The organism is Paenibacillus sp. LjRoot153, assembly GCF_964253085.1.
In the GTDB taxonomy this organism is placed as follows: domain Bacteria; phylum Bacillota; class Bacilli; order Paenibacillales; family NBRC-103111; genus Paenibacillus_E.
Genome location: NZ_CAXUQH020000001.1, coordinates 4,670,387 through 4,726,160, shown reverse-complemented (window position 1 = coordinate 4,726,160; position 55,774 = coordinate 4,670,387). Strand labels below are relative to the sequence as shown.

Sequence of the window (55,774 nt, the reverse complement as noted above, 5' to 3'; positions counted from 1 at the left end):
AATCAGCCTGTTAAGCGGCTGTGGATCTCCGATCTAACCTCGGAAACCATTCGAAATGGCTTTGCCACTTTAAAGGATGGCGCGGAATACGAGAATTTGACGCGAGCTGCACGCTCACGCAGCGAAGCGGATTGGTTGATTGGGATGAATGGTTCACGCGCGTTTACAACCAAGCATAATGTGTTGCTATCTGTGGGACGCGTTCAAACACCTGTTCTTGCACTGATCTATGATCGCCAAAAGCAAATTGAGGCGTTTTCTTCGCTCAAATTTTATGAGTTGGAGGGGCACTTTGCGCAAGGCGAAATACCTTATCGAGGCATGTGGCAGGGTGAACGTTTCACGGATGGAGAGAAGGTTGCAGCACTTGCTGCGAAGGTGAAAGGGAAGCCAGCACGGATCCAATCCTACGAGGTGAAGGAAACCAAGGAATTCCCATTCAAATTGTATGATTTGACGCTGCTGCAACGTGAAGCGAATGGGAAATATGCATTTTCAGCGAAGAAAACCTTGGATACGGCGCAAGCTTTGTATGAGAAGCACAAGGTTATTTCTTACCCAAGAACGAATTCCAACTATGTGACTGAGCAAAATATTCCGGACATGCATAAGGCGCTAAACGCCTTGCAAGGAACGGCTTATCATGAGCTTGTACAAGGCGCGAATCGCAATCTTGTTCATATTAATAATAAATTTATTTGTAATCCAACCAAGGTTGAGGATCACCATGCTATTTTACCAACGAATAAGAAGGCATCAGGACTAAGTCCGGATGAGCAGAAATTGTATGATCTCATTGTCAGACGCTTTCTTTCTCAATTTTATCCGCCTGCTGCCTACAAGGTACATACGGTCATGACGGAAGTGGAACAAGAGCTGTTCAAGACAACCGTCAAAGAATTGTTGTCGCTAGGCTGGAAGGTTATTTACGCTGATCAGAAGAAGGAAAAGGCGAAAGCGACCAAAGGGAAAGAAAAAGAAGAGGAAGAAGACGAAGAGGTCGAAGTCAGCGAGCCGTTCTCCATCGATGCGAACGGGGACGTGGCGTGTACGGATGCGATTGTGAAGGAGAAAGACACGCAGCCGCCTAAGCATTTTAATGAAGGTACCTTACTGAAGGCGATGGAGAGCGCGGGGAAACAGATTGAGGATGAAGAGCTTCGCGATGCGATGAAGGACTCCGGTCTAGGCACGCCTGCGACACGAGCAGCAACGATCGAACGCTTGAAGAAGGTCGGCTATATCGACATGCAAGGGAAGAAAATCATTTTGACCCAGAAGGGTAGAATGGTTGTTGAATTGATTCGCGGAGCGGGTATTGAGCTGTTGACATCACCTGAGATGACAGGACAATGGGAACGCAGATTAAACGAAATTTCCCGCGGTACGGCATCGGACGACCAATTTATGCACAATGTAAAAAGGTTTGCGACGCTGATTGTCGATAAAGTGCGCAAGCAAGCTAGAGCTTCGAAAACGGATTTCGAAGGAGAGAATGCACCGGAAACGAGCGGCAAGCGTGGCGCTGCTTCAACGAAGACAGTGTCTCGTGGGGACGGTTCTACGAAAGCTCCAGCGAAGAAGAAAGCTCCCGCTGCGAAACCGACAAGCGATGGGGCAAGCACGTTCATCGCAACTTGCCCGAGACCTGGCTGCGGCGGTTCACTCTTTATGGGACGTAAGGGCTACGGCTGCTCGCATTATAAGGAAGGCTGCGGCTTCGTTATTTGGAAGGAAAGCTTCGGTCGAAGCTTAACAGACACACAAGTGCAAGCACTCGTTCAAAAAGGGAAAACGACAAAGCTGAAGCTTGTTTTAGCTGATGGTACAGAAACAGACGGGAAGATTGTGCTGAAGGACGTTGCTACGGGCGCACTCGGTACTGAATGACTAGATGGGGGAACTAAGGAGTGAAGTCTTTAACGAACGATTGGTTGACGGTTCTGGCAGAGGAGTTTCAAGCACCCTATTATATGGCGCTAGAACAGTTTCTGCAGGAAGAGTATGCCCAGCATATGATCTATCCACCTGTGGATGAGGTGTTTCGTGCGTTGGAGTGGACCTCCTTTGCGGATACGAAGGTCGTTATACTTGGACAAGACCCCTATCATGGAAGCGGACAAGCTCATGGGCTTAGTTTCTCTGTGAAGCCGGGGACTGCGATCCCTCCTTCGCTTAGAAATATGTATAAAGAACTAGCGTCAGATCTCGACTGTACTGTACCTGATCATGGTTATTTGAAAGTATGGGCAGACCAAGGGGTTCTATTACTAAATACGGTATTAACCGTGCGTGAAGCATTACCCAACTCACACAAGGGTAAGGGCTGGGAAAGATTCACGGATCAGATCATACAAGCGTTAAGTGCACGTGAGAAGCCCGTCATTTTCCTACTCTGGGGAAGCCATGCACAGGCCAAACGATCTTTGATCAACACCACGCGACATGTGATCATAACATCGGCTCATCCAAGCCCGTTATCAGCGTATCGCGGATTCTTTGGCAGCAAGCCTTTTTCTAACGTCAATTCCGTCTTGGATCGACTCGAAATGACAAGAATCGACTGGCAAATCCCGAATAGTAGGCATTACGAAAACCATGAATGACAACATTCATGGTTTTTTTCATTTTTATAGACCGAAACCTACGTTTCGAAACGAATAGTATAATAAGACTATGTAAAAATTGCCTAGCATTTCTACAATATAGGTTGTACATGGGTAATCGGTAAGTTTAGCTCGCAATTCTTACCAGATTCGTAGGAGCGGTTTCCGAGAACTTCGCGAAGTGCGTCGTAGTCAGCTTCGCTGCCTCGCTGCAAGACTTGAATGGCTGCTTCAAGCACAAGGACTGCATCATTCATCGCTGTCTCGAATAATTCCCATACACTGTAGGTATAGGTTTCATTCAGATCCGTTGGACAATTCCAAGTCGTCTTGGTTTCATTGAAATAATCGAGTGGAGCGGGATGCTTCGTATAAACCAAAGGCGATATTTGACCAACTGTCAATATACGCTTGATCCCGTGTGGATCATGAAATAACCGTTGTGCACGGATCATGTCATAGTAAGCGTCATCCCAATCGGAGTCTTTCATTTGTGAGGCGATTTCAGGGTATTGAATCGAGGTTGCAGCGGTGAGAGCCGGAACGATGCCCAGTGGGAACTTTTCACCTACATATATTTCTTTCCATACCGGTGTTTTCCACGTTTGGATATCTCGCTCATGCTTTGCATAGATCGTATCCATAATGATTTCAAAGCGTTGATGATCCCATTTCTTGAAGCCAGATTTATAGAATACATAGGGATGTAAATTACGATCTAATACATGATGTGTTAGAAATCCAAGAACATAGAGAACCGCTGGATTATATAAGCCTCGGCCTTGCACCTGTCGAACTAGATCCAGTAAAAAGGGTCCACAGGAATCCTTGTGCATAAGGCTACCGAGTTCATTTAACTTCTTATCTTTTTTCCAAGGTAGAAAGTTGTGGTAAAAAAGAAAATCGGGTCCTTGGCAGCCAAGTGAAAAAATGTGCCGCTGCTGTTTATCGTTAAGAACCGAAGTATGACCTAGTTGGTTCATAACTTTTTGTCCGAAAATGAAATGTGTCCAAATATTTGGCAAGGGAGCATCCTCCTACAGCTTCTGATGAAGAATAATGAGCCTTTCCATTCTAACATATTGACGTAAAGCAAGGGCGTATTTCGTGAACAATTTCATTCCATAAGGCACTAAAAGCAGGATTGTTAGTGAGATTGTCGAACCTATCTAACGGTGAGGATCACCATTTAAGCATGTACCCTGGGGGAAAATATATGAATAAGCAATCGGAAATGGAGCCGTCGTTCGATGCGATTTTTGAATTCACCACAATGGGAATGGCTCTGATTTCGCTTGAGGGTCATTGGGTGAGAATGAATCGCAGCTTGTGCGACATACTTGGATATTCGGAGCGAGAGCTTCTTACAACACATGTGAAGTTGTTACTAGAACCTAATCAAATGAGTCACATAGATCGTATCATGAAGAACTTACTTGGTGGAGACTTACTTACATATCAAGAAAATATCAGTATCTTACATAAGGATTTATCTATATTATGTGTTGACTGGCGGATGTCAGTCGTTCGAGATGCGGACAATAATTCTCAGTCATTCATTGTTCAAGTTAAGGTTGTCTCCCAACAGTCTGACATGGAACGAAAACTGGCGGAAAGCGAACAACGCTATAAATCTTTGATTGAACATAATCCTGCAGGAATTCTGACCTGTGACATTCATGGGTGCATTCAAGGTGTCAATCCAGCCATGGAGAGAATTCTAGGTTACGCTAAAGATGAATTGATATCTCAATTTATCCATCATATTTTTCAACAAAATAACACGAAATTAGATGCTGCTGCAGACATTCTGATGCAACATGATAATTATATGTTGGTTTTTCAACAAGAGAATGGGGAACAAATTGAATTAGGTGTTAAAAATGTTCCGATCATTGTCCATGACAAATTGGATGGCGTTTATTTGATCGCAAAGGATATTACCCAATTAAATCGGGATCGAGAATCATTGCGAATCGCACAACAGGATCTCCATGAAACCGTACGAAGACAACAGGGGATGACTTTAAAGTTTAGAAAAATAAATGGGAATTTCATTCACACTTTGTGTGACGGTGAGCTGCTTTATCGTTTGGGTTTTAAGCCAACGCACATTTTAGGGAATACGCTACATGATATTTGGCCTGCCTTTTTAGCGAGTTCCATAGAAGCTTATTACCATCAAGCATGGAATGGCGAAGAAAATGTGATGTTTGAAACGACCTTCCGGGGGATCACCTATCTCACATCCTTGCGACCCATTATGGAGAATGAGCGCATGGTGGAAGTCATTGGCTCGTGTGTAGATATTACGGAACGTAAAAGGATGGAGACAGAGCTCAGAGAAACGAAGGAGCTTCTGGAATCAGTTATTAATAACACCTCAGACGCAATTTGTGTACTGGATTTGAATGAACGAGTCATCTCAGTCAATGCGGCGCATGAGCATATTTTTGGTTGGAGTCAAGTTGAGTTAGCGGATCGAACATTACCGATTTTTCCTGATTATTTGGAAAATGAACGCAAAGACATGTATAACGAACTGCGACTAGGGAAGCAGATATCAGGGATGGAATCGGTTCGCCTTCGTAAAGATGGTCAATTGATCCATGTGAGTATAACGAAAACGCCAATAAGGAACGAAAAAGGTGAGATTTTCGGATTCGCAGGAATCACACGAGATATTACTGAACGTAAGCAAACGGAGGAGCTTCTCCGAAAATCAGACAAACTGTCCGTTGCAGGACAGCTCGCGGCAGGACTTGCACATGAAATTAGGAACCCGCTTACTTCGCTTCGCGGATTCTTACAGCTGCTTCAGCATGATCTGAAAGATAAGAAGCATTATTTTGACATCATGTTATCTGAGTTGGATCGCATCAATTTCATTGTTAGTGAATTCCTAGTGATCGCTAAGCCGGAAGCCATAACGTATAAAAAAAGCGATTTAGTGACGATTTTAAAATCAGTCATTGCCCTTCTAGATACGCAAGCCGTACTCTGTAACGTACAGCTTGTGTTGGAATTCCAATCGGATATCCCTGAAATTACGTGTTCGGAGATGCATTTGAAGCAATTGTTCATTAATTTGATTAAAAATGCGATGGAAGCTATTCCGAAAGACGGTCAAATCAAATTGATCGTTTCCTTACATAGGGATGATCTGATTAGAGTTCGGACACAAGATAATGGATGCGGGATACCGGAGGAAAGATTGAAACAACTAGGAGAGCCCTTCTATACGACGAAAGAGAAGGGAACTGGCTTAGGTTTAATGATGTGCTTCAAGATTGTAGAAGCTCACAAAGGAACCATGAACATCCAGAGTCAAGTCGGGTATGGAACGACAATCGATGTGTTCTTGCCTACTTGTACGGGAGAGCATAATTGACTACTTGCTTGAGTTGTACACGATGAGAAGCTGAAAAACCGCCGACGGGTTAAACCGGTAACGGCGGTTTTCTCATTTCTAGAATGCAATACTAAATTCCGAGGTTTCTCTGGAATACCAAGTGGAAATAGTGGTGTTATTTTCATTGTAAACTTGTACGTGATCTGGCGTGTATTTGACGATAATCCCTGTAGTTACTTGGTAATAAACACCTAGTTGATCGAGTGACCATACGTACACAGGCGTTTTTGTTAGGGCGGCAGTAAATAATTCTGAATCTGTATCTAGTAGCTTTGTTCCGTAAATCATCGATACACCTCTGTCATATGGATAGTTGTAAGGCACTTATTAATAGGGACAGTATGGCAAATGAAATCATCACACTGTGTTCATATTTTTTTTTTGGCGTTCTGTTTTTTTACCAAAAATGCTCGTTACTTTGAGGATTTCCTAAAATAGGTAGAATATAAGCAGTCGATGCCGGAAATTTTGCATGCCAAAGTACTCGGTCTCGTTTAGCAGTTGATAAAGGAAAAAAAAAGAGGGTTCCCTAGCGTTTGAATTCCTTGTATAATAGGTAAGCTTTGCTGAATTGACAGTAGGTAAATTATGATTGGGTAGAAGGAGAAAGGGGTCAATGGCAGTGATTGTGGTTGGGGGAATGATCGGTCTTGGTAAGACATCTGTATCCACTTTACTTGGACAAGAACTAAATTCGAATGTTTTCTATGAGAGTGTCGATGATAATCCGATATTACCGCTATTTTACACAGCATCACCGGAAGAAATCGAAAAGCACCGGTATCCGTTTTTGCTGCAATTGCACTTTTTGAATACGCGTTTTAAGGCCATTAAACAGGCATTAGTACATAACCGAAATGTACTGGATAGAAGTATTTATGAGGATTGGTATTTTGCCAAGGTGAACCGCGAATTAGGGCGTATTTCACAATTGGAATTTGATGTTTATGAAGGCTTAGCAGATAACATGATGTCGGAGTTGGCGGAGCTTCCTAAGAAGGCGCCTGATCTGATGGTCTATTTAAAGGCTTCTTTCGAAACCGTTATGTATCGCATTGGTCTTCGTGGTCGCAGTTTTGAGCAGGATCAATCGCTTGTCGATTATTATCGCAGGTTATGGACCGGATACGATGACTGGGTTATGAATCATTATCATGCCTCTGAAGTTCTAATCGTTGATATGGACCGAGTGGATGTCGTTAATCGCGCGGCAGATGCAGCGCAGTTGGTAGAAGATGTTCGCGCGAAGTTATCTGATTTGGCAATCGTATAAGTGTATTAAGCGAAATTTGTCGAAATGTCGAAAGACCCCCTCAAACCTGAGGGGGTCTTTCGAATGTTATAGTAGAAATTCCGATTCAATGTTGTAATCCTAGAAAGCGAAGGTGATGAAATTGTTGTTTATCGTATGTTACAAAGGCAAGCCTATGAGTGCACCATTGCCGAAATTAGCAGCAACAGAGAAAATGTTGAAGCTTAGTCGTTCATTTGCCAATCTTGAGCTCGTCGAAGTGCATCAACAACAATGGCAAGCAGTTTCGAATATTTAGGAACTTACACATTCCCATAGCGTAATCACAACTCCTTAATCGAATAGATTGTGGAGTTTTTTGTGTTGACCACTTGTGTTAGAGTGAGAGTGGGAATTCATATATATGAAAGTGGAGGTAGTTCGAAACATGTTATTGGAAGTTATCGCAACTACGCTGCAAGACGCCTTACAAGCTGAAGCTGGTGGCGCGGATCGGATTGAACTTGTTGCAGATTTGCAACAAGGGGGCTTAACCCCCGAAATAGAGCTCGTTAAGCAAATTAGATCTTCTGTGAAAATACCTGTGCATGTGATGATTCGTCCGCATGCTCGGTCGTTTCATATGTCTAATGATGACCTGGCAACTATGCTCAACTCGATCCAAAGCGCGGAGCAAGCAGGCGCCAGCGCCCTCGTATTAGGTGTTCTAACTTCGGATTTTGAGATTGATCGCCATAATCTTGATATTTTGTTGGCCGCTACTTCTTTACCGGTTACTTTCCATCGTGCCTTTGACGAAATTAAACAACAAGCAGAAGCATTGCCATTGTTGATGTCTTATAAACAAATTCATTCCGTTCTCACATCTGGAGGAGCAGTAAGTGTACTTCATGCTGTTGAGCAGATACGCCTGCTAACGTCCTTGACCCGCGGTAGCCACGTAAACATCTTACCTGGCGGTGGACTTACGCTTGAAAGTCTGACTTCATTTGTCCAAGCTTCAGGGGTGCGAAGTGTCCACCTTGGTACAGCTGTAAGAGAAAATGGCAGTGTAAGTGGCCTGGTTGAGGAAGATAAAGTAAGAAAAGCGAGAACTTTATTAGACGAGATCGACCAGGCGAACTCAGAGGGAGGTCAGTTATGAACATTCTAATCCTTGGCGGCACCAAATTTCTAGGGAGAGCACTGACGGAAGCAGCTCTCACGAAAGGACACGAAGTGACGTTGTTCCATCGTGGACTTCATGATGCTAATGGATTTCCTCAAGTTCACCACATTCTAGGTGATCGGAATACCGACCTTGCTAAACTGCAAGATGGGGAGTGGGATGCGGTAATTGATACGAGTGGTTATGAACCGGAGTCTGTGATGGCATCAACGGAAATGTTAAAACACCATGCGAAGCACTACACATTTATTTCTACTATTTCTGCGTATGCGGATTTAAAACAGGTTCAATTGGATGAAACAGCAGCTGTGATACAGCTTGAAGAGGCAGCAGATCCTGGTCAGCGCTATGGGGCGTTAAAAGCGGAATGTGAACAAGTTGTGCAAGCAGCATTTCCTATAGGAGCACTCATCATTCGTCCAGGTCTGATCGTTGGGCCTTATGATGCCTCAGACCGATTTACATACTGGCCTACTCGTATACAACGAGGCGGTGAAGTTTTAGTTCCGCTGCCGAAAGAGCGTAAACTTCAATTCATTGACGTGCGTGACTTAGCAGTGTGGACGATAGGTCTGATTGAACAAGGCGTAACCGGAACCATTCATGCAAGTGGAAGTGAGTATACGATGGAAGAGGTCGTGGAGGCTTGCAAATCTAACAACAACGATATAGAGACGACTCTTATTTGGGTGACGGAAGAGTTCTTAGTCGAACAAGAAGTGGGCCCATGGATGGAGTTGCCGCTCTGGCTGCCTAACGATAGTTTGATCGGTATGCTGCAGTTAAATAATGAGAAGGCGTTCAAGTCGGGTTTAACAACGAGAGCGCTCATTGAAACCGTGAAGGATACACGGGCATGGGATCAAGGTCGAGGCACCGAATTTGTGAGACTAGCTGGATTAAAACCAGAACGAGAGGAACAATTACTGAAGGCTTGGCAGGAATGGGAAGTCGGTCAAAAATAATTTTGAGATTTGTCCAATAGGCGGATGAATAGCTGCTGGATTTTGAATATAATGGAAGAGTAAACTCTGAGAAGATGAGGTGCTGTCCATGTACGATTCCACAGATATTCAAAGTAACAAGGGAATGGCTATTCTTGCGTACATTTTGTTTTTCATCCCGTTAATCGCGGCGAAGGAGTCCAAGTATGCGTGGTACCATGCCAATCAAGGACTTACTTTGTTTTTGGCATGGGTCATTGTGAATGTCGTACTAGGCATTATCCCGTTCATTGGTTGGATCCTTCAGCCGATTGCTAACTTGGCATTGGTGGTTTTGGCTGTGCTGGGCATTGTTGCGGCAGCGCAAGGTCAAGTTAAACCTCTTCCCATTATCGGCAGCTACACACTTCTGAAGTAGATCGTACATAGTAGTAAGGGCTGACTGCCGGGAGATCATCTACGGTTAGTCAGCCCTTTTTCGTTCATTAAGCTTCTATAGAATTTACGATTTCAGCGATTCGTTGATTCACATTATCGGTGATTAAGCCGCCGTGGTAGCAAAGAACCCTTTCGATATCGAATTGCAAGTATCTTCGCAATGATTGCAAAGCCAAGGGATAATCAGCACAATAAGCAGGTATAGGTCCTTGAAGCTCACCTTCAGCGACAACCATGGAATCCGCGGCGATTAATGTTTTACTTTTTTTATGATAGAGACTCATATGACCTGGCGTATGCCCAGGTGTAAGGATGACAACAATTCCACCGCATCTGTCGATTACCTGACCATCTTCCAGAATGGTGTTAACCGGTGCTTTCGGCGGATTCTCAAGGTTACGGCGAAACGCGTCACGCCACTCTGGTGTCGTATCAGCTGGTAAATTCGCAACAGCGCGTTCAGTGGAAGCGGGGGTTACTTTAATTAACATTTTCTCACCTTGGATATATGGCTTTTCTAGTTCAGAAGCGAATACTTCAAGGGGATGTGAGGAATCTTCAAGAAGAGAGGGTAAACCCCCGATATGATCGATATCCTGATGTGTAATGATGATGGAATCCAACGTGGATGGAACAACGCCCAAGTTTTCAAATGATTTATGTAGGAGTGGAAGTGTACCAGGGTAGCCTGTATCAACGAGTACAGCTCCATGCTCATCTACGAATAGGGCGGGATGAATGACGTTGATTCGACCCATGAGTGGAATTGATAATTCAACGAAATAAAGTCCTTCTGAAATTTGCATGCGAAACCCTCCAATTTGGAATGATAAGTGTGAAAAGGTATGGAAATATCATATCCAGCAGGCTTGTTTGTGTCAAATAAAATATTTTATTATATCACAATTTGCGTATAAAGTCAATATAAATTTAATTGCCGAATTACCTGATGAAATTTTGTCCAAATTTCGATCATCGTGTGAATAAAATATGAACAAATTCGGATTTTTGTGTTATACTAGTTTTAAAGCACTTACATTTAAGTCAGGAGTTGTGATGATAATGTCAAATAGAGCCGTTTCCGTAAATTCCGTTGAGCGTGTTGAACGAGATGTGATGCCGTTAGTGAAATTAATGACTTTTGCCGCGTGGGCGTTGCTTGCTATAGGATTAGTACTTAGCTTGTTCAGTTTAGAAAGCTTCAGTGATCGCAATACAACATTAATGGTGGGTATTGGGTTCATGGTCGGTAGTGTCCACATTTATGTGATTCGTACAGCTATTCATTTGGTACATTCTCGCAATGTTTCCAAGAGTGAATGAGAACGAGGGTTCGAAGGAATACTATGCAAGCCTTTCAAGTTCAATACTTGGAAGGCTTTTTGCTGTTCATATTTTTCCAAAAGAGTCAACAAACGTTCTGTGACATTTGTTTTACATTACTACGTCGAACCGTTGACGTATTTGTTAAGTTGACTTTGTGATGGTGAACTTTGATGAACAAGATGATATGTTGATAACAGGCAGGATTTGTTGATTGGGAGGTTAAAGTGGATGAAGAAGAGAAAGCTTGTACAAGCAGGAATGCTCTTCATGATGGTCGCCATCATCTTAGTACTTTCTGGCTGCAGCCAAGCTATGGTGTTGGATCCTAAAGGACCCGTTGGTGCAGAGCAGAAAGATTTAATTGTGATTGCAACTATTTTGTGCGGGGTAATCCTTGTTCCAGTTCTTGTGCTTACTGGTTGGATTGTGTGGCGATATCGCGATAGCAAAAGCAGTAAGGCATCGTATAAACCAAATTGGTCTCATAGTACTTCACTTGAAATCGTTTGGTGGGCTGTGCCGATCATCATCATTGTTACATTGGCTGTGGTTACTCTGAAGTACACATACGCTTTGGAGCCGTCAAAACCATTGAAGTCGGATAAAGAACCGATTACGATTCAAGTGACATCTCTAGATTGGAAATGGTTGTTTACCTATCCAGAGCAAGGGATTGCTACTGTGAATTATTTGCAAATTCCAGAAGATACACCTATTAAGTTCGAACTCACTTCGGATGCGCCAATGAACTCATTCTGGATTCCACAATTAGGCGGGCAAATTTATACGATGTCAGGCATGGCGATGACCCTATATTTGCAAGCGGATGAGATCGGACATTATTTCGGTACAGGAGCTAATTTCAGTGGTGAACATTTCGCTGACATGACGTTTGACGTGAATGCAACTTCGCGAGAAGACTTTGATTCGTTTATTGCGAAGACCAAGAAAGTCCCTACGAAATTAACTAAAGAAGGTTACGATGAATTAGCAATGCCGGGCAAATCCGGTGTGAAATATTTCTCGGAAATCCCAGAAGGACTTTTCGAACAAATCGTAAACAAATATACAAATGGTCAGTCCGTACACAATGGTCACGGGGCAGGTCATGAGTCTAAGGATACGAAGGACATAAAGAAAGAAAGCTCTATGGACCATACGCAAATGGATCATAGTCAAATGAATATGTCGAAGTAGATGATCATAGATCAAAGTTTCATGAAAGGGAGATCTGCTCATGTGGGATAAGATAAAAGATTTTGCATCCGAGTTTTTCGTAACGGGCGATCCCATGATTCTGGGGGCCCAGGTTAGTATCGGGCTTTCGTTAGTAGCCATGGTGTTCGTACTTACTTTCTTCAGAAAATGGGGCTGGCTTTGGCGCGAATGGTTGACTAGTGTCGATCACAAGCGAATCGGAATTATGTACATCATTTGTTCCATTCTGATGCTATTCCGCGGTGGTGTAGATGCGCTTCTGATGCGCGTACAGCTGGCCATTCCAGATAGTCAGTTCCTACAGCCGGATCATTATAATCAAATTTTCACGACACATGGTGTAATCATGATTTTGTTCATGGCCATGCCGCTGATGTTCGGCTTATTCAATATTGTTGTACCGTTACAAATCGGCGCGCGCGATGTCGCGTATCCGTTCTTAAATTCACTGAGCTTCTGGATGTTCTTCTGGGGCGCCATGCTATTCAACGTGTCCTTCGTTATTGGTGGTTCACCAGATGCAGGATGGTTAAGCTATCCGCCGCTATCTGAAATGTCACATAGCCCTGGTGTAGGTGAGAACTTCTATATTTGGGGCATTCAAATCTCAGGTATCGGGAGTTTAGCAACGGGTATTAACTTTATCGTAACCATTTTGAAAATGCGTACGCCAGGCATGAAATTAATGAAAATGCCAATGTTTACATGGTCCGTATTTTCAAGCTGTATCATGATTATTTTCGCGTTTCCAATCTTAACCGTTACACTAGCTTTGCTATTCCTAGACCGCTTCTTGGGTGCGCACTTCTTCACATTGGATGGCGGCGGGAATCCAATGATGTACATCAACTTAATTTGGATGTGGGGTCACCCTGAGGTTTATATTGTCGTCATTCCGGCCTTTGGTATTTTCTCCGAAATTGTCTCAACCTTCTCGAAAAAGAAGCTATTCGGTTATAAATCGATGGTGTTCGCGATGCTGATCATTAGCTTATTGTCCTTCTTCACTTGGGCACATCACTTCTTCACGATGGGTTCAGGCGCAGATGTGAATGCCTTCTTCGCGATAAGTACTATGTTAATTGCAATACCAACAGGGGCGAAAGTATTTAACTGGCTCTTTACGATGTTCAGGGGTAAAATTCGATTCACGACACCGATGCTTTGGACAATTGCTTTTATTCCATGTTTCGTTGTCGGGGGGATGACAGGGGTCCTGTTATCCGTTGCTCCAGCTGATTTCCAGTTCCATAATAGTTACTTCCTGATTGCACATTTCCATCAAGTACTTATTGGTGGTGTAGCGTTTGGTTACTTTGCTGGTCTCTATTACTGGTGGCCGAAAATGTTCGGCTTTAAGCTCAATGAGCATTTGGGTAAATGGGCGTTCTGGGTTTGGAACATCGGGTTCTATGTATGTTTCATGCCGCAGTATTTCCTCGGTTTAGATGGGATGACACGTCGGACGTACACGTATAGCTGGGATATGGGCTGGGGCCCGCTCAATATGGTTTCCACGGTCGGTGGTTTCTTGATGGGACTCGGGTTTATATTCCAAGTATGGCAAATCGCGCATTCAATCAAGTTCAGAGAACAAGATGTTACCGGCGATCCATGGGATGCACGTACGTTGGAGTGGTCAATTCCTTCACCGGCTCCGATCTACAACTTTGCCGTGCTGCCTAAGGCTGATGTCGCTGATGCGTGGTGGGAAGAGAAGCAGGGTACGGTTAAAAAGCAACCAACACCAACAACCTATGAACCCATTCATATGCCTAAGAACTCGTCAATTCCGTTTATCATTTCGGCCATGTGGTTTTTCGCAGGTTTCGGATTCGTCTGGGATTGGATGTGGCTGACAATTCCAGCCTTAATTGGTGTTGCCATCTGTATGATTGCTCGTTCCTTCAGCTATGATACGGATTACTATATTCCAGCGGATGAAGTGAAAGCGACGGAAGACGCATGGAAAGGAGTGAAGGGATAATGGCACACACAGCTGCGCACAGCGATCATCACCATGAACACGATCATGAACATGATCATGAGTCGCTCAAAACGTTCGGATTTTGGATATTTCTAATCACGGACGTTATATTATTCGGTTCTTTATTCGCAACCTATATCGTCCTTCATCAAAATACGAATGGAGGACCAACGCCAGAAGAATTATTCAAAATGCCGGGAATCATTGCGGAAACCTTCATCTTGCTTACGAGCAGCTTCACCAGCGGTTTAGCCGTACTCGGCATGCATAAAGGAAATATGAAGCAATTGATCGGTTGGTTGATTGTGACCGTACTGCTAGGCGCTTCCTTCGTTGGCCTGGAGCTTGCAGAATTCATTAGCATGGTTAACCATGAAGGGGCAACAATCAGCACGAGTGCTTTCCTATCTGCCTTCTTCACTTTAGTGGGCACACACGGTTTGCACGTTTCCGTTGGTCTCATTTGGATGATTGGTTTGATTCTGCAATTAAAGCGCCGCGGGATCACTCCAGTTACGAAACGTAAAGTAGCGGTAATTTCCTTGTACTGGCATTTTCTGGACGTCGTGTGGATCTTCGTATTTACGGTCGTCTACCTCATGGGGGTGATGTAAGTGAGCAAACCACATACAGAATCTCATAACAATCACGAGTCTCATGGATCATTGAAATCGTATATCATCGGTTTTGCGTTATCGATCCTTTTGACCATCATTCCACTTGTTGTCGTTATGAACCATATGCTTGGAAAAACAGGTACATTGGTCTTAATCTTACTGATGGCAGTTTTGCAATTTGGTGTGCAATTGTTCTTCTTCATGCACGTCAGAGAAGGCGAAAATGCACGGTGGAACGTAATGGCGCTGCTTTTTGGTCTTGTTATTCTAGTAACGATCGTAGCCGGTTCGATTTGGATTATGACTTATAATACAGTAGCTCACTAAGTAGTGAATAGCATGAAGGAAGGAAGGAAGGAACGTTCTCAGTCATCTTTATAGAGGCTGAGGGCGTTCTTTTTTGTTTCGTGGGGAATGTGGAGCGTTCTACGGGAAAAAGGGTTGTCTTTCCATATAACGCATGATACATTATGTATCAGAGATACTTATTGTATCAGTCAACATGTGTGACGAGCTAAATTTATGAACGGAGAGGAGCCAAATGATCCGACGAAACCAACGTTTCCGTAACCAACTCGATGATCACCTCGTCCATTTGCACAAGAATTTGTTCATTAGTCATGCTGATCCACTTTACCACGAGAAGGTTATTCGTTATTTGGATGCTAATTCGCCTGAAGCCCATTTCAATCTAGGGCAGAAATTTCGTGAGAAAGGGAATTGGAAGAGAGCAAGGTTTCATTACAAGGAAGTGCTCAAAACCTATCCCTCACCGTTCTATTCTGCTGCGAATCGTGCGATTCACCTTCTTGATCAGCAGCAAGCCACTCACGTTGCGAATCTAGAACAGACGATGCCCGAGAAGCGAAAGCCTTTATTACCGCCGTTTATGAAAATGTTATTGCTTGTCCTTTTAATTCTCAATGTCATTTTAGTCTTGTTTTTTGCTGGAGATCATGCAATTTCACGGACGATTAGTAAAATGAAAATTTGGGGCGTAGGTACGCAAGTAACTTACGAATCGGTAGACAAGCCTTTCATTCTGTTTCTCTCACCAGAGATGTCACATGCAGAAATCGAGAAAAAGCTCCATGCTCAAGCCTTGGTTTTGGCAAAGGAAATACCGAAGGCAACGATCCTCCTTTATGGGATTGTCACTGAGGATAATCAAGATAAAGGGAAAACGATGCTGCTGACCAATGAGGATGATATTAAACGTGCGATGGTTATCGCAACGTATCAGCCAGAGGCAGACGCCTTGGTTCACATCCGATTTCTGAACGCTGAATTTGAAGAGCACCAACCGCTTAGCGCGATTGGTGCTAATTTAGTTCGAACCGCGTTAGCATCCTATCGTGAGGATGTAGGACATGCCCCTGTACAAATAGATGAACTCCTGCAGGATTATCCGTTAAATTATTTGAGCTACATCCCAATTGAAGCTGTATCGGGATCCAATGAGATCAAATCAGCCTACAAGGGTGATGGGGGATGGGTATTCAACCCCAAGGCGGCAGATATTGCGCATATGTTTTATGCGAATGTTGCTGGAGGAGATGGGGTTCCATATGAACCCGTTCATCTCGAAGTTAATAAGAGTGCGTATCAATTGCAGCTCGTTAGCGGCTCCTACTTACTATGGGACAAAGAAATTGGACTCGGTACTAATGGAAGCACACCTGAAGGCGTATATCGGGTCATAGAGCGTGTACAGCAGCCCAATGGAAGGACAAACCACAGCTATGGTGATGCGGGCTTAGGGCTAGGATCCATCGCTTTACACGGTACGTATGATGAGAGCTCGATCGGAGAAGCGAAGTCCTTAGGTTGTATTCGTTTAACGAATGATGACATCCAGCAAGTATTTCCATTCGTACCGAAAGGTGCTGAAGTGCGAATACTTTCCAATGAAAATACACCTAATCTAGTTCGTCAGGTGAGTCAAATTTCAAAGATTATCCCAACGAGCCTGCCTCAGCATTCAGAATCCGCGGGAAATGTCATCTTCCATTGGTTAGGCTAAAAAAGCAGCTGAAGCTTACCGAGAAAATGATCTCGGAAGTCTCAACTGCTTTTTAGTTACCGTTTTTGCTATTGTTAACTACATTAAGTTCTCTGGATTAAGTTTTTCAAGCTCAGGAATGACGAAACGGCCATCTTTGCGAATAAGCACATCGTCGAAATAAATTTCGCCTCCGCCATATTCAGGGCGTTGAATCAGAACCATGTCCCAGTGGACAGATGAACGATTGGTGTTGTCCGCAGTTTCATAGGCTTGACCTGGCGTGAAATGAATGCTGCCGTCAATTTTCTCATCAAACAAGATATCTTTCATTGGATGTTGAATGTAAGGGTTCACGCCGATTGCGAATTCGCCAATGTAGCGAGCGCCGTCATCCGTATCCAGGATCTCATTCAACTTCTTGGAATCGTTGCTTGTCGCATTAATGATGCGGCCGTTTTCGAAGGTCAGCACAATGTTCTCAAAGGATGTGCCTGAGTAAATAGTCGGTGTATTGTAACTGATCGTACCATTTACAGAATATTTTACAGGCGCTGTGTAAACCTCGCCGTCCGGGATGTTTCGAAGCCCTGAGCAAGGAACAGCACCGATGCCTTTGATCGAGAAGCTGAGATCCGTGTCTTTGGCGACCAAACGGACACGATCCGTACGGTTCATCAAATCGACTAGGGACTCCATCGCTTTTGCCATTTTACTGTAATCAAGGTTACAGACATTAAAGTAGAAATCCTCGAAAGCTTCCGTACTTTTACCAGCTAACTGCGCCATCGACGGATTCGGGTAACGCATAACGACCCATTTGGTATTGTTAATACGCTCATCGAAGATTGGACGTTGGAAGTATTTCAGGAACAGCTTCATTTGCTCATCAGGCACATCGGAGGATTCCGTAATGTTATCGCCGCTGCGAACAGCCACATAAGCATCCATTTGTTTCATGCGAGCAAGCTCAATGGCAGACCACGCGCTGAATTGTTCTTGTGTTCCTTTCATTTGCAAGCTCCGCGTAATGGCAGGATCACGCAATTCAATGAATGGGTTACCTCCAGCTGCATAAACCTCTTCTATTAAGCATTTCGCAAGTTCTGGATCTTTAACACCAATCATTTCAATCAATATGTTCTCACCGGGCTGAAGGCTCACGGAATATCGAATAATGTTTCGGGCAAAAGTTTGTAATCTTGGATCTCTCATCCTGTAGGTCTCCCTCAATAAAAAATACGTACACCCAAATTATAACGCAACGCGATCCTGTAATCCAATCTGGACAATGGTTTCATGGGGATGGAAGGGGTATACTAAGTGTATGAGTAATTAATTCCGTCATGCCAATGATATGCAAGATCAACTAGAGGAGGAAGCTATGGCACGAGATCAAATCAAAGTACCCTACGGGTATGAACCCCCAGTAGATTCAGATAAGGGAACAGTTCTGGTTTTCGAAACGTTCGAAGACTGGACAGAGCACGAAATGAGTGCTTGTATTGCTTGGGCAGAAGAACGGAAATTCGTTCGCGTGATCTTCTATCCACAGCATGAGGAAACGCTCCGTAGAATGGATATTCGGTCGGAAATGCCCTATTATGCCCGTCTGAAGCATCTCGAACAGCTGCTGGAGGATGTAGATACTAGTCTTCAAGTTGAAGTGGACAAATGGGAAGGGAAGCGCAAGAAATACACGCCACTAGATACATCACTAAACTTTCTAACGGAGAAATCCCCAGGTCCTCACTTTATTTGTATGAGTGATCGTTACGCGAACCTCTTCGTTACATACCCTTCATTCAAAGAATGGATAAAAAAAGCAAGACTCGTCATATTTACGCAGTTCCGTGTTCCCCTTCATGGCAAGCTAAATGACTGTGCCGAGAGATGGGAAACGGTGGATTTCGGGAATGGCGTTTAAATTACTGCGATCCAATTATCAATTAACTACATTAATTATGGTCATCATTGTGGCGGGAATGAGTCAAGGCATGCTCCTGCCTTTGCTTACGATCTTACTCGATCGCTCTGGTATATCCACAGATGCAAACGGTGTAAATGCGGCCGCCCTTTATATTGGGATTTTCGCGACGATGTTCTTCATCGAGAAGCCTGTTCGACGGTATGGTTATAAACCCGTCATCATGATCGGGATGTGCTTAATTATTATGGCCAATTGTCTATTTCCGGTCTGGCAGCACATTGTGTTCTGGTTTGTACTGCGGCTTTTAGTGGGTATTGGAGATAGCGCCTTACATTTTGCTACACAACTCTGGATTGTCGCCTCCAGTCCGAAAGAGAAGAGAGGACGTAATATTTCCCTGTACGGGATGGCCTATGGGGTAGGGTTTAGTCTCGGTCCATTAGGCATAACCCTGCTTAAAGCGGGGATTTGGGTTCCTTTTATGGTGACAAGTGTATTCTTTCTTCTTATCTTATTACTTCTAACGAGGCTAAAGAATGAGAAGCCAGAGCGAGCCGAGCGTGCGGAAGCCGCGCATAAACGAGCATCAACAGTCATTTCAATCGCGTGGTTTCCGTTGATTACTTCCTTACTCTTTGGCTACATGGAAGCTGCGATGAATAGCAACTTTCCGCTCTATGGCCTTCGGATCGGCATTTCGGAGTCTACGATTGGACTTTTACTTCCCGTAACTGGCATCGGTGGGCTCATCATGCAGTTACCGCTCGGGATATGGAGTGACCGCATAGGTCGTAAGCCCATTCTCATGGGGACAGCCATATTAGGGGCTTTAGCATTTAGTTGTGTGCCTTTCGTTGGGACGAACTTATGGGCGCTAGGGCTTTGTTTAGGCGTAGCAGGTGGCATGGTAGGATCCTTCTTCTCGCTTGGACTAGCCTATGCGGCAGATATTTTACCGCGTCATTTACTGCCAACAGCCAATATCATCGCCTCCATCCAATATAGTGTAGGGAGTATCATCGGTCCTTTAGTAGGCGGGATGGCTCTACACTATTTGAGTGTGTTCAGCATTTTCTACTTTCTTGGCCTTGTGTACTTGTTTTTTGGCCTCTCAGGGTTCATTTTCAAAGCGCGGTCAGCATGAAAAAAGCCACTTTCCCTTTATATAAAGGAAGGTGGCTTCTTGCAGTTCAGATGCTAGCCGATTTCATAATTAGCGGCACGATCCGTCATATAGCGTTCTGTCAAAATCGTAAGCAGTGAGATACCGATTTGATTTTCTCCGCCTTCAGGAATAATGATGTCTGCGTACTTCTTAGACGGTTCGATAAATGCATCATGCATGGGCTTAACTGTCGTCAAGTATTGGTCGAAAACGGATTGTAAGGAGCGACCGCGTTCATTGATATCGCGAGTTAAACGGCGGAGAACACGGACGTCAGGGTCTGTATCCACGAAAACCTTAATATTCAAAGCACCACGGAGTTCCTCATCAGTTAGAACGTGAATGCCCTCAAGCAATACAATCGGTTTAACTTCTATACGGATCGTTTCTTGCGAGCGTGCATGTTGAGAAAAATCATAGACAGGAATGTCGACGGGTTGCCCGCTTTTCAACATATTCAAATGCTGAAGGAGTAATTCATTTTCAAAAGCACGAGGATGATCATAATTTATGCGTTCCCGCTCTTCAAAGGTCAGACCGCTATGATGAAGATAATAATTATCTTGTGAAATTAAAGTCACATTGGTGGATCCGAGTTTTGTAATAATCGATTTTGCTACTGTTGTTTTACCTGAACCGGTACCTCCGGCAATTCCAATCACGAGCATGTAAGTAGTGCCTCCCCAAATAACTTGAAAACCTTCCTACGTAGTTTAACATAATACGCACCTAAAAAGAAAAGACGATGTCCCGAAAGCCGTCAAAGTGGCGGGAGACTTTAGCCTATTGCCTCCTCTGGAGTCACTATGGACAATGCTGAAGCTATTTGCATATAACAAAGGAGCTAAGCGTAACTACAACGCTTAGCTCCTTATGCTAGAGTTTGGATCTTGCCGTGATTGGTTAATACCAGCTACCGAACCTGCTTAGGGGTATGAAACTTTTCTTGATTGGCTTCAATATCCTGAGCGGCTTGGTTTAGCTGCTCGAAAGTTTGCTTGATTTGCTGTCCAAACTGATCGTTTGCAAATTCTGCTAATTGCCTTTGAGCCTGTGTTACCTGTTGATCTGCTTGAACAAGTGCAGCTTGAGCAGATTGAATCGCATGGGGATTGGCTTCCGTTATGGCGACTTGCAGCTTATGCTGGGCGTCTTGTGCTTGTAAAATGGCATGATCAGCGGCGTCGATGGCATGCTGAACTGGCTGTTGATGCTGATTGGTTTCTGTCATGGGGGAAACCTCCTTAGGGTTCGTAAAGACAAGGGAGTAGCTATGAAAAGCGACTTTACTACATTGCACCAAAATTGGGGAAATAATTCGGATTCGGGAAATGAAATTATTTCCTGGGTAAGCGCAAAATGTGAGTGTTATCATGTGGTTTCGACATTAGTTGTCAGACAATTTCGAATAAATGAACTATTCGCTTAATGTCGCTTAAGCTTACACATGTTTCCAAAATAAAAGTGGACAAATTAACTGATTATTCTTAAGCTAGAGAGGATAGATTTTTGGGCTTGTATAGAATAAAAACATCTTCATGGGGGATGACAAATGAATAAATTCAAAGCTTTTTATTTGTTAGCTGCATTAACAATCGTTATTTCCGGCTGTGGTAAAGCCAAAACGACAACATCTGATGCGCCTACTTTTACACCTACGTTAGAGGTCGCATACGTTGTTAAAGATGATACCGTAACCTTAGATCTTACAACAGATCTGAAGTTATCGAAGGAACATTATGATCAACAACGTGTGCAAGGTGAAGGTCATGTTCATATATCGTTAGACAAAGGTGAGAAGATCGTTGTCACAACGAAGCAAAAGGTATTGGATCATTTAAGTAAAGGATCGCATGAAGTGAAGATTTCCTTACATAATAACGACCACACACCTTACGATGTGAGTAAAACAATCACTTTCGATGTGAAGTAGGTGTGTTATGTCTTTTCGTCAAAAGAAATTAAGCTTGCAGAAACGAATTGTTTTCCTTGTCACAGTTGTCACGACTGGCATGATTTCGACGATGATGGTGTTTGATACGATGAGCTTGAATCAATCGATTCGTGAAGCATATGTAAGTCAAATCAGCGGTATGACGATTGCAATCAATGGTCGTTATGAAGAATCAAGATCAATCACAGATATCCAGCAAATTTTCGATTACATTCAATATAAGAATAATCGCGTTCTGGATATGAAACTGTATGACAAACAAGGGAAAGTCTTAGCCTCCTCGAATCGTCAAGAAATAGGAACGATTCTGAAAGCAGAGAAACTCGTGTTTCCGAAACAAGACAAAACAATTGTAGACCGCATTCCAATGGCCGAGAATGATAAACCGATTGTTCGATTGACGGCCCCCCTACAAGAAGATGGTACTGTTGTCGGAGCAGTTGAGGTTATTTTTGACTCATCAGAAGAAGAACTGCTGCTCAAACAAAGAACGAAGTTAATTCTGTTCGTTGGACTTAGTATTGCAATCATACTTTCAATCTTATTATGGCTTATTCTGCGAGTTATTGTTATCCGGCCATTAAGCCGGTTGCGCGAAGCGGCTGTCATTGTAAAACAAGGTGGAGAACTGCCTAAATTGCAATTCAAAGCTTCTCCTGAAATTGCGGAAGTTTCTGAAGCTTTTAATGATATGGTAAGTAATTTGGATGAAAGATATCAGGAGCTGCAGCTGGCCCTGAATACCTTACAGGTTACACAAGATCAGCTTGTGCATTCGGAGAAAATGGGGGCTCTAGGTAATTTAGTTGCCGGCGTGTCGCATGAAATTAACACCCCGATTGGCATTGGCGTAACGGCTATAAGTTACTTGGATCAGAAAGCGAAACAATTTCAAGCGTTGTTTGAGGCTGGGAAAATGAAGAAATCCGATTTAGAGCAATTTCTATCCATTTCTCATGAGAGCATTGTGATGGTCCAATCTAACTTGGAGCGAGCTTCTTCTTTAGTAAAAAGCTTCAAACAAATTTCAGTGGATCAAAGTGTAGAGATGAAGCGAACCTTCCTATTCAAGGAATATGTGGAGGGGATTATTGCAAGTTTGAAGCCTGCACTCAAAAAAACACGTATTCGATTAGATGTTTACTGTGATAATCAACTACAGTTGTATACGTACCCAGGTGCATTATCACAAATCATCACGAATTTAGTAATGAATTCCCTGAATCATGCTTACGATGCTGATGATGAAGGAACTTTATGTATCCGAGTTCTAGACTACCCCGATCACGTCATGCTTGCTTACTCCGACGATGGGAAAGGGATGACTGAGGATGTGTTGGATCATATTTTTGATCCATTCTTCACAACCAGCCGCGGACAAGGCGGGACAGGCTTGGGGATGAATATCGTTTATAATCTTGTGAAAGAATCCTTAAATGGTACGATTCAATGTTCAAGCGTCCGAGGACAGGGTAGTTTATTTACAATTACAATCCCCAAAGAGGAGGAAGCTGAGATATGACAAATAAAGTGGAGTCTGTCGATCAGGATGAGCTTCTTTTTGCTGCTGAGGAAGATGGCGTTGCAGCAAATCTAAGGACTGTGGAACAAGACCCGTGGATCGTACTTATTATTGATGATGAGAAGCAAATTCACCAAGTAACGAAAATGGTGTTGCAAGATCTCGAATTTGCTGGAAGGAAATTGGAGTTTCATAGTGCCTTCTCTGCTTTGGAAGCAAAACAACTTTTGAAAGAACAGCCGCAAACCGCCCTTATTTTATTAGATGTTGTTATGGAATACGAGGACGCGGGTTTGCAAATTGTTAGATACATTCGCGAGGAACTGAACAATCAAGCTGTACGCATTATTTTGCGGACAGGCCAGCCGGGACAAGCACCTGAGCGAACGGTTATCATGGATTATGACATTAATGATTATAAAGAAAAAACAGAGTTAACATCGCAGAAATTGTTTACTACGGTAGTCACGGCGCTGCGCTCGTTCCGTGATATCAAAACGATTGAGAAAAGTAGAATTGGCCTAGAAGAAATTATTAAGTCATCCGCGACTTTGTTTGAATTACAGTCTATGAAGAAATTTGCATCAGGCGTACTAACCCAAATGACCTCCATCGTTAATTTACATAAGAATGCCATACATTGCAGTTTCGCGGTGACTAAGGGGATTGAGGACATCTACATTCTCGCAGCAAGCGGCGATTATGCGGCGAATCAAGATGCAAGAGCACGTGATGTGGTTCCCGTTGATGTTCTTGAGGAAATTGAATTGGCTTTCCATACACGTAAAAGCAGCTTTGCTGCGGATCGTTTCATCATCTATTTCCAGAGTAAGATGGGGATGGAAAACGTAATTTATATGAACGGGTTTAATGCCCTGAGCGAATGGGAACATTACCTTGTGGATATTTATTGTGCGAACGTTTCTGTAGCTTTCGAGAATATTTATTTGAATAACGAGCTTGAGAGCACGCAACAAGAAATCATTTATACCATGGGCGAGATCACAGAAACGCGATCACAAGAAACGGGTCATCACGTAAAACGAGTGGCCGAGTACTCTCGACTGTTGGCTCTGAAATATGGCTTATCCGAGCAGGAAGCTGAAACCATTCGACTAGCAACACCGATGCACGATGTAGGCAAAGTTGGGATTCCAGATGCCATACTTAATAAACCGGGCTCCTTGACTGCGGAAGAATTCGATATCATGAAAACACATTCTAATTTAGGCTATGAAATGCTCAAGCATTCGAATAAAAAGGTGCTGCACGCCGCCGCGATTATCGCTCACCAGCATCATGAACGATTCGACGGAACGGGTTATCCACAAGGGCTAAGTGGGGAAAACATTCACATATATGGACGGATAACGGCTTTAGCTGACGTATTTGATGCGCTGTGCAGTGATCGGGTATATAAGAAGGCATGGGAATTAGATCGTGTATTGGATTTATTGAAATCTGAACGTGGTAAGCATTTTGACCCTGTCATTGTTGATCTTTTTCTAAGTAACCTGGACGAATTTATGGTCATTAAGGAATTATATAAAGAAAATCGTTGATTACCTTAAGGATTTCTGTTGCCTGGCATAAGATAAGGATCACCTTGTTCAAAAGCTCGTTCACCCTTGTTCTTCGGAGCAGGGGTTTTTGGCAATTTCATGAACATCTACCGGGATTTGAGGTTCGAAAAGTTGACGTACACGTTAAATTTCGGCAAAAATACGGTTGAACTGGGATTTCCCCTAATTTGTAATAGAAAGAAGGATGAAATCTTCGTCTTCGTCTCATTTTCGAAGAAAGAAGCCCGTTTCTTTTAATTTACAATTCCTGTATGCTAGAAAGGGGCTTGAGACAGACAGAAAGAAGGTGTCACCATGGAAGGAATTGGACTCGTACTGGAAGGCGGAGGTATGCGAGGGGTATACACCGCGGGAGTCTTGGAATACTTTATGGAGCAGGATTTATATTTCCCCTATGTGGTGGGTGTTTCAGCAGGAGCATGCAATGCCGTTTCTTATATTTCTAAACAACCTGGACGGAATAAGAAAGTAACGATTGACTACGTTGCGGATCACCGTTATTTAAGCTATCGAAATTTATTACGCAGTAAAAGCATATTTGGTATGGATTTTATTTTTAATGAGCTGCCGAACAGGCTTGTGCCATTTGACTATGACACGTTCTATGCCTCTTCACAGCAATTCGCAATAGGGACAACAGACGCGCATACAGGGGAGCCGATTTATTTCACGAAACATCAGCTTCAGCAGCAAACGATGCCCATCGTACAAGCTTCGAGCTCGTTGCCTTTTGTAGCTACGCCGATCCATTTTGAAGGGAGAACCTTATTTGATGGTGGATTAGTCGATCCGATTCCCGTTCAGAAATCGGTAGCAGACGGTAATAAAAAGCACATCATCGTATTAACGAAGGAACTAGGCTACCGTAAACGGCCGTTCAAACAGCGCTGGTTGGCGAAAAGCTTTTATCCAAAATATAATGGCCTAGTGGATGTACTTGTGAATCGCAGCGAAATTTATAATAACACACTAGAAACAATTGAACGCATGGAAGCGGATGGAAGTGCTATCATCTTCCGACCTTCAACCAAAGTGGAAGTTGGACGGATGGAGAAGGACCCGCGGAAACTCGAGAAATTACATGAGCTTGGTTATGAAGATGCGAAGAAGATGGGATCACAGTTAAAGGATTGGTTACTTCAATAGGGGGGCATTGCATGAGTGAAGAGAAGCAGAAGGTTAAGCCATTTTTAATGTTTGAGGGTCAGGCTGAGGAAGCTATGAATTTCTATACCTCGCTCTTTGATCAATCTGAGATCATCAGTATTGAACGTTATGGTCCTAAAGGTCCTGGACCTGAAGGAAGTGTTGTGAAAGCGACTTTCTCTATTCATGGGCAACAAATGATGTGCAGTGACAGTCCGGTCAAGCACGCCTTTACCTTTACACCTTCGATATCCTTGTTTGTGACTTGCGATACGGTCGAGGAGATTAATCGGGTATTTGAAACGCTGTCGCAAGACGGCAAAGTCTACATGGGTTTAGATGCTTACCCTTTTAGCGAGAGATTCGGATGGGTAGGGGATCGCTTCGGCGTAACTTGGCAATTGAGTCTTGAGAAATAATTTATCATAATTGCTTTTTGTCGAAACATGCGGTATGGTAGAAACTAACCAAATAAGAAAACCACGGGAGCTTGAGAAGTCAGGCTGAGATTGTGACCGTCCTTGTCACTAACCGTTTATCTGATCTGGGTAATGCCAGCGTAGAGATCTCATATAAATGCACATCCAACGATTGTTTCGTTTGGACATATCATTTTCTACACATGGCGCTCCCGGATAACGGGGGCTTTTTCTTATGGTTAAAACTAGAGATGCACAGAGGGGAAGAAGAACATGAAATGGAACAAAATAGCACCAGTTGTACTCGTTAGTTTTACAGTCTTAATGGCAGGCTGCGGCAACAACACAGGAAAATCGGTTCAACCGACAGATGGAACAACTAAAAAGCTAACCGACGTAAAGGTTGTCCTAGATTGGACGCCGAATACGAACCACACCGGGCTGTATGTCGCGAAGGATCAAGGATATTTTGAGCAAGAGGGCTTAAATGTGCAAATTATTGCCCCTGGCGAAGGTGGAGCGGATACGATGATCGCTTCTGGTGCAGCAGAGTTTGGTGTGAGCTATCAAGAAAGCATTACGCAAGGCCGTATTCAAGGTGTGCCGTTAGTTTCGATTGCTGCAGTTATTCAACATAATACATCTGGTTTTGCTTCACCGGTTGCGAAGAATATCAAAACACCGAAAGATTTCGAGAACAAATCGTATGGCGGTTGGGGTGCTCCTTCTGAAAGTGCAATGATTGAATCATTGATGCAATCGGAGAAGGCTGACGCGACGAAAGTGAAAATGGTCAATATCGGAGACGCGGATTATTTTACAGCGGTCAAACGAGATATTGATTTCGCATGGATTTACTATGCTTGGACAGGCGTAGATGCTGAACTTCGTGGTGAGCCGCTGAACATGATTTATTTGAACAAATATTCGGATAAACTGGATTATTATACACCGGTATTGGCGACAAATGAGAAGATGATCTCATCGAAGCCGGAAATCGTAAAAGCGTTCGTTGCTGCAGCGTCCAAAGGGTATCAATTCGCCATTTCCAAACCAGAAGATGCGGCTAATATTTTGATTAAAGCTGTTCCTGATCTAGATCCTAAGCTAGTTGCTGCCAGTCAAAAATGGTTAAGTCCTCGCTACCAGGACGATGCTGCACGTTGGGGTGAGCAAAAGAAAATCGTGTGGGAAAAATACGCCACATGGATGCTGGATCACAAGCTTTTGGAGAAAAAGCTCGATGTGGATGCGGCATTTACGAATACATTTTTACCTGGAAGCTCGAAATAATTCCAACTTCCAAGTACGAAAAGAGGAGAATTCCAATAATGGCTAATGCACTTGTAAGCATTCAAATCATTCCCAAAACCGTGAATGGCGAAGATGTAATTCCTTATGTAGACCGTGCGATCGAAGTGATCGCGAAGTCAGGAGTTAAATATTTCGTGTCTCCACTGGAGACGACGATGGAAGGCGAACTGGATCAACTCTTGCTAATTATCCAAGATATGAACACGGCCATGATTGACATGGGCAGCCCGAACGTCATTTCTCAGGTGAAAATTTACTTCAATCCGTCTGGAGCCTCGATGGACAAGTTAACGGAGAAGTACAGATAATGAACATCCATCGCTGGATCAAAGCAGGATGGCCGCCACTTGTGGTAGTCATCCTTCTGTTGTTTATTTGGCAGCTTGCTGTCACTTGGGGAGGAACCGCAGATTGGCTGCTTCCGAGCCCGCTCAAAATATGGCGAGACGGTACCACAGATATGCCGCGCGTGTGGATGCATATGTGGGCTACCGTGCGTTTGATGTGCATTGGTTTTAGTGTGGGAGCCATCGGTGGTGTTCTAGTTGCCAGCGTACTACATAGGCTTCCTTTCGTTAAGGCAGGTTTCTATCCACTGCTAATCTTATCTCAAAATATCCCTGTAATCGCACTGGGTCCGCTGTTAATTATATTATTTGGTTTTGGACTTTTACCTAAACTTATATTGATTTCACTTGTCTGTTTCTTCCCTGTGACGATGTCAACTCTAGATGGCTTTATGCAGACGGATCGCAGCATGTACAATTACATGCAAATGATTGGTGCATCAAAACGCCAAATTTTCTATAAATTAGAGCTGCCTCATGCACTGCCGTTTCTGTTTACTGGGCTCAAAATATCAGCTACTTACAGTGTGATGGGGGCTGTTATTGCCGAATGGCTGGGCGGAAATGTAGGGCTTGGCTATTATATGATTTTACAAAAATCAGCCTTCCGTGCGGATCGGGAATTTGTTGCAATCGGGATCATTGTGATCCTGAGTTTACTCTTTTTCTGGCTCATAGCAGGGCTTGAGAAGCTCATCATTCGTTGGAACGTCAAACGTTCTTCGTAGGAGAGGAGGAGCTGTGACCATGAGCAAATTGAAGCTTACAGGGATTCACCATGCGTTTCCAAATAAAAAGGGGCAAGTTTCCGTACTTGCGGATATTCATCTTCATGTCGAGGAAGGTGAATTCGTTTCCATCATTGGACCCTCTGGCAGTGGTAAGAGTACCTTATTTCATATCATTGGCGGACTCGTTCAGCCGACATCTGGTGAAGTTTGGCTGGATGGGGAGAAGGTGACTGGGAAAAAAGGGTTGATATCCTACATGCCGCAGCAACCTGCTCTGTTTCCTTGGCGTTCTATTGAGGAAAATGTCGCGCTTGGGAACGAAGTGGCTGGAGCGTCACGCAACTCTGCGATCGCCAAAGCGAGAGAATGGCTGCCCAAAGTCGGCTTAGGCGGATATGAAAGAGAGCTCCCACATGTGCTTTCAGGCGGGATGCAGCAACGGGTTTCATTTCTACGAGCCCTATTATGTCCACAGGAGCTCATGTGCTTAGATGAGCCTTTCGGTTCGTTAGATGCCTTAACACGGCTGGATATGCAGGCGTGGTTGATTAACATATGGGAGCAAAATAAACGATCCATCTTATTTGTCACCCATAGTATCGAGGAAGCGCTATTTCTGTCTGATCGTATCTATGTGCTGTCCAATAAGCCTGCAAGTATTTTGGAAGAGTTGAAGGTACCATTTGCAAGACCGCGTCAGGAAGCTGTCATGCAGGAACCTGAGTTTATAGCACTAAGACAGCATATTCAAGGATTATTGCGACGGGAGAAAACAAACAATGTCAGCCATTGATGCGCATATTCATCTGGATATGTACGACGAAGAGTCAGCGAAGGCGATTATTGCAGATCTGGATGCTTCGCAGGTGCAGGCCTTAATTGCTGTGTCCAGACATTTGGAATCATGTAAAGCCACAAAGCAATTGCAGTCAATAGCCCCAGATCGTATCTATGCGGCATATGGGTTTCATCCCGAACAGGAATTGCCGACGGAAAATCAGTTGCAGGAATTAGTCAACTGGATGAGTGAGCATACAAGTGAAATGATCGCGGTTGGCGAAGTTGGGCTGCCTTATTACACACGACATGAAGTAGAAGAGGCGGGCCAAGTCTTCGACTTGGCACCGTACATTCAGCTGTTGGAGCGTTTCATGCAACTTGCTGCCGAGTGGGACAAGCCTGTTGTGCTGCATGCGGTGTATGAGGACGCCGAGATTGTATGTGATCTACTAGCGAAATATGGGCTCAAGAGGGCACATTTCCATTGGTTTAAAGGATCTAGCCAAACAGTCAAACGTATGATTGAAGCTGGTTATGCCATTTCGATTACGCCTGATGTTCTCTACGAAGAAGAAATACGCACACTTGTTCGTGATTATCCTTTGGAGCTCATAATGGTGGAAACAGATGGGCCTTGGCCGTTCGAGGGCCCTTTCGCAGGTGATGAGACGCATCCTCGTATGATTCACGCCGTCATTGAACAAATTGCTGAGTTAAAGGGGAAAGCCGTGCCAGAAACGGCTGCGATTCTTCTTCAAAACACTCACCGTTTTTATCAGTTGTCATGAGGACTTCACGAAATCTAACTGGACAAGTGTTCGCCTTCGCTTTATAATGAAATAGAACGCATGTTCGATATTTGGATGAGGTGAAAGAATAACATGACAAACCGATGCGGTTGGGTCAACGAAGACCCTTTATATCAAGATTACCATGACCATGAGTGGGGAGTTCCCGTACATGATGATCGCGTCTTGTTTGAGATGCTGAATTTGGAAGGCGCTCAAGCTGGTTTAAGCTGGTATACAATATTGAAGAAGCGTGATAACTATCGGGAAGCGTTCGATGGCTTTGATCCGCACGTGATCGTGAATTATGATGAGGCGAAGCTGCAGGATTTACTCCAAAATCCCGGTATCGTGCGCAATCGTTTGAAAATAGCTTCCGTTGTTGGGAACGCGAAGGCCTTTCTGAAGGTTCAACAAGAGTTCGGCACGTTTGATTCGTATATTTGGAGCTTCGTAGGTGGCGAAACCATCAAGAATAACTGGGAAGACAGTCGTCAGTTACCTGCCAAAACGGACATCTCAGATCGTATGAGTAAAGACTTAAAAAAGCGCGGGTTCAAATTCGTAGGTTCAACGATTTGTTATGCCTACATGCAGGCAGTGGGCATGGTAAATGATCATAGCCAAAGCTGCTTCTGTTATCACAAGGAATAGCATGAAGTAAAACATAAGGCCATCTGAAGGACGAATTGTCCGAATCAGATGGCCTTATTGTGCTTCAATTGGCATGTTGGAGTTGTTTCTCTATTAAATTGGCTTTAATCATATAAATCCGTTTGCGAATGTAGAAATCATAAACAGCGCCAGTAAGTTCCTTAGGTTTAATACGGTTGTTCGTGTCGTTATCTATGATTGTCACCGATCCGTCGTCATAAAACTTGAACGTGTAATCGGCATAGTAGGTGTGTGCTTCGTCAAGCATGTCATCGATCTGTGCAGGCAAAAGATGGTCAGTGTCACACAATGCCTTCTGATACCAATAATCTCTTTCGATAAAACGGAAATTGTGACTGGGGTTCATCATGTTAACAACCTCCTCATCTATTAGAACATTTGTTCTTGTTTTCATTATAACAAACAAGTGTTCGTAATGGAAGAGGAATCTCTGAAAAAAAGGAAATATTTTCATAGAATAAGATAAAAAAAGCCACCAATCTCTAAGATTGATGGCTCTGTCCGTTAACGATATGTTTGGTAATGGAAAGTCCGTGCAAACGACCTGTTTCGATGAAGATCTCGTTCGCATCATATTTGGAAGAAGCGACCACACCTGCGACATATAAACCGGGAATGTTCGTTTCCATGGTATCGGGGTTGGCCAACGGTGCGTTCGTTTCTTCATGAAACTGAACGCCAATATCCGTAAGTAGCTGCCGATCCGGCCGAAAGCCGGTTAAGGCAAGAACAAAGTCATTCTCTAGAGTGACGTGATCGCTTCCTTTTCGCACGAGAATAGTTTTTTCGTCAATACGTTCTACCTGAGCGTCAAACCACATGCGGATACGCCCTTTATTCACCATGCTTTCAAATAAGGGACGGACCCATGGTTTAATATTGGCGGAAAAATCTTTCCCTCGATAGACGACAGTCACATCAGCACCAACACGGAGCAAATCCATGGCCGCATCCACGGCTGAATTGTTACCGCCGATGATCGCGACCTTTGCTCCTGCATAAGGATGTGCCTCTTTGTAGTAATGGGTCGTTTTCGGAAGTTCTTCACCAGGAATACCCAGCATGTTCGGATGATCGAAATAACCGGTAGCTACAACGACTTTAAGCGTATCATAAGTAGCTTTATTGCCAAATTGATCGCACGTATGAACTTTGAATCCAGTTTCCACTTGTTCAATCCGAACAGCTTCTTCATAAGATCGAATGCGTAACTGCTCACGGCGAGCGACTTCACGATAATAAACCAGCGCTTCTTGGCGGTAAGGTTTATCATGCGGGGTCGTAAAGGAATAACCGCCAATCTCTAATAATTCCGGTGTACTGAAAAATTGCAAATACGTAGGGTATAAATAAATGGCATTCACGATACAGCTTTTCTCTATGAGCAATGGTGACAGACCAGCGCGTCCTAAAGCAACAGCCGCCGATAATCCGCAAGGACCCGCCCCAATAACAATAACTTGTTCCAACGTAGCAACCTCCTCCAATACAAGCTTCTTAGTCTATAGTAGCGCACGAGGTAAGAGATGCCAAGTTTGAAAACCGCTGAAAATAAGTCGAATTAACGAAAATAGAGCAGCCTCCGCCTCCTAGGAAGGCACGGAATGACTGCTCTATATGTATAAAGCCGATTATTTTTGGTTCAGTTGATTTTCTTCATTTTCTTCACTAATATCGTCTTTGGCGAGATTGATTGAAGTTGTGCTTGGCGCGTTTTCCAACGTATCATTCACGAAAGCCATATCTTGATTCTTCGCATTCGTATTCGTAGTACCTGTATAGTTGCCATCATGTTTCTTATTTTCCACCATAGGAGCACTTCCTTTTCTTATGATTTACAGTACTCGGTTAATGTGTTCTAAAGAGAAGGATTTTATTCCCTTTTTTAGACACGTTGAAGCAGGAGTGAGAGTCCATATAGTTCCTTGCAGCAAAATCCGCTATAATAAGCGAAGATGATATGGAAAAGGAGAGATGTTAAGGATGAATACGTCAAACATTAGACATATGGTAGTTTTCAAATTGCATGCAGGTAAAAATAACGCAAAGGCCGAGCAATTCCTGAAGATCAGCGCTGAAGAGCTAACAACAATCCCTGGTGTTGAGCAATTCGAAGTGCTACGTCAAGTAAGTGTTAAAGCAGATTATGACTACGGTTTCTCTATGGTTTTTGCAAATCATGCCGCTTATGAGGCTTATAATAATCACCCCGTACATACCCAGTATGTGGCTGAGCGTTGGATGAAAGAAGTTAGCTCCTTCCAGGAAATCGATTTTCAAATTTTCGAGTAAAAGGGGGACGTTCAGATGAAAGTTTTGAAATTACCCAAGGATGAGAAAGACTCGCTAATCATTGATTTGCAGGAACATTTAGATGTAGAACTTGGGGTAACCGTAGGTCAAATTGCAGCAGAACAATTGATTGACTACATGCTTCATCAGCTAACCGCTCCTATTTATAACCTTGCGATTGAGGATGCACTTAAAGGTGTCAGAGACCGAATGACCGTGCTAGAGGACGATCTCTACGCGATGAAAGTTACCAAGCTTACTCGGAGATAACGTCTATTTTCTCAAGCAAGAGCCTGATTGGAGAGGGAACGTGTAATGAAGAAGTCGGAAGAGCAGTTTGATGTGTTTGATGCAAAAAGGAATTGGCTCGGCGTGGCGCCTCGCTCCGAGGTTCATGCCAAGGGACTATGGCATCAGACCTTTCAATGCTGGATTGTCAGCTTGGAAGAGAACGTACCGAAGCTTTTGCTTCAGCTAAGGCATCCTGACAAAGATCTGTTCCCAGATTTACTGGATATCTCTTGTGCAGGGCATCTAGCTGCTGGTGAAACAGTCGAAGAGGGGACACGGGAGCTGGAGGAGGAATTAGGGCTCGCCGTAGTCTTCGAAGATTTAATTCCCTGTGGTGTATTTGCGGAGGAGGATCTGATTTCGGATACGCTGATTGATCGTGAGTTCTGTCATGTTTTCCTTTATCGCTGTGATCAATCGTTAAGGAGCTATGAACTGCAGCCGGATGAAGTGACTGGACTATTCGCTGTGACCGTCTCGGATTTTAAACAACTCGTTAGCGGTGAACGGGCGGAGATTACTGCAAATGGTTTCAAAAGAGGAAGTAACGGCGAGTACGCAGATGTCGTATGGCCGATTTCATTGAAGGAAGTAGTGCCTCATCCTACCGCATATTTCGAACTTATTTTCCAAAAGATGGGGGAACATGGCTGGAAGTGAGAAAGTTAACACAGAACTCATGAACTCATGAACTCATGAACTCATGAACTCATGAAGACATGAATGAAAAAGAACCGAATCAGTTGATCTGATCGGTTCTCGTAGTGCGCAGCATCTTTTAGACGAAATAGGCATTCGCAACGTAGACATACGCGATGTAACACACGATGGAGAGGCCAATGCAGGTAATTCCCCATGCAATTTTTTGCTTAAACAAGAGCAAGAATCCAGCACTGAAGGCGGATCCCATGATAAGCATTGAAATAAAAGTTAGTACACCCATGGAAATGTATCTCCTTACCCTTTGTTTACGTAATCACGAACCATATCCTCAGTAACAAGGGAACGGAGTGGAGAAATACCTTTTTGGGCATGGGCGATAATTTGGGCCGTAACCGCGTTGATGGCATCAACGTTAAATGGCAGCCCGCGTTTGCACAAATCGACAGCCGCGTCAATGGCGTGCTCTCGCTGCGCATCAAGCTCAGCAAATCGAACGAGATGCAAATGCTGTGCATTCGAATGTTTGGAAATCGCTTCATGTACATTCATGTTAAAGTTCTCCTTTAGTGACTAGATTGTCTTCTAGTATACACGATTGAAATGCGAAGGAACAGGTTTCCAAACAGAAAACAGATGAACAAATCGTGATCTTTCATTCATTGCGCTAACATTTAATGGCATTAATAAGATAGAGAGCTCGGAGTGAACCCCATGAATGTGTTACCCATAACCGCAATACTCCCACAACTAGTAAATACCTTACAAGAACGAACGTGTGCAATCATAATCGCGCAGCCTGGCGCGGGTAAAACAACGCAAGTTCCATTGGCACTATTGGAGGCTTCGTGGCTGCAAGGCCAAAAAATTCTAATGCTCGAGCCAAGGAGACTTGCAGCTCGCGCAGCAGCGCGTTACATGGCCAAGCTGTTAGGTGAGGAAGTCGGTCAGACGATTGGTTATCGGGTGAAAAATGATACACGTGTTGGTCCAAAAACACGCATTGAAGTTATCACGGAAGGTGTCCTAACTCGCATGCTGCAGCAAGATCCTGCGTTGGATGGAGTGGGTATCGTTATATTTGATGAATTTCATGAGCGCAGCTTGCACGCAGACATCGGGCTTGCTTTGTGTCGTCAATCACAAACGCTGCTTCGTGATGATTTAAGAATATTGCTGATGTCCGCTACCTTGGAAGCGAATGAGATTTCTGCACTATTAGATGATGCGCCGATTATTGAGAGTGAAGGCCGGACATACCCAGTTGAGACTCATTATCTTCATCAGAAAGTTGTAGGGAGAATAGAGCCCACTGTTGTCGCATGCATTGGGCAAGCGTTACGTGAGCACGCTGGTAGTTTACTTGTATTTCTACCAGGTGCGGCGGAAATCCATCGTGTTGCGAACGGGCTTGCGGCATTACACTTAGGTGGGGAAGTAGAAATCACACCTTTGTATGCGAATCTATCGGTTGAAGCACAAGACCAAGCGCTGTCAGCCGTCCGTTCACCAGGCCATCGCAAGGTCGTGCTCGCCACCTCAATCGCGGAGACCAGCTTGACGGTCGAGGGGATCACGGTTGTGATCGATTGCGGCCTCATGCGCGTGCCGCGATTCTCGCCCCGCACCGGCATGACCCGTCTGACGACGGTGCCGGTGTCGGTCGCCTCTGCTGATCAACGCAGAGGCCGAGCAGGGCGTCTCGGTCCAGGCGTGTGTTACCGCCTGTGGACCGAGACCGAGCATCGGCAGCTCCCGCCGAGCTCAACGCCCGAGATCCGCGAAGCTGATCTCGCCCCGCTGGCGCTGGAGCTTGCCGCCTGGGGCGCGCCAGACCCTGCTGCGCTGGTCTGGCTAGACCCACCGCCTGCTGCTGCGTATCAGCAGGCGCGGGACCTGCTCGTGCAGCTAGGCACGCTGCACGAGAACGGGAGCCTAACGCCGCACGGCAAGCGTGTCGCGGCGTTAGGTTTGCACCCGCGGCTTGCGCACATGGTGCTGCAAGCCATCCCGCTTGAGCTCGGCTCGCTGGCGTGCGAGCTCGCGGCCATGCTCAGCGAGCGCGATTTCATGCGCGCCGCCGAGAGGGATGCGGATGTGCGCAGCCGCATCGAAGTGCTCTGGTGCGCGCTGCAAGGCGACGCGCGCGAGGGTGTGGACCTTGGCCTTTGCCGCCGCATCGCGGCGGAGGCAAAGGTTTTGATGCAGTCGCTCGGCGTGCGGCCGAGCGAGGGCCGTGCAGAGGCGAGCGGACTGCTGCTCGCCTTCGCCTACCCCGACCGTGTCGCGCAGCGACGGTCGGCGGGGAGGTTTACGCTCGCGAACGGCCGCGGGGCCGTTCTGCCGGAGCTGCAGCCGCTCTCGAACGAGCGGTATATCGTCGCAGCGGAGTTGGACGATAACGGCGTCGAGAGCCGGATCTATCTCGCTGCTCCTCTGGAGGAGGAGCAGTTGTTCACAGCTTTTGAAGCTCACATCCGTAAGGAACAGGTTGTAGAGTGGGATCGTACGCTGGGGTCTGTGCGAGCTAGAGAACGGTGGCAGCTCGGTGCGCTCACACTCAAAGATAAACCGCTTCAGGAACCCAATCCAGATCTCGTCCTACAAGCCTTGCTTGAAGGGATACGCTCGGAATCCTTAGACGTCCTGCCTTGGACACGATCGGCGCGTCAACTTCAGGAACGCAGTATTTTTCTACATCGTTTTACGGAAAATTGGCCAGATCTTCGGGATGAAGCCTTGTTGGCAACCCTTGAGGATTGGGCGGGTCCGCATCTGTATGGATTGAAAAGTAAAGGAGCTTTGAGCCGCCTTAACTTGACAAGCCTATTAGAAGAAATGCTAACATGGGAGCAGCGACGTTCGTTAGACGAATGGGCGCCTACACACATTCAAGTGCCAAGCGGGTCGCGAATCCCCGTTGACTATAGCAACATGGAGTCACCGACGCTATCTGTACGTTTGCAAGAGATGTTTGGATTAGCAGATACGCCTCGAATAGCTAAAGGGAGGGTGCCTGTCACTTTGCACTTGTTATCGCCAGCACAAAGGCCGATGCAGGTGACGAAGGATTTGGCTAGCTTTTGGCGGGAAGCCTACTTCGAAGTGAAAAAAGATCTAAAAGGCCGCTACCCCAAGCACTACTGGCCGGATGATCCTATGGCGGCGATTCCGACGAACCGTGCAAAGCCAAGAACCTAACCCCATGTATCCTAGAAAAGAACGGAGCAAGTCATGACAATTCACGCTGATACCGAAGATATCGTTATATATGTTTCAGCTGGATTTGCAACCGCGTCTAACTTCCTGGATGACTTTGCAGTAAAACTAGCCACGCGATATGAGCAAGCTGGCAAGCGTGTGCGCGTTCATGTTCACTTTCCGTATGGCGATTGGGATCGCTCAAAGCGAGGTCAGTTGAAGGAAATCGTACGTGATATGTGGCATAATGCCCACCGAAAGAAATCGGTTCATGGTGGTAAAAGCTTGCTCAAATTCGTCGTTTCTACAAGGGGGCAGGGGAAAAAACTGCTTTTCATTGGGCATAGCGCTGGTGCCATAGCCTCAATCTTGGCAGCAAAAGAACTAGAACATCACGGCAGTGACATCCTTGGAGTCATCCAAATTGGATCACCGAGATGTGCAATTCCGGCATCCTTAAAAAACAAAGTATTGTACGTACAGGCTACAAATCCACAAAATCAATCCCGAGATCCCATCCCTCGGCTGGGGACTTGGGGCGGGTGGAGCCGAACACGCGTAGGAATTCACGGCTGGAACCGTGTGAAGCATGCACCGATTCACCAGCTAATGCTCCCGATCATCGGAAGCCATGCTGATTATTTTAGAGATCACAATCCCTATATTTGGGAAAATGCAACAAATCTACAAACCACCATGAACGCAATCTGGACATGGCTACAAACAATTGAAAAGGATGTTGAACATGATTGAAATTTTAAAAGCAAGTATGGAACACAGCAAGGAAGATGGCTACCTCGGACACGTCGAATTTAAAGTCGAAGGCCATGAGCATCCGTACGAAATTACGCTCCAAAGCACTAAAGGCAAAAACGACTGGAGCTACGCCCTTCACTTCTTACGTGAATCCGGCAAAGAAGAGGATATCGAGGCTGTTGAGGAATTATTAGAGGAAGATGAGCATTTCGATCTGCTTGTTAACGCAGCGCGGGAAACGTTGGCGAAGTAAGTCAACCACACATTTGTCTCTCTCTCTCGAGAGAGAAGGTTACTACACGTAAACCCGCGCTATTGCGCGGGTTTTTGTCGTGGTTAGAGGTGCTGATACTAGCTGATACAGTGATACGATGTGCGTGTGGGAAGTATAGTGCTTTTTTTCAAAACTGCCTAATTACATATTACAATTGACATTATTTAAAAATTGTCATTATACCGAAGTTAAAGCTGTGATGTTCCGTTCCCCGCTCACCCAAACTTCTTCAATATCAACACCGCATTATGCCCGCCAAAGCCAAATGAGCTCGACAGCCCATACTGAAGCTCCGCACGTCGCGCCACATGGGGCACGTAATCCAAATCACACTGTGGATCTGGGTTGTCCAAGTTGATGGTTGGGGGGATGAGGCCGTCCTGTAAGGTTTTGATCAGGGCAACGGCCTCGACACCGCCAGCGGCGCCTAGCATATGGCCGATCATGGATTTGTTGGCGCTGATCGGCACGTCGTAAGCACCGCGGCCAAGGAGACGCTTGATCGCCAGCGTCTCGGAGAGATCACCTGCGACGGTGCTCGTCGCGTGCGCGTTGATGGTGCTGATCTCCGACGCGTCGATCCCCGCATCAACCAGCGCTTCGCGCATGGCTCGGTAAGCCCCCGAGCCATCAGGATCGGTCGCCACAATGTGGTAGGCGTCCGAGGTGGATCCATAGCCGACGATCTCGGCATGGATCCGAGCCCCACGTCGCTCTGCATGCTCGAGCGACTCCAAGACCAATACGCCGGCGCCTTCGCCGGCGACGAATCCGTCGCGCTGCGCGTCGAACGGGCGGCTTGCCTGTTCCGGCGCATCGCAACGCGTCGACAACGCGGTGGCATTGCCGAAGCCCGCAAGTGCGAGGTCGGTGACCGTCGCTTCAGCGCCACCGGCAATGACGGCATCTGCGCCTCCGCGCTGGATGAGCTTAAAGGCCTCGCCAATGGCGTTATTTCCCGTTGCGCAGGCGGTAACGGGAGCCAATGTAGGCCCTTTGACGCCGTACAAGATGCTAACCTGTGCTGCAGCCATGTTGGCAATCATCATCGGAACAACGGTCGGACTGACTCGGCTTGGGCCGCGAGTAAGCAGTGTTCGATAGTTGTCCAAAATCGTTTGAATGCCGCCAATGCCTGAGCCGATATAGACGCCAACGCGTTCTTCGTTGGAGGCATCAATTGTAAGTTCAGCGTCATCGAGGGCTTGTTTAGCTGCAGCAACGGCGAACTGGCAATATCGATCCATGCGGCGCACCTCGCGACGACCAACAGCGGCTTCGGCATCGAAATCCCGGACAACACCAGCGAAGTTCGTTTTGTAATCGGATGTGTCGAAATGCTCTATTTTAGAAATGCCAGATTGCCCCTTCGTCAAATTCCCCCAGAATGTATCCACCTGATTTCCTAATGGTGTAATGACTCCCATACCTGTTATAACCACACGTTTCATCGCGTCGTCCTCCTTTTTTATTTAGAATGTCACACTACGTATCCTATTACAAGTTACCGTTTATACTGGTATAATGGCTTCTATGATACTAGGCTGAGGAGGAAACCTGGCATGAACACGAAGGAGAGGCTTCAGGAATTATCTAACTTTCTAACGCAGCATCGGTCACGCATCCAACCGCATGAAGTTGGATTATTAGGCGGCAGCAGGCGTCGTACGCCGGGTTTGCGTCGAGAGGAAGTCGCGACGATTGCAGGAGTGAGTACCACTTGGTATACCTGGCTGGAACAGGGACGAGACATCAAAATGTCCGTACAAGTACTTGATCGCATTGCATTAGCCTTACAACTCAATGAGGATGAACGGCAGTATTTGTTTAGTTTAGCGTTGGAACAACCTGCGCCAACGACCTTTGTTGATCAAAGACCAACGATAAGTCCGGCTTTGAATCGGATTTTGACGGAGCTTCATGATTGCCCCACGATTGTTTCGGATCGCAGATGTCACATTGTTGGTTGGAATCAAGCGGCTGCGGCAGTTTTTCTTGACTTTGCTAAACTCCCAGAGGTGGAGCGCAATATGATTTGGCTGCTTTTTACACGGAAAGAATTAAAAGCACTGGCGGTCAACTGGAGCGACTTTGCAAAGGGCTTCTTATCGATGTTTCGTTCCTATTATGGACAATATGTGGGGGATAATTGGTACAGCGAATTTATTGAGGAATTAAGTGAGCGGAGCAAGGATTTTCGTGTCTTTTGGAATGAGAGTGATGTCAGCACCGCGCCTGACGTTTTCATTGAATTTCGACATGCGAAAGTGGGGAAAATGCTGTTTGATCTAACGACCTTGCAGGTGCAAGGCCGAGCGGATCTGAGATGCAGTGTGTACACACCATCCATCGGATCAGATACAGATATGAAGATTAGACTGCTCATGAGCAAATTAGGTGAATAGCATCCAATTCTCACAATTGCGTCATTTCACACAAATATGTACATACAAGTTGAACGGGTGGTATAATCCACAATCAAAGCCCTGAGGTGAAGTATGAAGGAAAAGAAATTACCGAAATATCAACAATTGAAACAGGAAATTTTATCCTGGTTACATACAGGAAGGCTTAAACCGAATGATCAAATGCCATCCGAAAATGAAATTGCTGAACAGTTCCTGATGAGTCGTCAGACGGTAAGACAGACGTTTGGTGAACTGGAGAAAGAAGGTTGGCTGTATCGGATGCAAGGCAAAGGGACCTTCGTCTCTACGCCACAAACGCAAAAATCACGCGATGTACAAACGATAGGCATTCTGACGACCTATATTTCCGACTATATTTTTCCGCATATTGTTAGAGGAGCAGAGGCCACGTTACGAGCGAGAGGCTATAGACTGCTGCTCTCTTCAACGGATAACGATAAATCGAAAGAACGAGAAAGCTTGGATATGATGATGAGTCAGCCTCTGAGTGGACTTATCATTGAGCCGACGAAAAGTGCGGAGGGCAACACGAATCTTAGCTATTACTTGTCTTTAGATTACCAGCATATTCCTTATCTTATGATTAATGAGCGATACCCCGAGATGAACTGTCCTTCCTTAACTGTGGATGATGAAGATGGTGGATTTAAGGCGGCAGAGCATTTGATTAAGCTGGGACACAGACGGTTAGCGGGCTTTTTCAAAACGGATGATTTACAAGGTGTGAATCGGTTAAAAGGCTTTATACGCGCTCATCATCACTACCAGGTTCCGCTGCTTCCAGAATTCGTCATTCATTATACGACGGAGGAGAAGCGTCAAAAGCCGTTTGCTAGCGCAATTACCATGCTGGAACTCAATGTTGTACAGGAACGGCCAACAGCTTTCGTGTGCTATAATGATGAGCTTGCGATTCATCTGCTTGAAGCTGTACGTACAATTGGCATGCAGGTGCCACAAGACATCTCTTTAATCGGATTTGATGACTCGAATCTTGCAACGGCAACCGAAGTGAAATTGACGTCACTTTCACATCCCAAAACAGAACTCGGCAGCGATGCAGCAGGTATTCTGATTGATATGATTGAGAATAAGCGAGTAATCGGTAGTGAAACAGGGAAAGTGTACAAGCCTGAACTGGTTATCCGAGAGTCAACAATTCGCATTCCGTAAATTTCAAAATGGGGATAGTCAACTTGTACGCACAAGTGCTATACTAAAATCAAGCAACAGGTGCAATTTTGAAGGAGGCTCCCTATGTCGAAGAAATATGCGATTGGTGTTGCTTTGCTTCGAACCGGCACTTGCGGCTAAACCAAATCTGGGTAAAGCTTTGGAAGCATCATGCCGCACAAGATGAAGCTACACTCATTAATGAGATTGCAGCGAGCAGAGGGGAAGCTTTCTTAGCGCGTTACGGCGGTAAAATTTCTTCCGAATGGATGATTGCGAAAAGTTTGGCAAATTTTGAACGAAGCGCATGACATTTATGAGCAAGCGGATCGTTTCTTAGAAGCGACGGACTGGGTTGTGTCTCAAATGACTGGCCAATCCGAGATCGTACGCAATAGCTGTACAGCAGGATACAAATCCATTTGTCATATGCTGCAAGAGGGCGGATACGGCGCATTGTAATGTCACATTTGTCTATATAAAAGCAATTTACGTCCATTGACTTTTTTCGCACACATGGGCTAAAGTGAAATCATTGTGTCCGTCCAAATATTGGACAAAGGATAAGCAGTTATTTAGGAGGAGAATGAAGAGATGTCTACCAAAGCATATGAAGGAACGTACAACGGAGAACAAGCGATTTGGCTGCAAGCTGGGCGTTATGAAGCGGTAGTTTTGCCAGATGTTGGTGCAAATCTGATTGCTTTCCGTGATATAGAGAAGGAATACCGTTTCTTGCGCGAGCCTGCGCTGGAAGAGATGGAAGCGTTTAAAGAGCGTCCAATCGTTCATGGGATTCCTGTATTATTCCCGCCGAATCGCTATGAGGATGGTAAATTCCCTTGGAATGGGAAGGTATTTCAATTCCCAGTCAATGAACCCAAGACAGGTAATCATCTGCACGGATTTGTACATAATATTCCATGGGCAGTTGAGAATTTCAGCAGTGATGGCAATGAAAGTCGCGTTGCATTAGCTTTGCGTGTGCGCGAAGGACATTCCGTTCATGAATTTTTACCTTTTGACTTTACGATCCGCTTGATCTATACCTTGAATGAGCAAGGTTTGCATCAACAGATTTCCGTACATAATGAAGGCAATGAAGCGATGCCGTGCTTGTTGGCGTTCCATACAACGATTAACGCACCATTTGCTGTCAATAGCCAACCTTCGGATTATACGTTCCAAATGACGATCGGCGAGCGTTGGGCGTTGAACGAGCGTATGCTGCCAACGGGTGAATATCAAGCTCTATCTGCGGATGAAGAGAAAATGAAAGTTGGCGGGCTGTCGCCATTCTTTGAAGGTATGGATAATCATTATACGAGTGTTCCGCAAAATAGCCGCAACTTCATGGCATTGACAGATGCACGTGAAGGCATCAAACTAGTTTATGATGTAGGGACTTCCTATAAGCAATGGATGATCTGGAACAATGGCAAAACAGAAGGTTTCTTCTGCCCAGAGCCGCAAATGAATTTGGTTAATGCGCCGAATGTGGAGCTGCCTGCCGATCAAATCGGACTTGTTTCCTTAGAACCAGGTGAAGTTTGGGAAGAAACTGCGCGATTATATACGATCAAAATCACGAAATAATTGCTACATGATTAGCAATAGGAACCACCCCCTTTGATGCATGGAGAGAATCCGATGGGATGATCGATTTGCGAGGAGGGGGTATTTTTGAGTCTAGGAGGGATAAGGATGGGGAAGTGGGAGCACTTAGATCGAGATCAGATGATCGCCAAGGTTGAGGCGTTATTGTCTGAGAATGAGAGATTAAAGGCGGAAATCGCGCGTCTGCGCGGTGTTAAGCCTCCTGCGTCTGGTTCAATGGAGAGTATGTCAACGAAACTGAAGGAAGCTTTGAGGGAGTAACTTCTGCTATTGGATCCGAAGGAATGTGTCAGTTCGACAAAGTGAAGCGGATTCGCTATAATGAAAACTGGCAAAAGGAGGGAACAATATGAGTGAAACGAACGTAAATGAGACTTTACCACCAAAAACGTGTTCCATCGATCGACTTGTAACGAAAGAAGCAGAAGTAAGCAAAGTGCTTGCTGGCCAAAAAACGGCTTGTCGTCGCAATGGACGTTATGCGGATATTGGTGAAACCATGGATTTGCAAGGCACAACCTTTACAGTAACCAACGTGTATCAGCAAGCTTTGGGTGAGCTTACATCTGAGCATGCGAAACAAGAAGGTCACGAAACCGTTGATGAGTATCGCGACAGCATTCTTGCTATGCATCCAGGTATGCCTTGGCTGCCACAGATGAAAGTATGGGTACACGAATTTAAAAAAGCCGAATAACACAAAGAACCGTGTGGATCCTTGGATTCACACGGTTTATTCACAAATATTAGATTTCATATGTTTCACATAATAAATCGGCTAAATTTCTGGATAAACACTTTGATACGTCCGAAGAGGACGGGGCAGCCGTTTATTTTTGATTACTGGTAGAATGGATGATCAACTTGTCTTGGTATATTATCATGCTCTATATTCATATTTTCAGCGTTGTATTAAGCATCGGCCCTTATTTCGTCCTGTTTCCTTTATTAGCTCTTATTCGTAGAGCACCATTCGAGCAGCTGCCTGATTACTTAGAGCCCTTTCGGATTACTGTTCGACTGACGAAGCACGCAGGACATGTGTTGGTCGCGACGGGTATTCTTCTGACATGGATTACGGCCTGGAGTTGGAAAACCTCCTGGATTGTCGCAACGGTCCTGATTATGGTCGCATCTCTTTACTTCATTGCACGTGCATTCTCACCGCTGTTGCGCCAGCTCAAAGCTCCGCACGAAGATCGTAATTTCCTCGTAAATAAGTTGCGTAAAGCATTGATCATGTATGTGATCATTACGCTTGCGATGATGTGGTTCATGGTGTCCAAGCCATCAATTTGGTAAAGCATAGCGGCGACAAGCCTTCAAATTAAAGTTTTCTAGCCAACATCACGACAAAATTATAGGACTTGTAAACGCAGTCCACTTCCGTAAACCCGGAGTCGCGAAGCCAGTCAAGCTGCGTATCTAGTGGAGCCATTCTGTCCAGCTTCGTACGCTCGTAGGCGGCTTGCAACGCTTCTGGGGATAGATCCGTGGCTTCAATCTTAGCGACCCAGTCCGAACGGTATAAGCCATCAAGGAAGGGTGTCTTTCCTAAAACTTGATCTGCATTGACGAAGACTCCGCCTGGCTTCAATAAGTGGAAAATACGAGCATACAAAGCTTGCTTAGCCTCATCTTCCAAATGATGGATGGAGAGGGAGGAGATAATGGCATCATAAGGCTGTACATCTTCGAAAGACGAATAATCCCCGACATGGTAGATCACTTCCGAAGCTCCAGCATCAGCAAATCTTTCTTTGGCAATATCAAGCATACCTGGCGACAGGTCAATCAAGGTTAACCGCGCTTGCGGGTACGAACGCAGGATATAGGATGAGAAAAGCCCTGTGCCTGCTCCTAAATCTAGAATACGTGGGGCTTTCTGGTCTAATTGGACTAAAGAAGCGGCCGTATTGTAAAAATCATCGAAGCAAGGAATCAACTTTCTGCGTTGGCTGTCATACTTTTGAGCAATTTCATCGAATTTCGTTAAAATGTGATGGTTAGCGTTGTCGTTCATATGTCTTCAGCTCCATTTCCAATCCTTGGCGTATTTGTTCTATACCCTTAGTGTAAAGGGCAACTGGGAAAAAATCCAAGATGTAAAAGACATGAAGTTATAGGTAAAAACTATTAATAATTAGATGGTTATTCATTTTTTTTGCTCAAATTAAGTTCTTGTTCGTCGTAACAACACGTTAATGACTTCTGAAAACACCAGTCCAATGGCAATTGCGCCTGAGAGCAAAAAAGCTTTCGCAGCGAGCTGTACAGCGACATCGTAGTGATTTTGAACAACATTACGCATGGCGTCATAGGCTAGTCCACCAGGGACTAGGGGGATGATCCCGGAGACACTAAATACGATGACAGGTGTTTTATATATTTTCGCGAAAAATTGAGAAATAATCGTGACAACAAAAGCCGCAATGAGTGTGGCCAAGATGGGATCCAGATATACTTTTTGAAAAGAGAAATAGAGCATCCAACCAATCATCCCAACAAACCCGCATTGCACAAGTGTTCTACGAGGTACATTGAAAATGATGCCGAAAGCGGAAGTTGAAATGAAGCTTGTTACGAGTTGCTCCAACATGTCCATTACTAGAACCCCTTCCCTGGATAAAATGTCAATACAAACGCTATTCCTGCGCCAATGGCGAATGCGGTCAAGAATGCTTCCGCGCCTTTGGACACACCAGATACGAAATGTCCTGCCATTAAATCGCGTACAGCATTGGTGATCAACAGCCCAGGCACGAGCGGCATGACGGAGCCAATAATAATCTTATCCAGATTATGACCAAGCCCTGTTTTTACCGTTAGATAGGCAATAAGTCCAATGATTAATGACGCGAGAAATTCAGCGAAAAATTTGATCGGAACTAAACGATGGAAAAAAGTTAGCGATATCGTACCAGCTCCACCGGCAAGGAAGGCCGGGAAGAAGTCTAACCAAGAACCTTGGAACATAATGAGAAAACAACCGCTCGCGATCGCAGCGGCCAAAGCCTGCAACCATGCGGGATATCTTCGTGTATCGGCACTGAGAGCCTCAAGCTCCAGATACGCCGCTGTTGGTGATAGCTCTCCTTGACTAATTCTGCGAGAAATAGCGTTGACCACAGTTACTTTCCGTAAATCCGTTGATCGAGATGAGATGCGAATGAGTCGGGTCGTCTGTTCAGGCCCATCAATCGAGAAAATGATGCCTGTAGGCGTGACAAAGCTATGAGAATTTGGAATACCAAAGGCCTCGGCCACATGGGTCATCGTATCTTCAACCCGGTAGGTTTCGCCGCCGTTTTCCAGCATGATTTTACCAGCGAGTAAACACACTTGTGCGATTTCATAATTCGTCGCTGCAGGCTGCTGCGCCATGTGATCCGTATCCTTTCTATTTCGAAATAATTGACCTTAGTATAAATCATATTGATTGCGATTGAAAATCAGAGGGGAATGAGGAATAGGCAAATTTTCCATGCGTTTATGATATAATGCTTGGATAAAAATGAAGTCAGAGAAGAACAAGGGACTTGGAGGACTGAACATGAGTTTGGAAATAAAATTTGTTCATCATACGGATCCAATTTTACATGAATTAATAGCGAAGTTGGATCAAGATTTAATGGCGAGATACCCAATTGAGGAGATTTATTTTGTTGATTTTAATGATCCCTCGGTTGAACGGATAACGTTTGCGATGGCGCTGTTGAATGACATTCCTGTTGGTTGTGGAGCGCTGCGTCCAATTGATCAGGATTGTACAGAGTTGAAACGTTTCTTCGTTGACTCGACGTATCGCAAACAGGGAATTGCGACGAATTTACTTGCATTTTTGGAAAAAGAGGCGTTGCGACTTGGTCACCACACGATCAGATTGGAAGCTGGTGAAGCACAACCAGAAGCCGTAGCGTTTTATACCAAATGCGGGTATTACTCGATCGCTTGTTTTGGGGAGTACATAGGAAGCAAGAGTAGTTTATGCTTTGAGAAGAAAATCGGATGAAAAGAGACTATTTCTTAAGCGATTTGGACGGAACCTTGTTGAGCTCCCATGCGAAGCCATCTGATAATACTATAAACGTCATTAAGCAAGCGCTTGAGCAGGGGGCGGTCATTAGTTACGCAACTGCACGTAGCTATCAGAGTTCGCATGCTGTCGTTTCAGAAATACCGTGGCGGTATCCACTCGTTTTGTACAATGGGGCGATGTTGTTTGATCCAATAGAGAAGCGGGTACTAGGCGGACGTTGGCTGGATAGTGATCGGAGTAATGCGATTATTCAAATGGGCAAAAGATTGGGTATAACACCGTTGTTGTTTGCACTCGATGAGGAGGATAACGAGCGGGTAGAACATGAGAAGTTGGAACGTACGGGGGAGCTTCAATTCCTGGCTAGCCGGCCGAATGATCCGAGATTTCGAGAGGTGGATGAGCTCTGCAGTACGAAAGCATTGCGAACGTTGATTCTGACGTATATCGGGCTGTTGGAGGAGCTACTTCCATTGAAAACTGCAGTTCAGGAAGTGATGGGGTCAGAGGTCCACATTCATTTGATGAAGGATAATTACATTGCAGGGCACTATTTCCTTGAGTTCAGTCATCCCGAAGCAAATAAGCAGATGGGCTTGCGGTTATGGGTTGAGCTTGTTGGCTGTACGTCCGAGGAAGTGACGGTCTTCGGTGATAATCTGAACGATACTGGCATGTTCCTAGAGGCAGGTCGTAAAGTTGCAGTGGCGAATGCGCATCCTGAGATTTTGCAAATGGCGGATGAGATTGTCGTGAGTAATGATGAGGATGGCGTTGCTGTATATATTGCTGCCTGCATGGATGGGATGCGTATGAATGAAGTAGGGTAAGTTCGTGGGAATTGGTGAGTCGAATGAGTGAAAAGGGAGGGTGTAATATGGCTCGGTACGTCGCTATGTTGCGTGGAATCAATGTGAGTGGTCAGAAAATTATTAAAATGGACAGGCTTAGGCAGCTGTTCGAATCGATGGCATTTACGCATGTAAGTACATATATTCAGAGTGGGAATGTGATTTTTAATGCTGATGAAGTCGATACTGCGATCCTTCGTGATCGGATCGTTTATGAGTTGAAGGAACAGCTTACGTTTGACATTCCTGTCATTATTCGCACACCGGCAGAGCTGCAAGAGATTGTACAGGACACACCGTATGCGACTGTGAATGTGGATGAGAATGAGCAAAGATATGTCACCTTCTTGTCGCAAGCTCCAACAACGGCGTCTCTTGCTAAGCTAGAAGCAGCGCAGAGTGAAGTGGACGAGTACCACGTCAAGGGATTAACCGTGTATCTACTCATTCGCAAAAATTACGGCGACTCCAAATTCAGTAACAACTTCATAGAGAAGAAGCTAGGGGTGGCTGCGACCACTCGGAATTGGGAAACCGTGAATAAGTTAATTCAGTTAGCGGGGGAAACGGGAATATAGAGTGACCTCCAAAGCGTAGGTCGCGCTCGTGTAAGTCGAAACAATCGACTTACAGATCTTCGATAGCCTTGTCACGGGTGACTTATTACCTACCAGCACCAATTAGTCCGAAATAGCCGAACTAAATCGAGCCAAACAACCCTCACGCGAGGAAAATGGCTAAATAGTTCGGCAGAATCGGACTATTGGTCCTTTATTACAAGTAATCCTGGTTTTAATTTGGAGATATCGAACTAATACAGTTCCCAGTTAATCGCTAACGTTGTCAACAGTGATAAAGTGTTGATAAGTAGCTATTGTACTTGGGATTTTTTGCATATTCGACGAGTTGATGGGGGACGCTTAGGAGATCAATCAGTGAACATTTATGTTCAGGTAGAGGTAGGCAACCTAAGATGAACCTTTGCAAAAATAAGAAAGTGCGCGCAGCCTTGCTGTTCGCGTGGCTCCTGCTGGCGAGCTACGCCGCAACAGCAGGAGCACTGGCCTCCGCAGAGGAGGCCAAGCACGGGGTCGCTATCCCCGTGCTGAACTACCATAGCATCGGGGTGGCCCCGGGGAACACGTACGTGCTCCACCCCGATACGTTCGCACGCCAAATGGACTATTTGGCCGCGCATCACTTCACGCCTCTGACGCTGGATGAATTCGCCAGCGTCCTCGAACACAAGATGCCGTCACCGGCTCACCCCGTGCTGCTCACGTTCGATGACGGCTATGCCAATAACGCGGAGGTGGCGTTGCCCATCCTCCAGAAGCACAAATTCCCGGCGACGTTGTACTTGTCGACGGGCCTGGTCAATACGCCAGGTTACCTCACCTGGCCTCAAATACATGAGCTGAGCGCAGCAGGCTGGGATATTGCGTCACACACCGTGACGCACCCGCATCTGCCCAAGCTCAGCAAAAAAGCGCAGCGCGTAGAGATACTCGCTGCACGCGACAAGATCGAGCAAGAGCTGGGGAAACCAGCGGATACGTTCGCTTATCCGTACGGTGATTACAACCGTACGACGTTAAGGCTGTTACGAAAGGCGAAATTTCGGTACGCCTTCACAATTTTAGAGGGCTGGGCATCGTCGGATCAACCCCCGCTGCAGCTTCATCGCATCGTCGTAGACAGTCAAAAACCATTCGAAGATTGGGTACAGCAATTAACCGAAGATACGTCCAAGTAAGCGAGATCTTCTTTAGTGGATTTATGCTTTCCGAGTTTACTAGTGAATTTACCCAGAATTTTGAGTATAATCGTATACAGAGATAATTCCTATTCTCACTAAAATATGTCGTTTAAGGAGTCTACAATGTCAAAAACACTTATTTTCGGACATAAAAATCCGGACACTGATTCAATCACATCAGCAATTGCTTATGCAGCACTGAAAACTAAATTAGGTCAAGAAGTAGAAGCAGTTCGTCTTGGTTCCGTTAACGGCGAAACGCAATTTGCACTTGATACTTTTAAAGTAGCCGCTCCACGTGAAGTTCAAACTGTTGCTAACGAAGCAGCAAATGTGATCTTGGTTGACCACGTTGAGCGCCAACAAAGCGCTAACGACATCGATCAAGTACGTGTAGTGGAAGTTATAGACCACCACCGTATTGCGAACTTCGAGACGAGCCACCCGCTTTACTACCGTGCGGAGCCAGTTGGTTGTACAGCAACGATTCTAAATAAATTGTACAAAGAAAACGGCGTTGCCATCGATGCTGACATCGCTGGTTTGATGCTTTCTGCTATCATTTCCGATTCCTTGTTATTCAAATCCCCAACTTGCACAGAGCAAGACGTTGCTGCAGCTCGTGAACTCGCTGCTATTGCTGGCGTTGACGCTGAAGTTTATGGTCTGAACATGCTGAAAGCTGGTGCGGATCTGAGCGACAAAACAGTTGCGCAATTGATTTCTTTGGATGCCAAAGAATTCCAACTAGGCAGCTACAAAGCAGAAATCGCACAAGTCAATGCGGTTGATGTGAACGATGTTCTTTCCCAACAAGCTGAAATCGAAACGGCGCTTCAAGCGATTATCGCTGAGAAAAACCTTGACTTGTTCTTGTTCGTTGTTACGGACATTTTGAACAATGATTCCGTAGGTCTTGCTCTTGGACGTAAAGCAGACGCAGTTGAGAAAGCTTATAACGTAACTCTAGTTGATAACAAAGCCGTACTTAAAGGCGTTGTTTCACGTAAATCACAAATCGTACCTGTGCTTACAGACATTTTCAACAACCTGTAGGATACGTACACTAGCTTGTAAAGAAGCACCGTTCATTTCAATGGACGGTGCTTTTTGGTTATACCGATAACTTTTGGTATGATAAGAGGATACTTTGAGAAAGAGGTGGCGATAAACATGACAGATTCTATTCATAAAGTTCATTCAGATAAAGCGACGTTTGCAGGAGGTTGTTTCTGGTGTATGGTGACGCCTTTCGAGTCACTGCCAGGCATTATTTCTGTTGTTTCCGGTTATATAGGCGGGCACACGACCAATCCAACATACAAAGAGGTGTGTTCCGAGACGACGGGGCATGCGGAAGCTGTGCAAATTACATTTGACCCGGAATTGTATCCGTACGACAAATTGCTTGAGACTTACTGGCGTCAAATTGATCCGACCGATGCCGGAGGTCAATTTCATGATCGGGGATCCTCGTATCGTACGGCGATTTTCGCTCATAGCGATGAACAGTTCGCCAAAGCTGAGGCGTCCAAACAAGCGCTGCAGGACAGCGGTCGATTCGATCGTCCAATCGTGACGGAAATTGAGCGAATTGATGCGGAAGCTTTTTATCCAGGCGAAGAGTATCATCAGGATTATCATCACAAAAATCCGCTTCACTACAAAGCCTACCGTAAAGGTTCAGGGCGCGATGCGTATATCTCCCAATATTGGAACACGGCGAAGGATAAAGAAGAGCGCAAGAAAGCTCTTACTCCTCTGCAATATGAAGTTACGCAAAATAATGCAACAGAGCGTCCCTTCCAGAATGAGTTCCATGATCACAAAGAAAAAGGTCTCTACGTGGACATCGTTTCTGGAGAGCCCTTATTTACTTCTTATGATAAATTCGATTCAGGCTGCGGCTGGCCTAGCTTCACCAAGCCATTATTCGAAGGACATGTGAAAGAAGTAACAGATACGAGTCATTTCATGGTACGGACAGAGGTTCGTAGCACGGAGGCGGACTCACATTTGGGTCATGTTTTTAATGATGGTCCAGGTCCAAATGGACTTCGTTACTGCATCAATTCAGCTTCGTTGCGATTCATTCCACTGGCTGACATGGAGAAGGAAGGCTACGGCGCTTACCTGCGATTCTTCGACCAGAAGTAAGGTGTTACAGGTAAGACAGGTAAGTCTCAACCATTCCCGCATACATTTAACTATGGAGCGTTGAAGCGGGAGGGAGTTGCCATGGTCGTATCACCAAATTTGCGAGATCTTAGCTATGTTAATCTGCAGGGTGTGAAGTTTTTTGAACTGATCGCTGAGCCGGTTGAGCAAGAAATTTTACCAGGTGTGTTCTTCAAAGGGTGGGGATACAACGGCAGCATTCCAGGTCCGACGATACGTGTTTTATCCGGCGATTGGGTGACTATTCGCGTACACAATCGGCTGCCGGAGGCCACAAGTGTGCACTGGCATGGGCTAGATGTGCCATGGATGGCGTGCCAGCCGTTGAACCCTCACCTTATATAGAGCAAGGCCAATATTATGATTATCATTTTCAAATTATCAATCCGCCAGGCACGCATATGTATCACACCCATGTAGACACTGCATTTCAAGAGTTAATGGGCTTAGGTGGAGGTTTCATCATTGAGGATCCATATGAATGCAGTGCCCAGCGGGACTATTTCATTATGCTGCAGGAGTTTCACTTGAAAGGCATGGGTAAAGGCGTGGTGAAGACGGGGTATTTTGAGCTGGATACGATGTCGGATAGCTTTAACTTTTTTACAATGAATGGTCGCTGCTTTCCACATACAACTCGGTTACCTGTCCGTTATGGGGAGGAAGTGCGTATTCGCTTTGGGAATATCGGGATGAATGCGCATCCCATCCATTTGCATGGACATCAGTTCTGGGTGGCAGCTGCAGATGGGAACACGATTCCTCATTTCAATAGAGAGCTGCGCAACACGATACTTGTGCCTAGCGGAGTAACCACGGATATTGAATTTTCAGCGCAAAATCCTGGCGTTTGGCCACTGCATTGTCATATGCCGCATCATACATCGAATAACATGACGAAGCCAACGGGTGGCATGTTCACGGTCGTTCAGTATGTGTAGGAGAGAATGGCTATAGTTATTTTATCCTCGGATGCCCCTTGACGTTGACCTGCTGAAGTAGGTAATATGAGTTCCATAATCACATATGAAGTTATGATCAAAGACATGATTTTCATCACGAACTGCCCAGAGAGAGAAGTACTAGCTGAAATCTTCTCCTGTTGCCGGTTGAAAATTACCCCTTTGTAGCTGTGACGCTGAACCCACTGCGAAGTAACGCAGAGTAGTAAGTGACACCGCCTTATCCCCGATAACGGATACTAATAAGGACTTCCGTCATGGGAGTCGAATTAGGGTGGAACCACGAGCTGAACGCACTCGTCCCTTTCTGGGAGAGATGCGTTTTTTTGCGTTCACAACTACAAGGAAAGGGAGGCATGGAAGGCATGGAAATTCAAGTGATTTTGCCAGATGGAACAAGTAGGAGGTATGGTCAAGGCACGACGTTTGAACAAGTTGCTGAATCGATTAGTGTGGGGCTGAGGAAGCAAGCGATCGCGGGCAAAATGAACGGCCAATTGGTCGATTTACAGCAACAAATTGAAGCGGATGGCCACATCGAAATCGTCACTTTGGAGAGTGAACAGGGGTTAGAGGTTTATCGTCATAGTACAGCGCATGTATTAGCTCAAGCGCTTAAACGGATCTATGGGGCGCAGGCCATTAAACTTGGTATTGGACCTATCATTGAAGATGGTTTTTATTATGATATCGAGATTGAGAAACCATTATCAACTGAAGATCTAAGAGCAATAGAAGACGTAATGAGTCAAATCATTCAAGAGAACATTCCGATTGTTCGACGAGTCGTCAGCCGAGAGGAAGCCCTGGATATTTTTGCGAAGTTGGATGAATCTTATAAGCTTGAACTTATCCGAGATCTGCCCGCAGACGTGTTGATTTCGATCTATGAGCAAGGGGAATTCTTCGATCTTTGTCGAGGACCGCATCTCCCTTCAACTGGAAGAATTAAAGCTTTTAAACTGCTCCATGTCGCAGGGGCGTATTGGCGAGGAGACGCGAAGAATCCCATGCTGCAACGGATCTATGGCACTGCCTTTCTGAAGAAAGCGCAGTTAGATGACCATCTGCATAGGCTCGAAGAAGCAAAGAATCGAGACCATCGCAAACTCGGTAAAGAGCTTGAACTCTTTATGTTCTCGGAAGAAGCGCCGGGTATGCCCTTCTATTTGCCGAAGGGGATGATCCTCCGGAATGAACTTGAGAATTTCGCTAGAGAGCTGCAGCGCCATAGAGAATATGATGAAGTGCGTACACCTCTGATGATGAATAATCGCATTTGGGAGGAATCGGGGCATTGGGATCATTATAAAGACAATATGTACTTTACGCATGTAGACGAAACAAAGTTTGCGCTGAAACCGATGAATTGCCCAGGTCACATGTTGATTTATAAAAATAGTTTACACTCCTACAGGGAATTACCGATTCGCCTTGCAGAATTTGGTCAGGTTCATCGTCATGAGTTTTCGGGAGCGTTGAATGGGATGATGCGTGTACGGACTTTTTGTCAGGATGATGCCCATCTCTTCGTTCTGCCAGAACAAATTGAGGATGAAATCGGGCGGGTTATTGAGCTGATCTCGCATGTCTATCACGTATTTGGTTTCGAATATCGAATTGAGCTTTCGACAAGACCAGATGATTATATGGGTTCAAGTGAGCTCTGGGATCAAGCGGAGCAATCGTTGCAGAATGTCCTGGATACAAGAGGGATCGCGTACCGTATTAATGAGGGGGATGGCGCTTTCTATGGGCCCAAAATTGATTTTCACATCCTCGATGCCTTAAAGCGGAGTTGGCAGTGCGGAACGATCCAATTGGATTTCCAAATGCCTGAAAAATTCGATTTGACTTATATTGGAGATGATAGTCTCAAGCATCGACCAGTTGTGATTCATCGAGCCGTGTATGGTTCGATTGATCGTTTTATCGGGATTTTAACGGAGCATTATGCGGGAGCGTTCC

61 protein-coding genes and 2 pseudogenes (2 of these 63 cut by a window edge) are annotated in these 55,774 nt (G+C 45.1%); 49 read left to right on the top strand and 14 right to left on the bottom strand.

What is annotated here, in order from left to right; all coding sequences use genetic code 11:
- Together ACSQ8P_RS20425 and ACSQ8P_RS20420 are read left to right on the top strand one after the other, a co-directional pair.
- A protein-coding gene (locus tag ACSQ8P_RS20425; protein WP_436236859.1) for a DNA topoisomerase 3 crosses the window boundary here: on the top strand, positions 1–1,890 show its 3' portion. The gene continues 363 nt to the left of window position 1, outside the view; the window shows 1,890 of its 2,253 coding nt (coding positions 364–2,253); its start codon lies beyond the left edge, outside the window; its stop codon occupies positions 1,888–1,890.
- A gap of 20 nt (positions 1,891–1,910) precedes the next feature.
- Positions 1,911–2,606 (top strand): uracil-DNA glycosylase, encoded by a 696-nt coding sequence (locus ACSQ8P_RS20420; RefSeq protein ID WP_436236858.1) that lies wholly within the window; start codon positions 1,911–1,913, stop codon positions 2,604–2,606.
- A gap of 92 nt (positions 2,607–2,698) precedes the next feature.
- Here the strand turns inward: ACSQ8P_RS20420 and ACSQ8P_RS20415 are convergent, their stop codons facing one another.
- The gene (locus ACSQ8P_RS20415; RefSeq protein WP_436236857.1) at positions 2,699–3,631 is read right to left on the bottom strand and encodes a zinc dependent phospholipase C family protein; all 933 of its coding nucleotides are present in this window, start codon (positions 3,629–3,631) and stop codon (positions 2,699–2,701) included.
- 191 nt (positions 3,632–3,822) lie between these two features.
- Here ACSQ8P_RS20415 and ACSQ8P_RS20410 point away from each other — a divergent pair, with 191 nt between their 5' ends.
- The 6 genes from ACSQ8P_RS20410 (at position 3,823) to ACSQ8P_RS20385 (ending at position 9,800) form a co-directional block, all read left to right on the top strand.
- Positions 3,823–5,997: a PAS domain S-box protein gene (locus ACSQ8P_RS20410; RefSeq protein ID WP_436236856.1), complete on the top strand. Its 2,175-nt coding sequence runs from the start codon at positions 3,823–3,825 to the stop codon at positions 5,995–5,997.
- Positions 5,998–6,634: 637 nt separating this feature from the next.
- A complete protein-coding gene (locus tag ACSQ8P_RS20405) occupies positions 6,635–7,291 on the top strand; it encodes a deoxynucleoside kinase (RefSeq protein ID WP_436236855.1) in 657 nt (218 codons plus the stop codon).
- Positions 7,292–7,445: 154 nt separating this feature from the next.
- On the top strand, positions 7,446–7,568 hold the full coding sequence (locus ACSQ8P_RS20400; RefSeq protein ID WP_436236854.1) for a hypothetical protein: 123 nt from the start codon (positions 7,446–7,448) through the stop codon (positions 7,566–7,568).
- A gap of 129 nt (positions 7,569–7,697) precedes the next feature.
- Positions 7,698–8,414: a copper homeostasis protein CutC gene (locus tag ACSQ8P_RS20395; protein ID WP_436236853.1), complete on the top strand. Its 717-nt coding sequence runs from the start codon at positions 7,698–7,700 to the stop codon at positions 8,412–8,414.
- On the top strand, positions 8,411–9,403 hold the full coding sequence (locus ACSQ8P_RS20390; protein ID WP_436236852.1) for an NAD-dependent epimerase/dehydratase family protein: 993 nt from the start codon (positions 8,411–8,413) through the stop codon (positions 9,401–9,403). The genes ACSQ8P_RS20395 and ACSQ8P_RS20390 overlap by 4 nt, the downstream gene beginning before the upstream one ends.
- An 88-nt stretch (positions 9,404–9,491) precedes the next feature.
- Positions 9,492–9,800, top strand: coding sequence for a DUF4870 domain-containing protein (locus ACSQ8P_RS20385; RefSeq protein ID WP_057313692.1), 309 nt, complete (start codon positions 9,492–9,494; stop codon positions 9,798–9,800).
- Positions 9,801–9,867: 67 nt separating this feature from the next.
- Here the strand turns inward: ACSQ8P_RS20385 and ACSQ8P_RS20380 are convergent, their stop codons facing one another.
- Complete coding sequence (locus ACSQ8P_RS20380; protein WP_436236851.1) at positions 9,868–10,626, bottom strand: MBL fold metallo-hydrolase; 759 nt, start codon at positions 10,624–10,626, stop codon at positions 9,868–9,870.
- Positions 10,627–10,882: 256 nt separating this feature from the next.
- On the opposite strand from ACSQ8P_RS20380, the gene ACSQ8P_RS20375 reads away from it, so the two are divergent.
- The 6 genes from ACSQ8P_RS20375 (at position 10,883) to ACSQ8P_RS20350 (ending at position 16,991) form a co-directional block, all read left to right on the top strand.
- Positions 10,883–11,143, top strand: coding sequence for a hypothetical protein (locus ACSQ8P_RS20375; protein ID WP_171630680.1), 261 nt, complete (start codon positions 10,883–10,885; stop codon positions 11,141–11,143).
- 231 nt (positions 11,144–11,374) lie between these two features.
- The gene (gene cyoA / locus ACSQ8P_RS20370) at positions 11,375–12,343 is read left to right on the top strand and encodes a ubiquinol oxidase subunit II (protein ID WP_436236850.1); all 969 of its coding nucleotides are present in this window, start codon (positions 11,375–11,377) and stop codon (positions 12,341–12,343) included.
- 40 nt (positions 12,344–12,383) lie between these two features.
- On the top strand, positions 12,384–14,351 hold the full coding sequence (locus ACSQ8P_RS20365) for a cbb3-type cytochrome c oxidase subunit I (protein WP_436236849.1): 1,968 nt from the start codon (positions 12,384–12,386) through the stop codon (positions 14,349–14,351).
- A complete protein-coding gene (cyoC, locus tag ACSQ8P_RS20360; protein ID WP_436236848.1) occupies positions 14,351–14,965 on the top strand; it encodes a cytochrome o ubiquinol oxidase subunit III in 615 nt (204 codons plus the stop codon). Before ACSQ8P_RS20365 ends, cyoC begins: the two co-directional genes overlap by 1 nt.
- Entirely contained in the window at positions 14,966–15,295 is a 330-nt protein-coding gene (cyoD, locus tag ACSQ8P_RS20355) for a cytochrome o ubiquinol oxidase subunit IV (RefSeq protein WP_436236847.1), read from the top strand.
- 214 nt (positions 15,296–15,509) lie between these two features.
- The gene (locus ACSQ8P_RS20350; protein WP_436236846.1) at positions 15,510–16,991 is read left to right on the top strand and encodes a L,D-transpeptidase family protein; all 1,482 of its coding nucleotides are present in this window, start codon (positions 15,510–15,512) and stop codon (positions 16,989–16,991) included.
- A gap of 78 nt (positions 16,992–17,069) precedes the next feature.
- Here ACSQ8P_RS20350 and ACSQ8P_RS20345 read toward each other — a convergent pair whose 3' ends face one another.
- Positions 17,070–18,185 (bottom strand): aminopeptidase, encoded by a 1,116-nt coding sequence (locus tag ACSQ8P_RS20345; RefSeq protein WP_436236845.1) that lies wholly within the window; start codon positions 18,183–18,185, stop codon positions 17,070–17,072.
- Positions 18,186–18,354: 169 nt separating this feature from the next.
- Here ACSQ8P_RS20345 and ACSQ8P_RS20340 point away from each other — a divergent pair, with 169 nt between their 5' ends.
- Together ACSQ8P_RS20340 and ACSQ8P_RS20335 are read left to right on the top strand one after the other, a co-directional pair.
- Positions 18,355–18,897: a hypothetical protein gene (locus ACSQ8P_RS20340; protein ID WP_436236844.1), complete on the top strand. Its 543-nt coding sequence runs from the start codon at positions 18,355–18,357 to the stop codon at positions 18,895–18,897.
- Positions 18,887–20,044, top strand: a complete 1,158-nt coding sequence (locus ACSQ8P_RS20335; protein WP_436236843.1) for an MFS transporter — start codon at positions 18,887–18,889, stop codon at positions 20,042–20,044. The genes ACSQ8P_RS20340 and ACSQ8P_RS20335 overlap by 11 nt, the downstream gene beginning before the upstream one ends.
- Positions 20,045–20,097: 53 nt before the next feature.
- Here the strand turns inward: ACSQ8P_RS20335 and udk are convergent, their stop codons facing one another.
- Positions 20,098–20,733 (bottom strand): uridine kinase, encoded by a 636-nt coding sequence (gene udk, locus ACSQ8P_RS20330; RefSeq protein ID WP_436236842.1) that lies wholly within the window; start codon positions 20,731–20,733, stop codon positions 20,098–20,100.
- A gap of 245 nt (positions 20,734–20,978) precedes the next feature.
- A complete protein-coding gene (locus ACSQ8P_RS20325; RefSeq protein WP_436236841.1) occupies positions 20,979–21,296 on the bottom strand; it encodes a hypothetical protein in 318 nt (105 codons plus the stop codon).
- A gap of 321 nt (positions 21,297–21,617) precedes the next feature.
- On the opposite strand from ACSQ8P_RS20325, the gene ACSQ8P_RS20320 reads away from it, so the two are divergent.
- The 11 genes from ACSQ8P_RS20320 (at position 21,618) to ACSQ8P_RS20270 (ending at position 31,303) form a co-directional block, all read left to right on the top strand.
- The gene (locus tag ACSQ8P_RS20320; protein WP_436236840.1) at positions 21,618–21,998 is read left to right on the top strand and encodes a hypothetical protein; all 381 of its coding nucleotides are present in this window, start codon (positions 21,618–21,620) and stop codon (positions 21,996–21,998) included.
- A 7-nt stretch (positions 21,999–22,005) separates the two neighbouring features.
- Positions 22,006–23,541, top strand: a complete 1,536-nt coding sequence (locus tag ACSQ8P_RS20315; protein WP_436236839.1) for an ATP-binding protein — start codon at positions 22,006–22,008, stop codon at positions 23,539–23,541.
- Positions 23,538–25,103, top strand: a complete 1,566-nt coding sequence (locus ACSQ8P_RS20310) for a DUF3369 domain-containing protein (protein WP_436236838.1) — start codon at positions 23,538–23,540, stop codon at positions 25,101–25,103. Before ACSQ8P_RS20315 ends, ACSQ8P_RS20310 begins: the two co-directional genes overlap by 4 nt.
- 315 nt (positions 25,104–25,418) lie before the next feature.
- A complete protein-coding gene (locus ACSQ8P_RS20305) occupies positions 25,419–26,270 on the top strand; it encodes a patatin-like phospholipase family protein (RefSeq protein ID WP_436236837.1) in 852 nt (283 codons plus the stop codon).
- Positions 26,271–26,281: 11 nt separating this feature from the next.
- Positions 26,282–26,689 (top strand): VOC family protein, encoded by a 408-nt coding sequence (locus tag ACSQ8P_RS20300; RefSeq protein ID WP_436236836.1) that lies wholly within the window; start codon positions 26,282–26,284, stop codon positions 26,687–26,689.
- A gap of 273 nt (positions 26,690–26,962) precedes the next feature.
- Positions 26,963–27,982, top strand: a complete 1,020-nt coding sequence (locus ACSQ8P_RS20295) for an ABC transporter substrate-binding protein (RefSeq protein ID WP_436236835.1) — start codon at positions 26,963–26,965, stop codon at positions 27,980–27,982.
- A 38-nt stretch (positions 27,983–28,020) separates the two neighbouring features.
- Entirely contained in the window at positions 28,021–28,311 is a 291-nt protein-coding gene (locus tag ACSQ8P_RS20290; RefSeq protein WP_056621187.1) for a thiamine-binding protein, read from the top strand.
- A complete protein-coding gene (locus tag ACSQ8P_RS20285; RefSeq protein WP_056621189.1) occupies positions 28,311–29,078 on the top strand; it encodes an ABC transporter permease in 768 nt (255 codons plus the stop codon). Before ACSQ8P_RS20290 ends, ACSQ8P_RS20285 begins: the two co-directional genes overlap by 1 nt.
- A gap of 19 nt (positions 29,079–29,097) precedes the next feature.
- Entirely contained in the window at positions 29,098–29,874 is a 777-nt protein-coding gene (locus tag ACSQ8P_RS20280) for an ABC transporter ATP-binding protein (RefSeq protein WP_436236834.1), read from the top strand.
- On the top strand, positions 29,861–30,649 hold the full coding sequence (locus tag ACSQ8P_RS20275; protein WP_436236833.1) for a TatD family hydrolase: 789 nt from the start codon (positions 29,861–29,863) through the stop codon (positions 30,647–30,649). Before ACSQ8P_RS20280 ends, ACSQ8P_RS20275 begins: the two co-directional genes overlap by 14 nt.
- Positions 30,650–30,742: 93 nt before the next feature.
- Complete coding sequence (locus ACSQ8P_RS20270) at positions 30,743–31,303, top strand: DNA-3-methyladenine glycosylase I (protein ID WP_436236832.1); 561 nt, start codon at positions 30,743–30,745, stop codon at positions 31,301–31,303.
- A gap of 64 nt (positions 31,304–31,367) precedes the next feature.
- On the opposite strand, the gene ACSQ8P_RS20265 is transcribed toward ACSQ8P_RS20270, so the two are convergent.
- From ACSQ8P_RS20265 to ACSQ8P_RS20255, 3 genes are all read right to left on the bottom strand, one after another.
- On the bottom strand, positions 31,368–31,673 hold the full coding sequence (locus tag ACSQ8P_RS20265; RefSeq protein WP_235549908.1) for a hypothetical protein: 306 nt from the start codon (positions 31,671–31,673) through the stop codon (positions 31,368–31,370).
- Positions 31,674–31,806: 133 nt separating this feature from the next.
- On the bottom strand, positions 31,807–32,793 hold the full coding sequence (locus tag ACSQ8P_RS20260; RefSeq protein ID WP_436236831.1) for a YpdA family putative bacillithiol disulfide reductase: 987 nt from the start codon (positions 32,791–32,793) through the stop codon (positions 31,807–31,809).
- Between the two features lie 162 nt (positions 32,794–32,955).
- Positions 32,956–33,135, bottom strand: coding sequence for a hypothetical protein (locus tag ACSQ8P_RS20255; RefSeq protein ID WP_436236830.1), 180 nt, complete (start codon positions 33,133–33,135; stop codon positions 32,956–32,958).
- A 196-nt stretch (positions 33,136–33,331) separates the two neighbouring features.
- On the opposite strand from ACSQ8P_RS20255, the gene ACSQ8P_RS20250 reads away from it, so the two are divergent.
- Genes ACSQ8P_RS20250 through ACSQ8P_RS20240 form a run of 3 tightly spaced genes read left to right on the top strand, consistent with a single transcriptional unit; the run spans position 33,332 to position 34,567 of the window.
- A complete protein-coding gene (locus ACSQ8P_RS20250; RefSeq protein ID WP_436236829.1) occupies positions 33,332–33,616 on the top strand; it encodes a Dabb family protein in 285 nt (94 codons plus the stop codon).
- Positions 33,617–33,631: 15 nt separating this feature from the next.
- Entirely contained in the window at positions 33,632–33,886 is a 255-nt protein-coding gene (locus ACSQ8P_RS20245) for a DUF2164 family protein (protein ID WP_436236828.1), read from the top strand.
- A 45-nt stretch (positions 33,887–33,931) separates the two neighbouring features.
- On the top strand, positions 33,932–34,567 hold the full coding sequence (locus tag ACSQ8P_RS20240) for an NUDIX hydrolase (protein WP_436236827.1): 636 nt from the start codon (positions 33,932–33,934) through the stop codon (positions 34,565–34,567).
- Between the two features lie 118 nt (positions 34,568–34,685).
- Here the strand turns inward: ACSQ8P_RS20240 and ACSQ8P_RS20235 are convergent, their stop codons facing one another.
- Both ACSQ8P_RS20235 and ACSQ8P_RS20230 read right to left on the bottom strand, forming a co-directional pair.
- Positions 34,686–34,850: a hypothetical protein gene (locus ACSQ8P_RS20235; protein WP_157276792.1), complete on the bottom strand. Its 165-nt coding sequence runs from the start codon at positions 34,848–34,850 to the stop codon at positions 34,686–34,688.
- Between the two features lie 14 nt (positions 34,851–34,864).
- Positions 34,865–35,119, bottom strand: a complete 255-nt coding sequence (locus tag ACSQ8P_RS20230; protein WP_056621204.1) for a YpbS family protein — start codon at positions 35,117–35,119, stop codon at positions 34,865–34,867.
- A gap of 162 nt (positions 35,120–35,281) precedes the next feature.
- Here ACSQ8P_RS20230 and hrpB point away from each other — a divergent pair, with 162 nt between their 5' ends.
- Genes hrpB through ACSQ8P_RS20215 form a run of 3 tightly spaced genes read left to right on the top strand, consistent with a single transcriptional unit; the run spans position 35,282 to position 38,777 of the window.
- The gene (hrpB, locus tag ACSQ8P_RS20225; RefSeq protein ID WP_436236826.1) at positions 35,282–37,768 is read left to right on the top strand and encodes an ATP-dependent helicase HrpB; all 2,487 of its coding nucleotides are present in this window, start codon (positions 35,282–35,284) and stop codon (positions 37,766–37,768) included.
- A gap of 33 nt (positions 37,769–37,801) precedes the next feature.
- On the top strand, positions 37,802–38,521 hold the full coding sequence (locus ACSQ8P_RS20220) for a lipase family protein (RefSeq protein ID WP_436236825.1): 720 nt from the start codon (positions 37,802–37,804) through the stop codon (positions 38,519–38,521).
- On the top strand, positions 38,514–38,777 hold the full coding sequence (locus ACSQ8P_RS20215) for a hypothetical protein (RefSeq protein ID WP_436236824.1): 264 nt from the start codon (positions 38,514–38,516) through the stop codon (positions 38,775–38,777). Before ACSQ8P_RS20220 ends, ACSQ8P_RS20215 begins: the two co-directional genes overlap by 8 nt.
- Positions 38,778–39,013: 236 nt before the next feature.
- Here the strand turns inward: ACSQ8P_RS20215 and fabF are convergent, their stop codons facing one another.
- On the bottom strand, positions 39,014–40,249 hold the full coding sequence (gene fabF / locus ACSQ8P_RS20210) for a beta-ketoacyl-ACP synthase II (RefSeq protein ID WP_436236823.1): 1,236 nt from the start codon (positions 40,247–40,249) through the stop codon (positions 39,014–39,016).
- 111 nt (positions 40,250–40,360) lie between these two features.
- Between fabF and ACSQ8P_RS20205 the strand changes: the two genes are divergently transcribed.
- The 7 genes and pseudogenes from ACSQ8P_RS20205 (at position 40,361) to ACSQ8P_RS20175 (ending at position 45,319) form a co-directional block, all read left to right on the top strand.
- Complete coding sequence (locus tag ACSQ8P_RS20205; protein ID WP_436236822.1) at positions 40,361–41,203, top strand: helix-turn-helix transcriptional regulator; 843 nt, start codon at positions 40,361–40,363, stop codon at positions 41,201–41,203.
- Between the two features lie 93 nt (positions 41,204–41,296).
- The gene (locus ACSQ8P_RS20200) at positions 41,297–42,400 is read left to right on the top strand and encodes a GntR family transcriptional regulator (protein WP_436236821.1); all 1,104 of its coding nucleotides are present in this window, start codon (positions 41,297–41,299) and stop codon (positions 42,398–42,400) included.
- A 112-nt stretch (positions 42,401–42,512) separates the two neighbouring features.
- Positions 42,513–42,850: pseudogene (locus ACSQ8P_RS20195) on the top strand (ribulokinase); the annotation flags it as partial.
- A gap of 144 nt (positions 42,851–42,994) precedes the next feature.
- Complete coding sequence (locus ACSQ8P_RS20190; protein ID WP_436236820.1) at positions 42,995–43,996, top strand: aldose 1-epimerase; 1,002 nt, start codon at positions 42,995–42,997, stop codon at positions 43,994–43,996.
- A gap of 108 nt (positions 43,997–44,104) precedes the next feature.
- Positions 44,105–44,278 (top strand): hypothetical protein, encoded by a 174-nt coding sequence (locus ACSQ8P_RS20185; RefSeq protein ID WP_436236819.1) that lies wholly within the window; start codon positions 44,105–44,107, stop codon positions 44,276–44,278.
- An 88-nt stretch (positions 44,279–44,366) separates the two neighbouring features.
- Positions 44,367–44,714: an ASCH domain-containing protein gene (locus tag ACSQ8P_RS20180; protein WP_436236818.1), complete on the top strand. Its 348-nt coding sequence runs from the start codon at positions 44,367–44,369 to the stop codon at positions 44,712–44,714.
- Positions 44,715–44,899: 185 nt separating this feature from the next.
- On the top strand, positions 44,900–45,319 hold the full coding sequence (locus ACSQ8P_RS20175) for a hypothetical protein (protein ID WP_436236817.1): 420 nt from the start codon (positions 44,900–44,902) through the stop codon (positions 45,317–45,319).
- Between the two features lie 25 nt (positions 45,320–45,344).
- Here ACSQ8P_RS20175 and ACSQ8P_RS20170 read toward each other — a convergent pair whose 3' ends face one another.
- The 3 genes from ACSQ8P_RS20170 to ACSQ8P_RS20160 all read right to left on the bottom strand — a co-directional run bounded on the left by ACSQ8P_RS20170 (position 45,345) and on the right by ACSQ8P_RS20160 (position 47,401).
- Positions 45,345–46,040: a class I SAM-dependent methyltransferase gene (locus tag ACSQ8P_RS20170; RefSeq protein WP_436236816.1), complete on the bottom strand. Its 696-nt coding sequence runs from the start codon at positions 46,038–46,040 to the stop codon at positions 45,345–45,347.
- Positions 46,041–46,190: 150 nt separating this feature from the next.
- Positions 46,191–46,622 (bottom strand): threonine/serine exporter family protein, encoded by a 432-nt coding sequence (locus tag ACSQ8P_RS20165; RefSeq protein ID WP_436236815.1) that lies wholly within the window; start codon positions 46,620–46,622, stop codon positions 46,191–46,193.
- A gap of 2 nt (positions 46,623–46,624) precedes the next feature.
- Complete coding sequence (locus tag ACSQ8P_RS20160) at positions 46,625–47,401, bottom strand: threonine/serine exporter family protein (protein ID WP_436236814.1); 777 nt, start codon at positions 47,399–47,401, stop codon at positions 46,625–46,627.
- A 169-nt stretch (positions 47,402–47,570) separates the two neighbouring features.
- On the opposite strand from ACSQ8P_RS20160, the gene ACSQ8P_RS20155 reads away from it, so the two are divergent.
- The 9 genes and pseudogenes from ACSQ8P_RS20155 to thrS form a co-directional block, all read left to right on the top strand.
- A complete protein-coding gene (locus tag ACSQ8P_RS20155) occupies positions 47,571–48,029 on the top strand; it encodes a GNAT family N-acetyltransferase (protein WP_436236813.1) in 459 nt (152 codons plus the stop codon).
- Positions 48,026–48,886: an HAD-IIB family hydrolase gene (locus tag ACSQ8P_RS20150; RefSeq protein WP_436236812.1), complete on the top strand. Its 861-nt coding sequence runs from the start codon at positions 48,026–48,028 to the stop codon at positions 48,884–48,886. Before ACSQ8P_RS20155 ends, ACSQ8P_RS20150 begins: the two co-directional genes overlap by 4 nt.
- Positions 48,887–48,933: 47 nt before the next feature.
- Positions 48,934–49,485 carry a DUF1697 domain-containing protein gene (locus tag ACSQ8P_RS20145; protein WP_436236811.1) on the top strand — a complete coding sequence of 184 codons (552 nt, stop codon included), beginning with the start codon at positions 48,934–48,936 and terminating at the stop codon, positions 49,483–49,485.
- Between the two features lie 395 nt (positions 49,486–49,880).
- Positions 49,881–50,663: a polysaccharide deacetylase family protein gene (locus tag ACSQ8P_RS20140; RefSeq protein ID WP_436236810.1), complete on the top strand. Its 783-nt coding sequence runs from the start codon at positions 49,881–49,883 to the stop codon at positions 50,661–50,663.
- A gap of 126 nt (positions 50,664–50,789) precedes the next feature.
- On the top strand, positions 50,790–51,722 hold the full coding sequence (locus tag ACSQ8P_RS20135; RefSeq protein ID WP_436236809.1) for a manganese-dependent inorganic pyrophosphatase: 933 nt from the start codon (positions 50,790–50,792) through the stop codon (positions 51,720–51,722).
- Between the two features lie 117 nt (positions 51,723–51,839).
- A complete protein-coding gene (msrB, locus tag ACSQ8P_RS20130) occupies positions 51,840–52,823 on the top strand; it encodes a peptide-methionine (R)-S-oxide reductase MsrB (protein ID WP_436236808.1) in 984 nt (327 codons plus the stop codon).
- A gap of 81 nt (positions 52,824–52,904) precedes the next feature.
- Positions 52,905–53,260: pseudogene (locus ACSQ8P_RS20125) on the top strand (multicopper oxidase domain-containing protein); the annotation flags it as partial.
- Positions 53,246–53,785: a multicopper oxidase domain-containing protein gene (locus ACSQ8P_RS20120; RefSeq protein WP_436239568.1), complete on the top strand. Its 540-nt coding sequence runs from the start codon at positions 53,246–53,248 to the stop codon at positions 53,783–53,785. The pseudogene ACSQ8P_RS20125 and the gene ACSQ8P_RS20120, both read left to right, overlap by 15 nt.
- Positions 53,786–54,171: 386 nt before the next feature.
- Positions 54,172–55,774, top strand: the 5' portion of a protein-coding gene (thrS, locus tag ACSQ8P_RS20115; protein WP_436236807.1) for a threonine--tRNA ligase. 311 nt of this gene lie beyond the right edge of the window; 1,603 of the gene's 1,914 nt are visible here — the first part of the coding sequence; the start codon lies at positions 54,172–54,174; its stop codon lies beyond the right edge, outside the window.

Excerpts from the sequence above, each read along its gene's own strand:
- ACSQ8P_RS20215 (WP_436236824.1), top strand. The coding sequence starts at position 38,514 with ATGATTGAAATTTTAAAAGCAAGTATGGAACACAGCAAGGAAGATGGC.
- ACSQ8P_RS20205 (WP_436236822.1), top strand. The coding sequence starts at position 40,361 with ATGAACACGAAGGAGAGGCTTCAGGAATTATCTAACTTTCTAACGCAG.
- udk (WP_436236842.1), bottom strand. The coding sequence starts at position 20,733 with ATGCTCGTGATTGGAATTGCCGGAGGTACCGGTTCAGGTAAAACAACA.
- ACSQ8P_RS20320 (WP_436236840.1), top strand. The coding sequence starts at position 21,618 with ATGAATAAATTCAAAGCTTTTTATTTGTTAGCTGCATTAACAATCGTT.
- ACSQ8P_RS20300 (WP_436236836.1), top strand. The coding sequence starts at position 26,282 with ATGAGTGAAGAGAAGCAGAAGGTTAAGCCATTTTTAATGTTTGAGGGT.
- ACSQ8P_RS20340 (WP_436236844.1), top strand. The coding sequence starts at position 18,355 with ATGGCACGAGATCAAATCAAAGTACCCTACGGGTATGAACCCCCAGTA.
- ACSQ8P_RS20405 (WP_436236855.1), top strand. The coding sequence starts at position 6,635 with ATGGCAGTGATTGTGGTTGGGGGAATGATCGGTCTTGGTAAGACATCT.
- fabF (WP_436236823.1), bottom strand. The coding sequence starts at position 40,249 with ATGAAACGTGTGGTTATAACAGGTATGGGAGTCATTACACCATTAGGA.
- ACSQ8P_RS20240 (WP_436236827.1), top strand. The coding sequence starts at position 33,932 with ATGAAGAAGTCGGAAGAGCAGTTTGATGTGTTTGATGCAAAAAGGAAT.
- ACSQ8P_RS20410 (WP_436236856.1), top strand. The coding sequence starts at position 3,823 with ATGAATAAGCAATCGGAAATGGAGCCGTCGTTCGATGCGATTTTTGAA.
- ACSQ8P_RS20295 (WP_436236835.1), top strand. The coding sequence starts at position 26,963 with ATGAAATGGAACAAAATAGCACCAGTTGTACTCGTTAGTTTTACAGTC.
- ACSQ8P_RS20250 (WP_436236829.1), top strand. The coding sequence starts at position 33,332 with ATGGTAGTTTTCAAATTGCATGCAGGTAAAAATAACGCAAAGGCCGAG.
- ACSQ8P_RS20315 (WP_436236839.1), top strand. The coding sequence starts at position 22,006 with ATGTCTTTTCGTCAAAAGAAATTAAGCTTGCAGAAACGAATTGTTTTC.
- ACSQ8P_RS20365 (WP_436236849.1), top strand. The coding sequence starts at position 12,384 with ATGTGGGATAAGATAAAAGATTTTGCATCCGAGTTTTTCGTAACGGGC.
- cyoC (WP_436236848.1), top strand. The coding sequence starts at position 14,351 with ATGGCACACACAGCTGCGCACAGCGATCATCACCATGAACACGATCAT.
- ACSQ8P_RS20190 (WP_436236820.1), top strand. The coding sequence starts at position 42,995 with ATGTCTACCAAAGCATATGAAGGAACGTACAACGGAGAACAAGCGATT.
- ACSQ8P_RS20265 (WP_235549908.1), bottom strand. The coding sequence starts at position 31,673 with ATGATGAACCCCAGTCACAATTTCCGTTTTATCGAAAGAGATTATTGG.
- ACSQ8P_RS20170 (WP_436236816.1), bottom strand. The coding sequence starts at position 46,040 with ATGAACGACAACGCTAACCATCACATTTTAACGAAATTCGATGAAATT.
- ACSQ8P_RS20245 (WP_436236828.1), top strand. The coding sequence starts at position 33,632 with ATGAAAGTTTTGAAATTACCCAAGGATGAGAAAGACTCGCTAATCATT.
- ACSQ8P_RS20375 (WP_171630680.1), top strand. The coding sequence starts at position 10,883 with ATGTCAAATAGAGCCGTTTCCGTAAATTCCGTTGAGCGTGTTGAACGA.
- ACSQ8P_RS20150 (WP_436236812.1), top strand. The coding sequence starts at position 48,026 with ATGAAAAGAGACTATTTCTTAAGCGATTTGGACGGAACCTTGTTGAGC.
- ACSQ8P_RS20305 (WP_436236837.1), top strand. The coding sequence starts at position 25,419 with ATGGAAGGAATTGGACTCGTACTGGAAGGCGGAGGTATGCGAGGGGTA.
- ACSQ8P_RS20145 (WP_436236811.1), top strand. The coding sequence starts at position 48,934 with ATGGCTCGGTACGTCGCTATGTTGCGTGGAATCAATGTGAGTGGTCAG.
- ACSQ8P_RS20280 (WP_436236834.1), top strand. The coding sequence starts at position 29,098 with ATGAGCAAATTGAAGCTTACAGGGATTCACCATGCGTTTCCAAATAAA.
- ACSQ8P_RS20350 (WP_436236846.1), top strand. The coding sequence starts at position 15,510 with ATGATCCGACGAAACCAACGTTTCCGTAACCAACTCGATGATCACCTC.
- ACSQ8P_RS20345 (WP_436236845.1), bottom strand. The coding sequence starts at position 18,185 with ATGAGAGATCCAAGATTACAAACTTTTGCCCGAAACATTATTCGATAT.
- ACSQ8P_RS20135 (WP_436236809.1), top strand. The coding sequence starts at position 50,790 with ATGTCAAAAACACTTATTTTCGGACATAAAAATCCGGACACTGATTCA.
- ACSQ8P_RS20385 (WP_057313692.1), top strand. The coding sequence starts at position 9,492 with ATGTACGATTCCACAGATATTCAAAGTAACAAGGGAATGGCTATTCTT.
- ACSQ8P_RS20380 (WP_436236851.1), bottom strand. The coding sequence starts at position 10,626 with ATGCAAATTTCAGAAGGACTTTATTTCGTTGAATTATCAATTCCACTC.
- hrpB (WP_436236826.1), top strand. The coding sequence starts at position 35,282 with ATGAATGTGTTACCCATAACCGCAATACTCCCACAACTAGTAAATACC.
- ACSQ8P_RS20310 (WP_436236838.1), top strand. The coding sequence starts at position 23,538 with ATGACAAATAAAGTGGAGTCTGTCGATCAGGATGAGCTTCTTTTTGCT.
- ACSQ8P_RS20140 (WP_436236810.1), top strand. The coding sequence starts at position 49,881 with ATGAACCTTTGCAAAAATAAGAAAGTGCGCGCAGCCTTGCTGTTCGCG.
- ACSQ8P_RS20400 (WP_436236854.1), top strand. The coding sequence starts at position 7,446 with ATGAGTGCACCATTGCCGAAATTAGCAGCAACAGAGAAAATGTTGAAG.
- ACSQ8P_RS20175 (WP_436236817.1), top strand. The coding sequence starts at position 44,900 with ATGCTCTATATTCATATTTTCAGCGTTGTATTAAGCATCGGCCCTTAT.
- ACSQ8P_RS20255 (WP_436236830.1), bottom strand. The coding sequence starts at position 33,135 with ATGGTGGAAAATAAGAAACATGATGGCAACTATACAGGTACTACGAAT.
- ACSQ8P_RS20395 (WP_436236853.1), top strand. The coding sequence starts at position 7,698 with ATGTTATTGGAAGTTATCGCAACTACGCTGCAAGACGCCTTACAAGCT.
- ACSQ8P_RS20160 (WP_436236814.1), bottom strand. The coding sequence starts at position 47,401 with ATGGCGCAGCAGCCTGCAGCGACGAATTATGAAATCGCACAAGTGTGT.
- ACSQ8P_RS20235 (WP_157276792.1), bottom strand. The coding sequence starts at position 34,850 with ATGGGTGTACTAACTTTTATTTCAATGCTTATCATGGGATCCGCCTTC.
- ACSQ8P_RS20390 (WP_436236852.1), top strand. The coding sequence starts at position 8,411 with ATGAACATTCTAATCCTTGGCGGCACCAAATTTCTAGGGAGAGCACTG.
- ACSQ8P_RS20285 (WP_056621189.1), top strand. The coding sequence starts at position 28,311 with ATGAACATCCATCGCTGGATCAAAGCAGGATGGCCGCCACTTGTGGTA.
- ACSQ8P_RS20290 (WP_056621187.1), top strand. The coding sequence starts at position 28,021 with ATGGCTAATGCACTTGTAAGCATTCAAATCATTCCCAAAACCGTGAAT.
- ACSQ8P_RS20335 (WP_436236843.1), top strand. The coding sequence starts at position 18,887 with ATGGCGTTTAAATTACTGCGATCCAATTATCAATTAACTACATTAATT.
- cyoA (WP_436236850.1), top strand. The coding sequence starts at position 11,375 with ATGAAGAAGAGAAAGCTTGTACAAGCAGGAATGCTCTTCATGATGGTC.
- ACSQ8P_RS20270 (WP_436236832.1), top strand. The coding sequence starts at position 30,743 with ATGACAAACCGATGCGGTTGGGTCAACGAAGACCCTTTATATCAAGAT.
- ACSQ8P_RS20230 (WP_056621204.1), bottom strand. The coding sequence starts at position 35,119 with ATGAATGTACATGAAGCGATTTCCAAACATTCGAATGCACAGCATTTG.
- ACSQ8P_RS20275 (WP_436236833.1), top strand. The coding sequence starts at position 29,861 with ATGTCAGCCATTGATGCGCATATTCATCTGGATATGTACGACGAAGAG.
- ACSQ8P_RS20120 (WP_436239568.1), top strand. The coding sequence starts at position 53,246 with ATGTATCACACCCATGTAGACACTGCATTTCAAGAGTTAATGGGCTTA.
- ACSQ8P_RS20325 (WP_436236841.1), bottom strand. The coding sequence starts at position 21,296 with ATGACAGAAACCAATCAGCATCAACAGCCAGTTCAGCATGCCATCGAC.
- ACSQ8P_RS20200 (WP_436236821.1), top strand. The coding sequence starts at position 41,297 with ATGAAGGAAAAGAAATTACCGAAATATCAACAATTGAAACAGGAAATT.
- msrB (WP_436236808.1), top strand. The coding sequence starts at position 51,840 with ATGACAGATTCTATTCATAAAGTTCATTCAGATAAAGCGACGTTTGCA.
- ACSQ8P_RS20220 (WP_436236825.1), top strand. The coding sequence starts at position 37,802 with ATGACAATTCACGCTGATACCGAAGATATCGTTATATATGTTTCAGCT.
- ACSQ8P_RS20180 (WP_436236818.1), top strand. The coding sequence starts at position 44,367 with ATGAGTGAAACGAACGTAAATGAGACTTTACCACCAAAAACGTGTTCC.
- ACSQ8P_RS20155 (WP_436236813.1), top strand. The coding sequence starts at position 47,571 with ATGAGTTTGGAAATAAAATTTGTTCATCATACGGATCCAATTTTACAT.
- ACSQ8P_RS20165 (WP_436236815.1), bottom strand. The coding sequence starts at position 46,622 with ATGGACATGTTGGAGCAACTCGTAACAAGCTTCATTTCAACTTCCGCT.
- ACSQ8P_RS20185 (WP_436236819.1), top strand. The coding sequence starts at position 44,105 with ATGGGGAAGTGGGAGCACTTAGATCGAGATCAGATGATCGCCAAGGTT.